Raw genomic sequence first — 57671 nt, forward strand, 5'->3', positions numbered from 1 at the left:
GGAAGCGTTTTCGGGGGACAAAAAATAGAGAGCCTACCAAAAGAGGAGCGTCTGGAAAAGGCCGCACAGCTTATGCCCATGTTAAGGGGACTGTGTTCTTCCCACAATAGGATGATAGGCCATTTTAACGATAGCGACGTGGTCATGGAGTACATCAACAGTAACGACCTGGAGCGGCTCGCGCCCATGGGCACCTCGTGCCCCGACCACTTTTTGAGAACCAAGATCCAGCCGTTGGTATTGAAACTGGATGCCAACGAGGACCTTTCCGATACGGAAGCCGTGCTCGCCAAGCTCCGCCCTGCCTTTGAACAGTACAGAAAGGAGTACCAAGCGTACTACGACGACCATAAACGTGCCAATAGCCCTGCCGTTAGGGATGCCAGTCCGGTGATTATCATCTATCCGGGAATAGGTATGTTCAGCTTCGCGAAGAACAAGCAGACCACCCGTGTGGCCAATGAGTTCTACGTGAACGCCATAAACGTCATGCGCGGTGCGGAAGCCATTACGGAATATACATCGTTGCCAAGACAGGAGGCCTTCGATATCGAGTACTGGTTGTTGGAAGAGGCCAAACTGCAGCGTATGCCAAAGGAGAAACCTCTGTCACGTAAAGTAGCCCTGGTCACCGGTGCGGGGGGCGGCATAGGAAAGGCCATTGCCGACAAGCTCGCCGCGGAGGGCGCAAACGTGGTACTGACCGATATTGCCGAGGACAGGCTGAAGGAAGGCGTAGCCACTTACCCAAGGGATACCGCAAGCTATGCCGTGTGCGACGTCACCAAAAGCGCATCGGTAGCCGACGCCTATAAAAAGGCATGTCTGGAGTTCGGGGGCGTGGACATCGTGGTGCACAGCGCGGGTCTCGCCATTTCAAAACCCCTACAGAACACCTCGGAAAAGGATTGGGACATACTGCAGGACGTCCTGGTAAAGGGGCAGTTCGAACTGGCCAAACAGGCCGTGGCCATCATGCGCAAACAGGACAAGGGCGGTGACTTTATAAGCATAGCCAGCAAGAACGGGCTCGTATCCGGGCCCAACAACGTGGCCTACGGAACGGCGAAGGCCGCACAGCAGCATATGGCGCGCCTATTGGCCACGGAACTGGGGGGCGACAAGATAAGGGTCAATACCGTAAACCCGGACGGGGTGATCGTGGGCAGCAAGATATGGGAAGGCGATTGGGCCGAGGGACGTGCAAAGGCCTACGGGATTACCGTTGAGGAGCTTCCCGCACATTACGCCAAACGCAACCTCCTGAACGAGATCATATACCCCAAGGATATCGCGGACGGGGTATTTGCATGCGTGGGCGTATTGAACAAGACCACAGGGAACATCATCAATGTGGACGGGGGCATGGCGAATGCCTTTGTAAGATAGATCGTTTTGAGTTAGTTTGTTTTTATTTCCATGGGCCGTACGGCCCATGGAAGTATTTTTACCAGAGTTACATATTTCACCCGTCAGATTAATTTTCAACTAGTTCCGCAGCGAGCTGAGAGCTGAAAAATGTTTATCATGTACAAGATGTGGGAAACTAAAATCTATAGTAACTTATACCCAAAAGTTGTTAGTCTCCACATACAGATAGCTCAAAAAAATAAGAGTGATGTTTAAATCCAGTAACCACACTCAAATAAAAAATTTAAATAGAGATTAAGATGTTGAAATATAACATCCAGACAATAATTACATAGTCATGAAAACTAAAGTAACGGCCGTATTCGATATCGGGAAGACCAACAAAAAGTTCTTTCTTTTTGACGGGAACTTCCAGGAGGTGCACCGTGAATACGTACGTTTTGAAGAGATTACCGATGAGGACGGCCACCCTACCGAAAACCTCAGGGCACTGGAGGACTGGGTAAAGGAAACTTTCGATAAAATCCTAATTTCCAACGAATTTGAAATAGAGGCCTTGAACTTTTCCTGTTACGGCGCCAGTTGGGTACACATGGACGAAAACGGGAAACCGCTCACGCCCCTCTACAACTACATGAAGCCCCTGAACAGGGATATCCTTGATTCATTTTACAAGGAATACGGGCCCGAGAACGAACTGTCAAGGGTAACCGGTTCCCCAAAACTGGGCATGCTCAACACCGGTATGCACCTATATTGGCTGAAGAGGACCAGACCGGAAACCTTCAAAAAAATAAGGTACTCCCTGCACCTGCCCCAATACCTGAGCTATCTGTTCACCGGGGTCCCGGTAAGCGAATATACGAGCATCGGGTGCCACACCATGCTCTGGGACTTCGAAAAAAAGGACTACCATTCATGGGTCTATCAAGAGGGCATCGACAAGAAATTACCGCCACTGGTGTCTTCCAGAAAGACCGTTCCGGTGGACTATAAGGGCAGGACGATCAAAATGGGCGTTGGCATACACGACAGTTCCTCCGCCCTACTGCCCTACATCAAGAGCGCCAAAAAACCTTTCATATTGGTCTCCACGGGCACATGGAGCATTTCCATCAACCCTTTTAACCGGGGGATGCTCAGTACCGGCGATATCGGGAACGGCTCCTTGTTCAACATGAGGATAGACGGAAGTCCCGTAAAGGTTTCCCGCCTGTTCCTGGGCAACGAGTACAAGCTACAGGTAAGGGCGCTCGCGGAGCACTTCAACGTCTCCCCTGACGCCCATAAGCAGGTGGAGTTCGATCAGGATACCTTTTTCGAGATCAACAAGGATTTCGTGCACATGTTCAAATGGGACACCATGTCCTCAGCGGACATGCCCGAGAGCACCTCGATACCCTACGACAGGTTCGAGCATGCCTACCACCAGCTGATGCTGGAACTGGTACTGCTCCAGGAGAAAAGTGTAAGGGCGGCGATGGGGAGTTCCGAAATAGACCAACTTTATGTGGACGGGGGTTTTAGCGACAACAAGATCTACATCCAGCTCCTATCCCATTACATGGGGAACATGAAGCTCAGCACAACGGATTCATCGTTGGGGTCCGCCCTTGGGGCCGCAATCGTTATTTCCGATACGGAGCTGGAGCCCTCGTTCCTGGACAAAAACTACGCTATCAAGAAACACCGGCCGTTCAGCCTAAAATAGACCCATCTTATGAACAAGGAATTCAACCCCGCATATCCTTCAATGGACGATTTGAGAAACAAGGCCATGAAACGTATACCCAAGTTCGCCTTTGAGTACCTGGACGGTGGCTGCAACGAGGACGTAAGCATAGCAAGGAACACCTCGGACATCCGCAAGGTACAGTTACAACCTAGGTACCTGAGGAACCAGGGTACCGGTTCGACCAGGACCAAAGTTTTGGGAATGGAGTTCGATGCCCCGTTCGGGATAGCCCCCGTAGGGCTCCAGGGACTGATGTGGCCCAATTCGCCCGAGATATTGGCCAGATCGGCGTTCAAGAACAACATACCCTTTATCCTGAGCACCGTTACCACGATGGATATAGAACGGGCCAGCGAACTGACAGAGGGCAATGCCTGGTTCCAGCTGTACAATCCCGCAGAAGATGCCCTTCGCGACGATATCATAAACAGGGCCGAGGCCGCCGGCTGCCCCGTACTGGTACTGCTCTGCGACGTGCCCACCTTTGGCTACAGGCCACGGGACATCCGCAACGGGCTGGCGCTGCCCCCGAAAATGTCGTTGGCCAATATCCTGCAGATTCTGGGCAGGCCCACTTGGGCCATGAACACCCTGAAATACGGGCAGCCCACTTTTGAGACCTTGAAGCCCTATACGCCCGAAGGCCTCAACCTGAAACAGTTGGGGCAGTTCATGGACAGAACCTTTTCGGGACGGTTGAACGAGGAAAGGATAAGGCCCATCCGCGACAGATGGAAGGGGAAACTCGTGCTTAAAGGCGTGGCATCGGAACAGGACACCCAGGACGCCATTCGCATGGGGTTCGACGGCATTATCGTTTCCAACCATGGCGGAAGGCAGCTGGACGCCGCACAGTCCACCATTAGTTCCCTTGCCGAGATAGCAGGAAAATACGGTGACCGGATAGAGATCATGATGGACAGCGGACTGCGTTCGGGACCCGATATCGCAAGGACCATGGCCAGCGGGGCAAAGTTCACCTTTATGGGAAGGTCCTTCCTCTACGGGTGCGGGGCACTGGGAAACAAAGGCGGCGACCACACCATTGCCATGTTAAGGACCCAGTTCAAACAGGTCATGGACCAATTATGCTGCGAACACGTAGAGGACTTACCTAAACATCTTATAAAATAAGGGGTAACCTCAGCCCCAAATATTTTCGGGCGGTCTACTCTATATTTTTCTCAACTACTGCACTAGGCTCATATCCTATTCTATAGGCTTGTGCCACTACTTTGCTTCCCTCTTGAATTTGAAACGGTTGGCTATAAACCTGCCATACTTTTGGAGTTGTTCCTTCTTTGCTTATAACTTTATATCCTAAAGAAGCGCCATTGGTAGCACTACTAATTACAACTGTATTCTGATTAAAAGAAATTTTCGGTTCCAAAGTTACCGGTTGGCTGTCAGTTCCATTCCACAATTGCGCAATTAACTCCCTTTCTGGCAGATTAGGGTTGTCCCCTATTTCTTGGAGCCAACGATCCATTTCAGCACTTAATTCTTCTAACTTTTTACGGTAAGCAGGGTCTTTGGCCAAATTGTTTATCTCATACGGGTCCGCTTCACAATCATACAATTCTTCCGGTTCCTTTTTTTCCCTGAACCAAAGACGCTGTATACTATCTAATTTTCCCTCATCATGCATACGTAACATCTCCTTCATAGTTGGAATCCTTTCTCTATACTCAACCGGCAAATAATAGCCTTGGTCAGGCCTATAGTTTCTTATGTACTTAAATTGATTGTCGCGTACGGCTCTGATTACATCCGTAAAACCGTCAAAACGGTCTGCAGCGCCATGAATATATTTTCGTTTTTCCTTCGATTTATAATCCCCTAAAAAAGCTTTCCCCTGCATATACTTTGGAGGTTCAACACCTATTAAAGAAAGTAATGTAGGGGCAAAATCTACAAAACTAAGCAACTGATCATCTTTGGTTTCCGAATGTTGTTTATTAGGAAACCTTATAATCAATGGCGTATTTAAGCCAGAATCGTACACTAACCGTTTTTCCCTAGGTAACGGTCCACCATGATCGCCATAGAAAAAGATTATAGTATTCTCTAAAAGGCCATCATCTTCCAGCTGCTTCAATATTGCGCCAACCTGTCTGTCCATTTCAGCTATATTATTGTATGCTTTCCACATATCACGACGTACCGTGGGTGTATCCGGTAAATAAGGAGGAATAGAAAACTTCGTATCCTTGGACAAATGCACAGGCGTCTGCTGTTCCGTCATACGGTCGCTTTTCCAGGTATATGTTGTATCACCTGCATGATAATGCCTTGTTTCAATATTTCTAAACCCATAAGGTTCGAACAGCCCAGATTCATGCGTATCCGTAAAATTGAAAACCGAAAAAAACGGTTGGTTCTCACCCCTATTTCTCCAATGCGCGTAGGGACTACTCTCATCCCAACCGGTTTTAGGGGCTTTAAATTGATAATCTTCTTTATTGTTATTTGAGCAGTAATACCCATTCATACGTAATAACTCACTAACCATACGAGCTTCTGCTGGCGGAACCGCGCCGTAAGAAGGTAATTCGGTCTCCTCTGTATATGAAGTGGTACGCATGTGGTTGGCCCCGATACCTGACGGGTACATCCCCGTTGTAATAGCCGCTCTACTCGGAGCACAAACTCCTGATGTGGAATATAAATTAGGATATACAACCCCCTCTTTTGCCAAACGGCTCAAATTTGGAGTAACGATTGTAGAGTCTCCAAAAGAAGGAATGTACGGCCCCATGTCCTCAGTAACCAACCATAGAATGTTGGGCTTTTGGGGTAATTCCGTTTTAGATGTTATGGGAAGAGTTTTTTGGCTCTTTTCTCTTTCATTTTTACAACTAAAAAGGATAGTACATATACAAATGACTGTTATATTTCTGATTGGTAACATGTATTTATACATAATATGAAATTGAGTGTAAAGTTACAGGAGTCTTTATTGATGTTTTTGAAGTTGACTCTTTTCAATCAAAAAATCAACTCTTAAAGAAACAGACTATTTAATGTAGAACAGAATGTTCTAAATCTGTGGATACCGGACTGTTATCTTCGTTCGTTTCCATAAGATCTGCCATATAATTCCACCATTCTCTGCAAATTGGAGTATTGGCTATCTGATTCCACTTTACTTCCGATTCTATTTCGGCGTAACCAAACAAAAAACAGCTCTCGGTATCTAAAAAAATATTGTAATTACGAACGCCATGGTTCTTAAGTACTTCTTTTAATTCTGGCCAAATTGGATTGTGCCTTTTGGTATATTCCTCGATTTTGTCTTCATATACCTTCATTTTGAATGCTTTTCTAACCATTTTACTATTGTATTACGTCCAGCCCTTCAGGAGCATCGATTTCTGTTTTGACATTACCATCCACACTAATTGTATGACTTACTTTCAACACACCGTACTTGGTGGGAAAGCTACCTCTAACCCATTTAAGGTCGCCCAAGTTTGGTGCAATTTTCACTTTGTTCCCTCCATCCATTACATTAATACCTAGAACGTGTTGACTTAACCAAGCAGTAGGTCCACTAGCCCATCCGTGACATAAACTATGCCGGTAGCCTACGTAACAATACTCACCAAAATCACCATGTATATCATTATTGCTCTCAGATATCAGCTTATCTATTGGACCACTGTTGGTAATATCGAGTATGTCAAAATCTTCCCAAAAGGTAGTTGCCCCTAAATCCAACATTCCTCCCCAGTAATCACGTATTACCCTAAGTGCCCCATTATAATCTTTCGCCTTTGCCATGGCTTCAAGAATATAATATCCGTAGAAGGTAGACATACGTTGCACGCCATCCTTTGTCAGCACCTTGCTATTAGCTTTTTGGGCATCTTTTAAATTGGCAAGCACCATTAGGGCCGCTGCCTGCTTAGTGGTGTTATCCTTTGGTTTATGTTTTTTAAGCCTATCGGCTATCTTATTATATTTTTCTTGGAGTTCAGGCCGAGATAAAACAGACATCATATCAGCACCTGCTTGAAAAGTCATTACCATCATGGCCTGAAGCCCTGCATGTATAGCCTCTGGCTTTTCACTCGTGGGCCAATCTAAAAATCGGTTTCCGTTTAGAATTTCTTTGTTATCCTTATCTATAAATCTGCTCAATTGATCCAGTAGACCAATCATATAAGGCTCCTGTTCCTTTAAATAAGAAAGATTTCCATGGTAATCATATAAATTTTTATGAATAAGTAGCCACCACATAGAGTAAGAGCTAATACCGTTCATCCATTGCGGCAATAGATGTTGGTCACGTGCCAGATCTAAACTCTTACTTACTATTTCATGATTACCAAAAACAGTATTGATGGTCATTACTTCAGGATGCATATCCCCTACCCAGACCAAACGATCTCGTTTAATTCCATCCCATAAATAATTCTGCATATTTAGGTGTACCGTATAAGCCCCTGTAAGCCAAATTTCATTTAAACGTTCATCATCACTTTCAAAACTTCCTAAATAAGGTATATCACGGTAAACAAAAGCAGCCTCTATAGATTTTATGGGGGCATCTTCGCCTGAATCCACAACATCTACCCGTAGGAACCGAAAACCGGTTTCCCCTACTTCTACACTACCTAACCACGGAACTTCAATTATAAAATCACGCAACGAATGTTCATTAGTGGCGTTCTGCCGCCCTCCAATTTCGGACATAGCCTCCCCAACCGATTCTCCAAAACGAATGCGTAATTTAAGGGGTGTTTTACTTTTACGTATTCCCATAGAGATTTTAATCCCACCGTGAATCTCTTTTCCAAAATCCAATAATATTCCCGGTTTCTCATTCTCTGTACTTACAAAGCGAAAAAGGTTTTCGTCATTAACCGCAACCTGCCCGTTCCCGGTTTGAAGTAGCGTTTCCGCATTTTGAATTGATTTTCCGGAAGTATCGGATTGCCATATGATTTGCAGGGGCACAAGGTAGCTCTTGATCATTTCCGACGTACTGGCCCGATTGATATCACCACCTTTAAACACAGGTGGCAGTTGTGGGTATGTGTAATTGACAAACAGTATGAGAACTAAAATTTGAATACTCTTTTTCATTTTTTTGTGTGTGAGTTGATAGAATGATAGTAGAGTTAGTCATTCTGAATTGCCTCAAAAATAAAGTTAGAAAAATAGTTAAGTATCCTGCACAATGCTGTTAAAGCCAAATATTTAAAGCTAACACCATAAACCGACCCTAGCCCACATAGTACAGGACACTTATAAAAACAAAGCCAATTACCTTGCTGCAAAATGCAAAGATTTCCCGTACCAATAAACCATAAGCCCAAAATGAAGATTCATTTATCCGCATTGTTTATCACCCTTTTGACAATGGTGTCATCTTATTCTCAACATAAAAAAAATGACGCACTCACCATACATGAAACACGCGTTGAATACCTTACTAACCCAGAAGGAATTGATGTCAAACGACCACGGTTCAGCTGGATTCTAAAAGGCAATGGACGAAACAGGTTACAATCTGCATATCAAATTATAGTGGCCTCTTCCAGTACTAAACTAGCACAAAACGAAGCCGATATTTGGGATAGCGAAAAAGTAAATTCCAACCATACCAATCAAATAGAATATGACGGAATTTCATTGAAATCAGATTCCAAATATTATTGGAAGGTAAAAATTTGGGACGAATCAAACAACCCGTCGCAATGGAGTTCGTCGGCTCATTGGTCCATGGGACTTTTGAATTTCTCTAGTTGGAAAGGGCTTTTTATCGGTCATGATGTAGGCTATAATACTGTCGATAAATATGACAGCCTATATTTACCTCCCGCCAGGTACTTACGAAAGTCTTTTACTATAAATAAAAAAATAAAACAAGCAACTGCCTACACTACTGCCCTAGGACTCTACGAACTAAGATTAAACGGCAACAAGGTGGGAGATGATTATTTTTTACCAGGATGGACCGATTACAATAAAAGGCTATATTATCAAACTTTTGATATTACGTACAGACTTCAAGAAGGCGAGAACGTAGTTGGGGCGGTTATTGCGGATGGATGGTACGCCGGCTATATCGGATATGCTCTTTTGGTACGTTTGGATAAGGTTAGGGAATTCTACGGCGTCAACCCTTCTTTCATGGGTCAAATACATATTGAATATGAAGATGGCTCAACCGAAATCATAGCTTCGGATCGTTCTTGGAAATCAAATGAAGGAGCTATTCGTGAAGCGGATATTATAATGGGAGAGACTTACGATGCTCGATTGGAACATTCAGGTTGGGACACTCCAAATTATGATGATAGCGGATGGAAAAATCCAAAAATATACACCTACCCCAATGGAAAATTAGAAGCCCATCCAGGTACGAAAGTTAAAAATGTTGAGCAATTAAAACCTATTGAAATTACGGAACCCGGCCCAGGAACCTATGTTTTTAATCTCGGAAAAAATATTGCCGGGATTGCCGAACTCAAAGTGAAAGGTCCAAAAGGAACAAAGGTCCAATTGCGTTTTGGAGAAATTTTAAAGAGTGATGGCCATATTCAGACCGAAAACCTGAGAAAGGCAAGGGCTACCGACACCTATATTCTCAAAGGTGAGGGTCTAGAAACTTGGCAACCAAAATTCACCTATCATGGCTTTCAGTATGTAGAAGTAACAGGATACCCAGGAAACCCTACTTTGGATGCCATTACAGGGCTAGTCTTAAGCTCTATTGAAACTGATGCCAGTACCTTCGATTCATCCAACGCGATGAACAATACCCTCTTCAAAAATATAAACACTACACAGAGTGCCAATTTTTTTGAGATTCCTACGGATTGTCCACAAAGGGATGAACGTTTAGGATGGACGGGAGATGCGCAAATCTATATGCGTTCCGCCACCTACAATTCAGATGTGGCCGCTTTTGTGACCAAGTTTTTGGTAGACCTTGATGATGCACAACGTTGGTACGGAGCCTATCCGAATTTTGCTCCTTTCCCTTATTCAAGACCCAATCAATATGCACCGGCATGGATGGATGTAGGAATCATTATTCCATATAACATGTACAAAGTGTATAATGATACTCGTGCCCTAGATTTTATGTATGAAGGCATGCAAAAGTTCATGGAGTTCCAAGAAGACGCGAGCACAGATTATTTAAGGCCAGGTGGAGGCAACAATTGGGGAGACTGGCTTGCCATTAACGAAGAAACGAGCCATGATTTCATAGGCAGCTCATTTTATGGATACGATGCCAAACTAATGGCCGAAATGGCCGAAGCATTGGGAAAGACCAAAGATGCAGCTAATTACAGGAATCTATTTGAAAATATTAAAAAAGCATTTGCCAAAAAGTATATTTTAGCGAACGGACGTACTACAGAAGATACACAAACTACGTATGCCCTAGCTTTATATTTTGATTTGTACCCTGACGAACTGGCTAAAAAAGGGGCCGCTAGGCTAGCAGAAAAAATAGAAAAAAACGGATACAAATTTGCTACGGGGTTTTTAGGCACCAAACATGTTATGTTAGCCTTGTCCAAATACGGCTATAATGACATCTCCTATAAAATTTTCCAACAGACGGAATACCCAAGTTGGGGATATTCAGTAGAAAACGGAAGCACATCTATTTGGGAACGATGGAACAGTTATACAAAAGATAATTCTGAAAACTCAGACCTTAATGCAAAAATGAACTCCTTTAGCCATTATGCTTTTGGCTCCGTTGCAGAATGGATGTTTCAACATGCGGTAGGAATCGATACCGAAGATTCTGGATATAGAAACATTATTATAAAGCCCGCCATAACCAAAGAAATGGATTTCATAGAAGGTAGCTACAAAAGTATTAATGGCACCATAGCATCTGCTTGGAACTGGAAAGGTAACAGAGTCCTTATGAATATAAAAATACCAGTTAATACGAAAGCCAAAGTCTATATCCCTACATCAATCCTTTCCGATATTAAAGAAGGGAATAAAAGTCTCTCCAGTAATGAATCCATTAAAATTTTAGAATCAAACGAAAAAGAAACCATCGTTGAGGTTGGTTCGGGAACTTATTTCTTTAATGCAAAAATTTAATTTGACAATTAATTTATTTTTAAAGACCTAACTAAAAACTCAATATCAAGTACTAAACAAAGTCTTCATCAGCACAGTACAGGATGCTATTGATCCAGGCATTCAATATTATTGATAGAGTATTGAATAAAATTAACTTGGATTTAGACACTGTTTTAAGAGAAATACAAAGCAAAAACCATTTTGCTTTTAAAAGACTATTTGATGATATGTACCAAGATTTGGTAACATATGCCTACGGTTTTCTTTTTGATAAGTCTTTGAGCGAAGATGTGGTGCAAGAAGTTTTTGTACGTCTTTGGGAAAAATCAAACAAGATTGATGTTAGAACTAACCTAAAAGGTTATTTGTATGCTATGGTAAGAAATAAATGCTTGAATAAATTAAAAGCATTGAAAATTACAGATAGTTCAAACATTTTAGATGTTGAAATTTTGTTTTCACTTAATCAAGAGCCTTACGGGTATACAGAGGAAGAAACAGAAATTCGGAATCAGCGGGCCTTGGACATAATTGAAAATTTACCTTCACGAATGCGCTCTATAGTCGTATTGAGGTTTAGAGACAACTATCGTTATAAGGAGATAGCAGATGAATTAAATGTTTCCATAAACACTGTTAAAACACAACTAAAAAGAGCGAAATCAAAAATTGGTGAACTTACCATTTCAATAATATTCATATTACTTACTTTTTAGATGAGAGAATAAAAAAAAATGCCAAATCCCCACAAAAAATCGTATAAAATTTAATTTTCTATAATTTTTTGTCACCCATTTTAAGAATTTGATTGTCGTATAGATATAAGCAATCACACCTAATGGATTTCAAACTAATTCTAAAGAAAATTAACAATATTCTAACTGCCGAGGAAAACAAAATTTTCGAGGCTTGGCACAGCGAATCCAAAGTTCACCGAGACTACTTTAATAAGGTTAAAAACAATTATTCTAAAGGGATTGATATAGTTGATATTCAAAAAGGTTGGGCCGATGTTTCTATAAAAATCAATAAAAAGAAAAAAGGTTACCTATCTTATAAATATGCTGCCGCCGTTGTCTTACTTTTTTCAACAATATTGACATGGTACTGGAACACAGAAAATTCAGAAACAACACCCACCTTAGAGCCTACTGTTGTCTATAAAAAACAGATTCATATTGGTTCGGATAAAGCAACTCTTACCTTAGAAGACGGATCAGAAATTCTTTTAAAAAAAGGAGAAAGCTTTGAAACGGACAAAGCGTCAAGCAATGGCGAGCAATTGGTCTATAACAAGAGTAGAGTGCCCGAAAAAAGCACAAGTAAAAACATCCTTACCATTCCCAAGGGAGGCCAGTTTTTTTTAGTCCTTAACGATGGTACCAAGGTATGGGTTAACTCTGGAACACAAATACAGTATCCTGTAGCCTTTACCATTGATAAAACTAGAGAAATAGAATTGGTATATGGCGAAGCCTATTTTGATGTGTCCCCGAGTACAGAACACAATGGCTCTCACTTTATCGTAAAAACCGAAGGCCAGAAAATAGAAGTTTTGGGCACGGAGTTCAACATTAAGGCCTATGATGACGATGACCATATATCCACAACTTTAGTAGAAGGCAAGGTCTTAGTTAAAAACGGAGATGATTCAAAGAACCTTACTCCCGGCCATCAATCAAAAATCGACCGTAGCACAAATAAACTAGTCGTTTCTGCGGTAGATGTGTACAATGAAATATCATGGAAAGATGGACTTTTCAGCTTCAAGAACCAATCGTTAGAAGATATTATGAAAGTGCTTTCTCGCTGGTATAACGTTGATGTAGCCTTTGAAAACAAAAGTATTAAAAAGTTGACCTTCAATGGCATCTTTAGAAAAAACCTAAAACTTGACCAAATATTAAAAATCATTCAGAACACCAATGAAGTTAATTACGAAATAAAAGAAAAAACCATCACTATGAAGTAAATCTTAAAAAAGGGAATGGAGTCTAGATCGGGAAAATTTAAATCTCCACCCCCAAGAATCATTAATTAAAAAATTAACTAACATTCAAATTTATGAAAACTAAACCAAATGGGACTCCCCTTGGCTATGTCAAGTCATCCCTACTTTTAACTATGAAAATTTTCATCTTTTTCTTTTCGGTCCTTGCATTCGGGTTTACCGCAGAAAAAGGATTTTCACAAAACAAAAAAATTACGTTTACCGAAGATGCTCAACTTTCTATTGAAGAAGTACTTGAGGTTGTTAAAAAGCAGACTGATTATAATTTTATATATCGATCGGATTTGTTCGTCGGTAGTCCACTTGTCGAAGTTAAAAAAGGTACAGTTAAGGTTGGAAAATTGCTCAATAGGTGTGCTACCCTAACCGACCTTGAATTCAGATTTGATGATAGCGGGTCTATCTTCTTGCAGAAAAGCCCAAAAACTGTCCTGAACAAAATAGTGCAACAATCCGTTACAGGTTCGGTAACCGATTCAGGTGGTCTGCCCCTGCCCGGGGCGAACATTGTGGAGAAAGGTACTACCAATGGGGTTACTGCAGATTTTGACGGTAATTTCTCTATGGAGGTTTCCAATGATGATGCTATTCTAGTGGTTTCCTATATTGGATTCGCCACCAATGAAGTTCCGATTAATGGCCAAACTAATCTTGTTATAACTTTGACAGAGAGTGCAGCAAGTTTAGATGAGGTAGTTCTAATAGGCTACGGAACACAACGGTCTAAAGATTTAACTGGTGCTATTTCAACAATAGACCAGAAAAAAATTCAAGATCTTCCAGTATCATCGGTTGACCAGCAACTCGTGGGACAATTACCAGGAGTTCAAATACAACAAGTGTCTGGTGCCCCAGGTGGAGGAACTTCCGTTAAAATTCGTGGTAGCGGATCTTTAGGAGCAGGTAATGAACCTCTTTACGTAGTAGATGGTATGCCCTATTCCTCTGGTCTAAATCAAAATTTGAACCCCTTAGTCTTTATCAACCCAAATAATATTGAGTCCATTACCATCTTAAAAGATGCTTCTTCTACTGCTATTTACGGGTCTAGAGGTGCGAACGGAGTAATCATGATTACCACAAAAAAAGGTAAAGCCGGTCTAACTCAAATTAATTTCACTTCTAGTTATGGGATTCAACAAGTACCATCTCAAGGAAGACCTGACTTAATGAATCAACGGCAGTTTGCAGAATTTCAACGAGATAGAATTGATATTGAAGTCAGACAGCGTGAAAATAGAGAGCCTGTAAATGCGGACTACCCTGAGGAATATAGAGACCTAAATGCTTTGGTAGGAAAGGGTACTGACTGGTATAATTTAATATTGCAGGCTGCACCAACACAAGATTATAATTTTAACCTTTTAAAAGGTACAGAAAACTCTAGGATGGACTTTAATCTTGGATATTTTAAGCAGGACGGTGTTTTACGTCATACGGGCGTAGAAAGAATAAGTAGTAAAATAGGAGTAGAATTAGATTTGGGAGAGCAATTTAAGATTGGAGCCTCCCTACAACCTACGTTTATAAATCAGGATAGGGCCAACACTAATCAAAACCGTAGTGATGTTATTGGTGTTAGTCTTTGGGCTAATCCAATTTCCAAAAGCCATGATGAAAATGGTAACTTAATACCCTATATAACAACGCCTCAAAGTCCATATCATTCTACATGGAGTTTTGCAAACCCGCTTTTTGAATTACAAGAATCTACCCGTAATTCAAAAACATTTCAAAACTTAGGTATTGCTTATGTTGAATGGGACATTACACCTAGTTTAAGTGTGAGGTCATCATTTAACACCATATTTAGCGCTTCTAAATTCTATGCATATATTCCAAGTACTGTAGGGGGGGCAAACAGACCTCCTATAGAAGGAACTGGATCTTCAGCAAACACACGTAGCGACAGCTTTAACTGGCTTACCGAAAACACCATGAAATATGAAAACGTTTTTGGAAAACATCGTATAAATGGTCTGTTAGGTTATACCGCTCAAAAATCAAAAGCAAATAGTATAAGTATCAATGCCGGTCCATTTTCCAACGATCTTATACGAACTATAAATGCTGCACAGGCTATAGGTTCTTGGGGAGAAAGTGTCAACGAATGGAGTATGATTTCTTATTTGGGCCGTGTAAATTACGGTTTTGATGACCGCTATCTTTTAACGGCTACTTTTAGATCAGACGGCTCGTCTAGGTTTGGTTCGGAAAATAGGTTTGCATTTTTTCCATCCATTGCTGGTGCCTGGAGGGTGTCAGAAGAAGAGTTTTTTACCATAAACAATTTTGTCAATTCCATGAAATTACGAGTTAGTTATGGAAAGAGTGGTAATAATAATATAGGTAATTATTCTCATTTGGCATCCGTAAATGCCGGAGCATATATCTTTGGAAATAATCAAGTTACTGCTTCATATTTAGGAATTTCAAATCCATTCTTGACATGGGAAGAATCTGGTCAGTTTGATGTAGGTCTTGATCTTGAGTTGTTCAATAATAGAATTTCATTAACCTTAGATTACTATAATAGAAAAAGTAATGATATGTTATTGAATGATGTCATACCTACTACTTCAGGTTTTGGGACACAAACAATAAACCAAGGTAGTGTCAGTAATAAAGGTTTTGAAATAGCGTTAGGTGCCTCTATTATCCAAGGCGACTTCAATTGGGACCTCAACGCCAACATGAGTATTAACAGAAATAAGATACTTTCCCTAAATGATAATACAGAAAGAATTTTAGCAGGTTCAAATGATGGTAACCCTACTCATGTATCTGTAGTTGGAAAACCTATAGGTCAATTTTATGGCTTTGAGTTAGAAGGAGTTTATACCTCGGAAGACCTTCAAGACCCTTCGGTTATCAATTCTCCTCAAGTTTATGTGGGAAACGTTAAATACAAAGATGTAGATGGTGATGGTATTGTAAATGATGTGTTAGACTACACTATAATTGGAAACCCACACCCTGATTTCATTTTCGGCTTCACCAACAATTTTTCCTATAAAAATATTGACCTAGGTATTATTGTCAACGGTCAATATGGAGGTCAAGTAATGAACGGACTGAGACAAACCATAGACAACTTACAAGGTTTTTTTAATGTAAGTGAAGAATGGGTTGACAGATATAGAAGCGAAGAACAACCAGGTGACGGAATTCATTCTGGAATTCCTACCGCAAGACCCAGTTGGGGACACAGAGTCTCTTCCCTATGGGTTGAAGACGCCTCTTACCTTAGAATCGCTAATTTGACTTTAGGATATACATTACCAACAGAAATCGTTGAAAAGAGTGGTTTTGTTAAAGGATTGCGTCTTTATGGTTCTGTTCAAAACCTCGCCATGTTTACTAAGTACAGTGGTGGAAATCCAGAAGGCCAAGCAATAAATCAAAACAATACATTAGCTCCAGGTTTTGATATGTCATCCTACCCCCTACCTAGAACCATATCTATAGGTACAAACATCACATTTTAAAAACATAAGTTTTCTTCTATAAGTATGTCTAAAACTATATATTAATATAAGACTTGAAAAATATCATGAAAAAAATATCTAATTTTTTACTCATTCTCGGGTTTGCCTTAGCGGCTTCTTGCTCTGATGATTTTTTAGAAATATATCCAGAAACAACATCTAGTGAGGGCAACTTTTATCAATCGGAAAAAGAATTTATTCTCTTAGCCAACGGTTGTTATACACCAATGCGAGACTATGAAAAGGATACTCATTGGGTTCTATCCGAATTGATATCGGATAATACCAGCTTTCAGTTTAATACAAGAACAGGAGAAGCGGTAAGAGGAGTAATTGATCAGTTTATTTTCACTCCTGCTAATCGCGCCTATTCACGGTTTTGGGATTTATCTTACGATGGTATTACGCGTTGTAATAAACTATTATCAGAAATAGAACGGCCGGAGGTAGTTTGGTCCGATGATTCAATTAGAAATCGAACTATAGGGGAAGCACTATTCTTAAGAGCGTTATACAATTTTAATCTCGTAAGACAATTTGGAGATATTCCGCTAGTATTAGAGCCTATTACACCACAAGAAGCATTTAACACAAAAAGGTCTGCAGAAGATCTTGTCTATGAAAGTATCATAGCAGACCTACAAAGCGCTATAACTCATTTTGAAAATGCAACTGGAACACTCGAAACAGGAAGGGCTAATGGTGATGCATCTGCAGCTTTACTAGGTAAAGTATATTTGACTAGAAAAAATTATACTGAAGCTGAAGCTGTTTTAGCTTCTTTGATAAATGGAGGCACCTATAGTCTTGTCCCCAATTATTCCGATGTTTTCAATTCCCCTGAGACCGCCTTATCTGAAATTATTTTTGCAATTCAATATTCTGAGAACAGTAGGGAGCTTTCTAACAGGTTCATTTTTATGTTTGCCCCGTGGACCTCAGGAGGAGAAGTAACAGGTAGGCCGAACATTAACATTATTTCCGCAGGCTGGAACCAACCAACCGTTGATATAATTGAAGCTTTTGAACCAGGAGACCTAAGAAAAGAAGTTTCGGTTAAATTTTGGACAGGGTCTGATTATGATGATGTAATACGGGACATACCATATATTGGAAAATATAACGCCCCAGTTTCCGCTCCGGATGACCGTACCGGAGACAACCTACCAATACTTCGGTATTCAGATGTATTGCTTATGTATGCAGAAGTCTTAAACGAGTTAGGCAGAACTGATGAAGCAATAACTTTTGTTGAACAAGTACGTAACAGAGCTGGCCTGGATAATTCTTTAGCAAGTATAAGCAAACCGGATTTAGAAAGGTTAATCGCTAAAGAACGGCAAGTGGAGCTTTGCTTCGAGAACCATCGTTGGTACGATTTAAAGCGTACCGGAAAAGCTATTGAGGTTATGTCTTCTCACGGTATTCGCCAGAATGAAGAAAAATCATTTCTTTTTAATAATGCCTATGAAATTGTTCCGTACAAACTTTTGGCCCCCATACCAGCAGAACAAATTCTTGTAAACGAATTAAATCAAAATCCAGGGTATTAAATGGAAAAACATTTCTAAGTGGTTAAATAAGTTTTATGGAATAACAATGGGATGAGGTGATAAACTGTAACCCCATTGTTTTTTATAACCAAAACACTTTCACCTTTATCACTATATTTTTTAAATGATTATTCTCAAAATCTATCATATTTATATGAAAAATAAATTTCGCAAACCTTTTTATCACTTTTTACTATTAGCGTGCCTACTTCATCTTGGAACTTCTTGTATTGAAAAGAAAAAAGAAATTGTTGTAGATTCTCTGGATTATAGTCACCCCAACGTCCTCGTTATCCTAACGGACCAATGGCGGGCGCAAGCAACAAGCTATGCTGGAGACCCAAATGTAAACACGCCTAATCTAGATGAACTGGCCACGGCAAGCGTAAACTTTTCAAATGCAGTTTCTGGTATGCCCGTATGTTCTCCCTTTAGGGCTTCACTTTTAACTGGTCAACGTCCATTGACCCATGGGGTCTTTATGAACGATGTTCAATTAGATACCAATGCGGTAACAATTGCCAAAGTATTTAATAAAGAAAATTACGATACTGGCTATATTGGCAAATGGCATTTGGACGGGCACGGCAGGCTTCAGAATGTGGCCCCTGGCAAAAGAAGACAAGGATTCAAATTCTGGAAGGGCAACGAATGTACCCATGACTACAACAAATCGGTATATTATGATAATGAAGACCCGAACAAAAAAATCTGGGACGGGTACGATACCTTTGAACAAACCGATGCGGCCATCGACTATATTAAAGAAAGAAAATCTTCCGACAATCCTTTTATGATGATTCTTTCTTACGGCACACCACATGCGCCGTACCATACGGCACCGGAGGAATATAGAAATCGATTTGACCCAGATAAGATTCAATTACGTAAAAATGTCCCGGACAGTCTCAAAGCAAGGGCTAAAAAAGATTTGGCCGGCTATTATGCCCATATCGCCGCAATCGACGATATGATAGGTAAGCTCATCAAAAACCTAAAAGACTCCGGTAAGTACGACAACACAATTATTGTTTTCACCTCTGATCATGGCGATTTACTAGGCTCTCATGGCGCATACAAAAAGCAACAACCCTACGAAGAGTCTGCACGGGTTCCAATGTTGTTCCGCATTCCGGAACAGCTTAAAATTTCTGAAGGTGAACGAGATGCACTAGTGAATTCAGAAGATATTATGCCCACCATTTTAGGCCTGTGCAACATTTCAATTCCAACTACCGTAGAAGGAATAAATTATAGGCCCTATATGGAAGGGAATGAACAGATAGGAGACGCCACGTTACTTACATGCGTACAACCGTTTGGACAATGGAACAAAGTACAGCATGGAGCTAGGGAATATAGAGCTATTAAGACACAGCAATATACTTATGCTAGGGATTTAACAGGCCCATGGCTTCTTTTTGATAATAAATTGGACCCCTACCAACTGAATAACCTTGTTGGTAATGAAGGTTATACTACCGTGCAAGATGATTTGGAGAAACTGCTGTATCAGCGTTTAGAAGAAACCGGTGATGAATTTTTACCAGGTACGGAATACATTAAAAGGTGGGGATACCCCATTGATGAAACGGGCACGGTTCCCTATACGCACTAGTATACTTTACTATTTTGGTTATAAAGGGCAGTTCTCTCGAGCTGCCTTTTTTTTAACTTAAAACGACTCATTATTGTATAGCCTGACAGGATAGAACAGGATGCAAATTCTTAAAAACACCACTAAAATTGTTGTTTCATAGAGCCTATAATATTTACCCAAAATGGAAGTGCCACATGTAGCGTTTTAAAAAAAATCACAAAATAATCCTTATGAGAACCTTTAAATTACTCCTTATTTCCTTTTTATCCGTTTACTTCTGTAACGCCCAAAAAATTAAACCCGAAGAAGTGAAAGATGTTATGAAAAAGGTTGCCGACTGGCAAATGGACCACATTAATGACAGTTATAGCAATAAGAAACCCCATCATCCTTTGCATTGGACAAACGCAGCACTATATGTTGGTATGGCCAAATGGGCAGAAATGGCAGATGATGATACCTACTATAATTGGTTAAAAGGTATTGGTAATCAAAACAACTGGCAACTTCACGAGCGAAAATATCATGCAGATGATCATGCCGTTGGCCGCATGTATGCAGCTCTGTACCGAAAATATAACCAAGAGGAAATGTTAAAACCCACTAAGGAACAATTTAATTTTCTTATACACCATCCTGCCAAGACCAAATTAAATTGGGCCACGCCCTACCACCAAGATCGTTGGAATTGGTGCGACGCCCTATTTATGTCTCCACCCGTTTGGGCCGACCTCTATAATATAACTGGAGAGCAGAAGTATTTGGATTTTATGTTTGAAGAATACAAAGCCACTACCGAGTTCTTATTTGATGAAGAAGAAAATTTATACTACAGGGACGAACGATTTAAAGGTAAGTTAGACAATGGCACCAAAATATTTTGGGGACGTGGTAATGGTTGGGTTTTCGCTGGTTTGACCGATATCCTATCTAATTTAAAGCCTCAAACCAAAGAGTATGAATACTTCTTGGACATTTACAAAAAAATGTCTGAAAAACTTCTAGAAATACAAACACCAAAAGGGCATTGGGCCATGAGCTTATTGGGCCATGAATTCTATCCTACCCCTGAGACCAGCGGCTCTTCATTCTTTATATACGGTTTAACATGGGGCATCAATAACGGAATATTAAAAGAAAGAAACTATAAAATAGCCGTAATTAATGGATGGAACGCCATGACCGGATATGTGCATGAAAATGGCATGCTAGGATATGTCCAACCCATAGGGGCAGCTCCAGGGAATGCCAGTCCGGACAAAACGGAAGTATATGGTACTGGAGCCTTTTTAAGTGCAGGTTCCGAAATCTATAAAATGACAAAGGACAACTAGAAAGAGGTAACCAAATAAATCGGCGATAATGAATCGAAAAGAATTTGTACAACTCTCCGGCTTAGGCACGGCTGCTCTTACCCTAGCAATAGGGCCATGGGTCAATTCATGTTCCGATAAGATTACCAAAGAACATTCTTCAGAGTATAAGAAACTTGTTTATGACCTTTTAAAAGATTGGTGTGACGGGCTTATCCAAACCCAAATTATGGATGCGGACAACCCTAGGATACACGGTATGTTCAAATGTCCGGCATGCAATAAGGTCCACGGACGAATGATGGACGCCGTATATCCTCTTCTGGCCATGGCAAAGTATACGGGGGAACAAAAATATCTTAATTCCGGTATTGCCGTGATGGAGTGGGCCGAAAATGTAACCTTACCCAGTGGAGCTTGGTCCAACGACCTTAATCCCAAATCTTGGAACGGAATTACGGTTTTTGGTGCCATTTCCCTTGCCGAAGCCCTACACTATCATGGAGATTTGCTAGATGAGGAACGGCGTGAACGATGGAGGGCTAGATTGGCCAGAGCTGCCGATTTTGTTTACAGGAAATTTCCAACGATGGATGTGACCAATGTAAATTATGGCGCCACCACCATCTACGCCCTAAATCTCATTGGAAAAATGCTCAATAAGCCAGAATACCTATCTCGTAGTAAAGAACTAGCGGAAGCCATCAAAACCTATTTTACAAAACCCAATAATTTTTTATATGGAGAAATAAAACCAAGTGCACATAAGCTAAGCAACAATGGATTAAAAGGTATAGATTTAGGCTATAACGTGGAGGAATCGTTGAACAATATTGTACTATATGCCGTTAATGAAAACGATACTCAACTTCTTGAGCTTTTGGATAAATCCCTAAACACTCATTTAGAATTCATGTTACCAGATGGGGGTTGGGACAATGGCTGGGGGACACGAATGTTTAAGTGGACGTATTGGGGAAGTCGTACTTGTGATGGCAGCCAACCTGCATTGGTACTTATGGCCAACCGCAACCCCGCTTTGGGCACGGCCGCGGTAAAATATACCGAATTATTGAGACGCTGTACCCACAACGGATTGTTACATGGAGGAATTCACTATGCATCGCACGGCATTAAACCTTGTATACACCACACCTTTGCACATACCAAACCATTGGCCCATTTATTAGATAATTGGAATGATTTGCCCAAAATAAACACAGAAACTCCTCTACCTAGAAGTACTGCCGATGGTATTAAACATTATAAGGAAATAGATACTAGTCTTTTTGCCCGGGGAAATTGGAGAGGAACCGTAACTGCCTATGATGCAATTTATAAAGATGGATATTATCGCCAAGCTACGGGAGGAGCCTTATCTTTATTGTACCACAACAAAGTTGGGCTACTGTTAGCGGCAAGTATGGCCAAATATAAGTTGGTAGAGTCATTAAACCAACAACCCAATCCGGGAGAAGATTTTCCTTTTACCCCAAGAATTGAAACCATACATAATGGTGAATGGAGCTCTAATATTTTTGATCGTACCGCAACTATTTCCTCCAATGATACCAATGGGCAGATTTTAATAAATGCGGAATGCCTATTAAAAAACGAGCACAACCAAACTGTAAAAACTACTGCTTCAGATTTTAATCTGATCTATGAGTGTTCTGAAAATTCTTTACGAATAGTTGCTAAAACCAATCAGGAAATTATTTCTAGAACCTCTTTTGTACTACCTATTATTTCTCCTAGCAGCGAGACGGTCACACAACTCAATACGAATGAGCTTACCGTACAAAAACCAGAAGGTTTGGTAAAAATCACTTCAAATGTCCCCCTCACCATAAAGGAAACGTCTAAAGAACGTATTTTTAATATGGTTCCCGGTGCCGAAGCTATTCCTATCATGGCCTATTTTGACAAAAACAAAGTGGTAGAACTAACAATTGAAGTCATATTAGTCACCTTATGAGAAATGGCTCATTTTTTGTTTTAGCTTTAAGTTTACTGTGTTTATCCGCCTGTAAAGAGGAAGAAAAGATAAAAAAAACTGTAAAAGTTGAACATCCCAACGTACTATTCATTGCTGTAGACGACCTGAATAATATGATTGGAATACTCGATAAATATTCAGGCACCAAAACTCCCAACATAGACCGTTTGGCTTCTAAGGGAGTAACTTTTTCGGATGCACACTGCCAAGCCCCATTATGCGGTCCTTCAAGAGCTTCATTAATGACAGGTCTACGCCCATCAACCACTGGTATTTATGGCATGATATCAGATGTAGTAATACGTTCCAAAAACAATCCCGCAACACAAAATATTATAATGCTTCCCGAATACTTTAAGAAACATGGTTATCATACCATGGGTATTGGCAAGTTGTTCCATACGCATGCTCCTGATGGAGTTTTTGATGAGTCTGGCAACAGGGAGAAAGGATTTGGACCTTATCCTGATGAACGATTTGTCTGGGACGGTTTTGGTTCCTCGGACCGAAAGAAATATGGAAGAACAAGTACAGATTGGGGTGCTTTCCCAGAAGCCGACTCATTGATGCCCGACCACCAATCCGTAAATTGGGTCAACGAGCGTTTAAAGAAAACCTACGACCGTCCCTTTTTTATGGGAATAGGTTTCTTACGGGTACATGTACCTCTTTATGTGCCACAAAAGTGGTTTGACCTCCATCCGCTGGACAGTATAAAAACTAGACCCTATCGGGCAGATGATTTAAACGATGTTCCTCCTGTGGCATTACAGATAAATGATTTGCCCATGATGCCCTCTACGGATTGGGCCATTAAAAGTGGAGAATGGCCAAAAATCATTCAGGCCTATTTGGCTTGTGTGAGCTACGTAGATTACGAAATAGGAAGACTGTTAGATGCGCTTGATGAAAGTGAACATGCCAATAATACCGTTATTGTTCTTTGGTCCGACCATGGCTATCGCTTGGGAGAAAAAAGCACCTTTGCCAAGCATGCCCTTTGGAATGCCGCGACCAAAACACCCCTATTATTTGCGGCTCCCAATTTACCCAAAGGAAAAGTAATAGATGAGCCCGCCGAATTACTGTCTATTTACCCTACTCTTTTGGAATTGTGCGGACTACCTGCTTATGAAAGAAACGAAGGAAAAAGTCTTGTTCCTTTAATGAATGATAACGATCTAAATCCCCATTTTGCAATCACAACCTTTGGAATGAACAATCACGCCGTCAAGTCCAAGCAATTTAGATACATTCGCTACGAAGATGGAACGGAAGAATTATATGATCATAAAAATGACCCCAACGAATTCACCAATCTAGCGAACCACCCTGATTACCTAAACATTACAAGGCGTTTAAAACAACATCTACCCACTAAAAATGCCATTTGGGACGATAATTCATCCTATACTTTTCAACCTTATTTTGTTGAACAAAAGACAAGAACTAACGGCAAAGAGATGACAGATGTAAAAGTAATTGGAGCGCCCCAATAACTAAAACAGGGTAATCTCCCAAAAAGAACATTACCCCGTTTCTTATATTATTTTATAGAAGTTCTACAGCGTAGGCTCCCAACCCGCAGCATATTCCCTTCCCCATAAAGCCAAGGCTTTTCTATCTAACATTCTACCTGTTTTGGGGTCTATATCAAAACCATTCCCAATTCTATAAGCTACATTTCCAAAGTGTACCAACGCCATACTTTTAGAGGCATCATCTATAGGGGCTTGTAAAGTTTCCTTACCTCTAATGGCATTGAAAAAATTACCCACATGTATGGTACTCATTCCTCCACCCCCACCAAGCTCTAACCCACCTTCCTTGGTTTTGGCCTTGACCGTTTCTACCAAGTTTCCCTCACGATCATACAACTTGTATAGATCACGGTTTACATAAACACTGCCTTCGCTACCGTAAATAATAGTACCACGTCCGCCGCCATAGGTCCCGTATCCGTTTCTACTCTTTCCGTCCCATTTAATAGTAGTATTGTTATCGAACTTAAATGTAGCCTCCATGGTATCGTACATCTCCCAACCATCATCAACAAAGGCAGATTTAATGCCATCTGCCTCCACATGATTTGGAAAATCTACTTGTAAGGCCCAACGTGCTACATCTAGCTCGTGTGTACCGTTATTTCCCAATTCTGCGGTACCGAAATTCCAACCGTACCAATGCCAATTGTAATTCCATGTCTCCGAAGTATAATCACGGCGAACAGCAGGTCCTTGAAACAATTCCCAGTCTAGTCCTGTAGGAACTGGAGCCGCTTTTTGATGTGGAACCTCTCCCCGTTTGCTACTAAAGAAGGCTATAGCCTTGTATGGCTTACCTATTACACCATCATGAATTTGCTTGATAATATCTATACTATGCTGAGCAGAACGTTGTTGGTTACCCATCTGCACCACTCTATCATATTTTTTCTGCGCAGCAACGAGCAGTTCGTTTTCGGCCATGTTATGGCTACAAGGCTTTTCAACATATACATGTTTTCCTTCTTTTAATGCCATTATAGAACCTGGAGCATGCCAGTGATCAGGTGTTAGATTAAACAATGCATCTACCTTTTTATCCTCAAGCACCTTTCTTATATCATTTTCCAGTTTTGGAGTATACCCCAAACGAGGAGTCATTTCTTTTGCGGCTTTTACACGCTGGCTTTCCATAACATCACAAAGGTAAACGAGCTCCACATTATTACTCTTTAACTCTACCGGAGCATATATGGCTCCAACACGACGGCCCAAACCAGCTATGGCTACTTGGATCCTATCATTGGCCCCAATAACTTTTCTATAACTCTTAGCAGATAAGCTGGAACTTCCGAGTATAGCACCCGTAGTTCCCAAGGCTGTTTTCTGAATAAAACTTCGTCTAGATGTTTTCATTATTATAATTCTTTGATATTAATATTCCGGTAAAATACTTGGATCCATGATTTTGTAAAAATATGCTCCCTGTTTTGGCGTCTCCAAAATAAGCACAATGTAGACCATTGCTATTATATTTTCTTTAAAAAGAATTGATTACCAATTTAATTTCATGATGCCCTGGTTCCAAACGTACAGAACCGAAAGCGGCATTTACCTTTTTACCATTATGCATTAACTCTTTTCCTGGTGATGGAGCAATTTCAAACTCTGCTACCATATTTGCCGGAATCTCAATTTTGAAAACCTGAAGCCTAGAAGTCTCGTAGGTATATTCTCCTTTTATCGTTCCTTTAACGGTAGGCACTTCAATACTGCTATTTTTCAAATCGCTCATTTGAGGTTTTATAATAGCGACTCCAAACCCCGGTGTTTTGGGTTGAATACCCCAAAGTCCTCGTGGAATGGCATTTGCGGGCACAGCACCCCACGCATGGTTCCAATCTAGATTGTTCTTGTACTTCAGGTCCCAAGCTTCTAAGGTCATAGTAGACCCAATACGGATCATATTATACCAGCTTCTATCACTGGTATCCGTTAATAATTCCAACGCGTAGTCCTCTGCTCCGGCGTTATACAATCCATCCATTAAGTATTGTGAACCATAAACGCTACAGGCCATTCCTCTAGATTTTACGTGTTCTACAACAGAAGAAATATGCTCCTCCGGTACCATGTTAAAGGCTAAGGGCAACATATTGGCATGCAGAGCTGCATGGTCCGTTCCAATTCCATCTACATATACACCACGTTCGGCATCGAACATTTTTTCGTTGACCGCTTTTTTTGCCTTTAAAGCTCGGAGTTCAAAATCCAGTGCCTCCTCCGTTTTACCCAAAACCTCCGCAAATTTGGCCATGATTTTCATATTCTGGTAATAAAACGCATTTACTACAGTATTATAATCTTTAAAAACATAAGCGTCACGTTCCCCCTTATTTGATGGGTCTCCTCCCCAGCCCGCAGAAGGCCAATCTACAATATCCCTAAAGGTCTCCTTCATTTTTTCGGGAAACCCAAGGTTTCTCATCAATTCCGGAGTCATTTTAGTAGAGGTTATAAGACCATCTTCATTAGCAAGCTCGTAAAGCGTTTTATACTTTAACCGATCATAGTACTTCTTGATCAGTTCTGTGTTGCCCGTATACATATAATCTGCATAAAACATAAGCGCCACATGCTGTTGCCATTCCGTTGGCCATGTAGGATGTTCCATAAAATATTCTATGGTTTGCCTAGCTATAGCATATTCCCGATCAGTGGTGTAATGACTTAGTTGGTTCAAATACGCATCTGCTTCATACGGAATACGCTCTCGATCGCCATCTACATAAAGACCGTTAAATGTTGTAGCTTTTATCGTGTACTTACAAATTTCCCAAACCTGATTTAAAATATCATCTGAGCTTTTGAAGCTACTGGCACTGTCTTCCCAGTAGCTATGATGCGCTAAGAATGTAAAGTCTTCCGCATTAACGTCCCCCTCTATACCTTGAACCTCTACATACCTGAAAGGCATTAAGACAGGAAAACCTTTAGGAAGAGGTAGTGCCTTGCCGGGTAAGGTATTTCGCTTGTCCGGTTTAATTTCAAGTTGATATTCTGTTTGGTCCGGATTTACCTTCATTTTAATTTCCTGATACCTGATATGACTTTTTTCAAAAGGTTTTCTGTTGATGTTCTCCCCGTCTAATTGTTCCCCAATTCTAAAGGTAACTATACCTGAAGTTTTGGCCTTATATGTAAAATTGAGGGTAGCGAAAGCCGCTTTTCCAAAATCCATGAAATAAGTATCGCCTCTGTTTTCGAATTTGACAGGTTTAATTTTGTCTATTTGAAAACTATTTGGGGTTGTTATGGTTGCCTTGGGGCTTCCCATGGTAAAAGACTGACTTTGAGAATATCTTGATAGTCGATTATCTTGGTCCCAAATACGTACCTTCCAGAAATAGGTCTCTCCGTTTTTTAAAGCTGACCCACCGTGCTCTATTTCTGATGAGGCATTGGTCCGCATTTGTCCACTATTCCAAATATCACCAATATTGCTGTCTATTTTTTCTTTGGTTGAAGCTACCAATATTTGATAGGCCGATTGTGAAACTGCGCCATCCGGCACCACCCATCCAAATTCTGGTTTGTCATCAATAATGGCAACACCCTCTGTGTTGCGTATCCATTCTACAATCAAGTCGCTTGGTCCATTGGAATATTCATCCGAATGCTCTAGAATAAGACTGTTAGTTTTATTTCTAAAAGCCTTTAATTTTTCGGCATATTTTGCATCCTTGGCCAGATTGTGTATTTCTTTGGGGTCGTCTTTTAAATTATAAAGTTCTTCAAAAGATTGGTCATTAACATACCGGAAGTACTTCCAATTTTTAGTACGTATTCCTTCACTAGGTGGTATATTCTCAAATTCCCAAATATGCTCAATAAGCACAGTATCCCGCCCAAAATCGCGCTTGGCGCTTTTCACAATAGGCATAAGACTTTTACCGTGCCACGCTTTTGGTTGATCAATGCCGGCCAAATCCAGAATTGTAGAAGGTACATCTATGTTCAGGGCCATGACATCACTATCTTTTTGTTTTTTTTCCCTTGGGTCAAAGACTATTAAAGGCACCCTTACGGAATTATCATATAACAACCATTTACCTGCAAGCTGGCGCTCCCCTAAAAAGTAGCCGTTATCGCCCATGAGAATTATAACCGTGTTTTCTGCAAGTCCCTTCTTTTCCAGCTCGGCCCTAATTTTGGCAATTTCCCTATCAATACCAGAAATCATTCTATAGTAGCCTTTTACGCTATGCTGATATTTTTCAGGGGTATCGTACCTCCAGGTCCAACGTAACCGGTTGAAACCATCTCGTACAAATTTAGGTTGAGCCTCAAAATACTTGTACTCTCCTAAATCTGCATCGGGCATATTGATGTTCTGAAGCAAGGCATCTGATTCTCCCTGCCAAAAATATTGGTCCTTTGCCCCATCATGTGCATGGGGAGCACTGAAACTTAAAGAAAGACAAAAAGGTTTATCCGTCTTTACATCTGCAATAAAATCTATAGCTTTCTGTCCTGTATATCGCGTTAAATGAACAGTATCCTTACCTAACGTTTTATAGTAATAACCACGTCTGTCCTTATACTCATTGTTACGGTCATAGGACTCAAATTGATCAAATTGATTCTCTAGTTTATCATAACGAACCCCATATTTCCCATAAAAACCGGTAAAATATCCATTCTCTTTTAAAATTGAAGGATATGATTGAGCCATGTACGATTCTCTAATATTTCCTGTCTGGAAATTGAAATTATGGGTACGCTCATAAAGCCCTGTTAAAATGCTGGCCCTACTTGCCGCGCAGATCGGAGTGGTAACCATAGCGTTTTTGAAATAGGTACCCTCTTTTGCCAACTTATCCATTTCAGGGGTAGAAATAAGTTTGTTCCCTGCATAACCCAGAGCATCAAAACGTTGGTCATCCGTTAAAATAAAAATAATGTTAGGCTTTTTAACCTGCAGTTCTTTCTCCGCTTTTTGTGCCTTTAATGTTAGTACGCCACCACAAAGAAAGATTGCCGCTAAAATTTTTATACTCATAAACTTGATATTTGTTAGTTCTCTTAAATTAGATTCTCTGTTCAAACCTTAGAAATCGGGTAAGGAATCTTATTCAAACTTATGTGTTATAGAAGCTTTACCCATCCTGTGCTGTCCTGAGAGCGGGCGTGATTATTGTTTATAAATTCTTGTGTTACATTCACCCAACGTATTACTTTTTGTTCGCTAAATCTTTAAGTACCGATAGAATTTCAGACACTCCCATTCTTTCTGTATAATTTGCTTCAACATGGGCAGCTTCAATAATTTGATCAGTGTTAATAATAAATGTTGCGGGAACAGGAAGTGTTTTTGAACCATCGCCATTTAAAAGTGTTAAATCTCTTCGCGCATGGTAATCCTCTCCTGGATCAAACTGAAGATTATACGCTTTAATGACTTTTTGATGTGCATCACTTAGCACTTCAAAATCAAGACTGTTTTTCTCTTTTGCCGTTAATGCTTCATCAGGGTTTTGAGGACTTATTGCCAAAAATGAAGCTCCTAAAGATGTAATATCGGGTAGTTTACTTTGTACTTCCTTCAGGTCTAAATTACAAATAGGACACCATTCACCACGATAAAATTTGATGACAACTACACCAAATTTTAAAAGTTTAGATAGCGAAACCTCTTTCCCTAAGGCATTGGGAAGCGTAAAGTCCGGAGCTTTATCTCCTACCGTTAATCCTTTAACGTGGCTTGCATTTGAAATAACCAACTTTTGAAAATCTTTTAAATCTCCCATTCTAACTATCTTTATCTTTTAGATGTTACAAGTTCTTTAGCTGTATATTTCTATACTCTACCTTCATAGGCGGGCCAACATGTACCTGCACTCCTAAATGTCCTTTTAATTTTCTATTTATAGTATCTTCATCAATTACGTCACTCATTAATGTCCCATTTACGTAATGCTGAAGGCGATTTCCTTTTATAACCAGATGTATTTCGTTCCAATCTTCACTTTTAATCTTAGTCTTTAACGAATCCGATTCTCCCAAAGAACCTATTACCTCTCTACTTTGCCAGCAATTCTTTTTTACATTGCCTCGTAAAGAACCGGCAACATCCGGATTATCTTGAGTCTTTATTTTTACTTTCTCCCCACGGTATGCTAATGTAGCCCTTTTCTTTTCCTCATAGTTCTGTCCCGTATACCTAATTTTTCCATCAATATCTACTTGATATCCCCTCATGGCGTTAGGTATGGTATCGATCAAATCACTTCTATAATTTATGCCACTATTACCGGATTCGGTTATTCTAAATTCCAACTTCAGCTCAAAGTCATCCGGCTGCCCTCCTTGCCAAATAATAAAGGTATTACTTTTCAAAAGGGTTTCCGGGGTTACCTCTCCTACTAGATGACCATTTTCAACACGCCAATAATTGAGGTCGCCTTTCCAATTTGTCAAGGTTTTCCCATCAAATATATTTATAAAACCGTCTTCTTTCTCTTGAACTTTTGCCGTGGTTTCTACAGTAGTTTCCTGTTTTTTTTCTTTACAAGATTGAAAACCTAACAGTAATGTTAAAGCAAAAAGAGTTCTCCCCATTAATTTAAATACGCTACTATATTTATTCATAATTCCTATTATATTTTTTTGATTGTCATAATTCTTCTACTGATAATTTCCATAAAATTAAGAAACCTAAAGCCTCCTTTTTAAGGTTCTACATTTACAACAATTCTTGGTTTATTCTTTGATTTTTCCGCACTTCTAATTGATAGATTACAAGTGAAATTTTTTGTACGATTAAAGGTCATGGATGTCCATGACCTTTAATTTTCTTTGATAAATTATATTTTCCGATTCAATTAAAAATTTGGATTTAATGAAGATTCCGATGCAGGTAAGGCGTAACGTTCAGAAATATTGGTAAAAACATTGCCTCTTGGCTCTACACCAGCAGGATAGTAATAATCAATAGGATTCGCCTTTATTTTATTACCGTGAGCGGTAATCACATCTATAGCCCTGCCTGTCCTTACCAAATCAAACCATCTTTTGTTTTCAAAAGCAAGCTCCACCCTTCTTTCGTTAAAGATAGCTTCTCCCAGATCCCCCACAGGATCACCTAGACCAGCACGTGTACGAACCTGATTAAGATAAGGAAGAGCTTCTCCGTCTTTACCTTGTTCTTCCAAAGCTTCGGCTAAAAACAACAACACTTCGGAATACCTGTATACGGGCCAGTTCATTCCATGGTTATTATGTAATGCATGGGGCTCCACATATTTTTTAATGATAGGGTAAACACCATCTTCCCAAAAACTTTCACTAATAGTAACATACATAATTGAAGCATCTTCCCTTAAATCTCCTTCTTCATAGGCATCAATTATGTCCGGTGTAGGTATATTGTTTCCTTCACCATTAACCGGTTGTGGATTTGAAGTTCCCGTTATAGCACCAACTTCTTCGGCAGTAATTGGTCTTGGTAGAAAGTTATATAAAAAACTTCCGTTTAAACCTTCGGCACCCTCCCTGTATTGAATTTCAAAAACAGATTCCATATTGTTCTTGTTTTCGCTATTCCCGGAAAAAGCATCTTCATAATTAGGCATCAACATATATTCATTACTAGCTACCACAGCTTTTAAAAGGATCTCCGCCTCTGCCCACTGTTCTCTAACGATATAAACATTGGCCAAAAGGGTTTGAGCCGCTCCTAGTGTAACCCTACCCGGTTCTTGCTCCGACTTAAGCGGCAACAAGGCTGTAGCTCCCTGAGCATCCTCAATAATTTGTGCATAAAGGTCGTCTTCACTAGAGAGTGGCAAAGCTGCCCCATCACGATCTAATACTGGTTCTAGGTGCATAGGTACACTACCAAATAGCTGCGTCAATTCAAAATACGAATAAGCTCTTAAAAAAAGTGCCTGTCCTTTAAGGTTGGCCTTGGCCGCTTCATCAAATTCCGCATCATCAATAGTGGTCAAAATTTGATTTGTACGTGCTATGATCTGATAATATTCACGGTAAATCTGCTCCACCCAAGTATTAGCAGTTATTCCCCCATCACTAGGTATGGAGTGGTCCGCAATATCTTCCTGATTATCCGTTGCACCAAATGCCGTATTACGAGCAAAATAAGTATTGTCTGAGTGCATTTCCGCCAGATAAGGCTTGGCTTGGTTGTTAATCAGACGTAACGGGACATAAGCACCGTTAACTGCCTGGGTAAAATCCGTTTCTGTTTTAAAGAATGTAGGAACACTTAATGAGTCCTCGGGAAATATGGTTAATTCGTCATCGCAACTACTGACTATAAAAGCCATGGACGCTACGACACAATAAAATATCTTTTTCATTTTTTCAGTTTTAAAATTTGTCGAAAGTGAAATATGTTTTGTCATCGTAGTCTATGATTTAAAAGTTCAAGTTTAAACCAACACTAAAAATGCGGGGAACCGGGTATCCAGAAATATCCACCCCGGAAGCAAGGTTGCCCCCGTCTCCATCTCCGTTATTCTGCACACTTATTTCAGGGTTTGGTCCTCCCCAATATTTAGTGAAAATGTGTACATTTTGAATAGATCCGTATATACGGGCCGATTTAAAATATTTATCCACTCCTGGTAAGGTATAGCCTAAAGTTATATTTCTAATATTGAAATAAGAGGCATCCGCAACAAAGCGATCGTTTATCCAGTCTCTCTCTATACCTGTAACGTTTCCTCCTCCAACGGTAGTTCCATAAAAACCATCACCTGGATTATCTACGGACCTAAACCGATTCTCAACGTCTTTCAAAAGATTAAAAACACCATCAAGATTGGTAGTACTATATAAGTGACGAACCAATAACTCATTACCTTGAGAACCTGTACCCACAATGGAAAAGTCTAAATTGCGATATTTAATAGTATTTGTAATACCATAGGTAAAATCTGGAAAAGGGCTTCCAGTAATAGCTCGGTCATCAAAATCTCCTCCATTTGTAATAATACCATCTCCATTTATATCCACAAGCTTTATACTCCCTACCGTAGAACGACCTGGGACTTGAGGTGAATTGTCCAAATCTTCTTGATTGAGATATACTCCATCCGATACATGACCATAAAACTGACCAAAGGGTTGGCCCACTTGAGTAATATGCCATCCTCCTGGTCCATAAACCCTATCAATTCCATCAGCCAGCGCTTCTACTCTATTTCGGTTGAATGAAATATTGGCATTGGTCGTCCATTGAAACTTACCAGTTGTGTTCACTGTATTTAAGGCAAATTCATGTCCCCAGAAACGAATCTCACCAATATTATCACTAAAATTGGAGAAGCCTGATTCACGAGCAACCTGAACATTATAAAGTAAGTTGGTAGTGTTCTTTGTATAATAATCATACACAAAGGATACCCTATCATTAAAAAGACTTAAATCAAGCCCGGCATCAAACTGCTTGGTAGTTTCCCAACCTAAGTTTGAATTTGACAGTGAGTTAACTGCCGAACCTGGTGCAAAAGTATCTCCAAAAACGGCATTTACCGTATTATCAATCAATGCATATTGCGTGTAATTACCAATATTATTATTTCCTGTTACACCGTAACTACCTCGTAATTTAAGCAAGGATATAGTTTCTGATTTTTCTAGGAAAGGCTCATCCGAAGCTATCCAACCAGCGGATACAGAAGGAAACGTACCCCAACGGTTCTCCGACCCAAATCTAGAAGAACCATCACTACGTATGGATCCGGTCAACAAATATTTTCCTTTGTAGTTATAGGTAAGACGAGATAGAAAAGAAACCAAACTCCACTCTCTAACTTCATCAAAAGTCCCGTTTCTGTTAATATTGGTCGCGCCTTGTATAGTAGGCAAACGATCATCTGCAAAATCTGATGCTTGAACCCTGTTACGATCTTGACGGTATTTCTGATAGGTAAAACCTCCTAAAACGGAGAAGGTATGATCACCAATACTCTTATCATAGGTAATCGTATTTTCGTTCAACCAAGAAAATGTATTTCGATCATCCCAAATGGCCTCATTATTGGTAGGCACGGGTCTGTTGATTGAATAAGTAGCGTTAGTTGGACTGAAGAATTCATATTGCTCATTATATAATTCTGCATTCAAACTAGTCTTAATAGCAAGACCCTCAATAGGTTTATATTCAAGAAACGCGTTGCTCAAAAGGTTAACACTTTTGGTCTCATCCTTAATTCGTTCCGCAGAGTTCAACCAGTTGGCGTACGAGAAGATATTTCCTGTATCCGCAGGAAATCTATTAAACTCGGTTCTTGTACCATCCGGATTATAAATTGGCATAATGGGCCATGTATGCAATGCATTGAACAAAAGACCAGTGCCCCTAGTACCATCTGTTCTTGGCACATTGTCAACTATATGGTTGGGGGCAATGTTTACACCTATACGAACCTTATCCGATAAGGTGTAATCCAAATTAGCACGAAGTGAGTAACGCTTATAGTCAGAACCTAGAACAACTCCTTCTTGGTCAAAAAAGCCTAATACTACGGATGTCTTTAATTTTTCTTTGTTGGAAGTAATACTTAAATTATAATTGGTCATAGGCGCAGTTCTCAAAAGTGCATCGTACCAATCATTGGTCTGCCCTTCATACTGTGCCGGATTCTGAAAAATATCCGGAACAGGGCTACCTTGATCTTCATAATATTCTTTTTTGAATTGAGCGAACTCCACGGCATCCATCATCTCTATTCTTCCACGTTGCGGAACACTTTGCATGCTGGTTGTCATGTTTAAGCTCACACTAGTTTCTCCTGATCGTCCACTTTTAGTCGTAATTAAAACTACCCCATTGGCTGCTCTAGAACCGTAAAGCGAAGTAGAGGCAGCATCCTTTAGCACTGTAATATCCTGAATCTCATCTGGGTTTATGGTGTTTATACCTCCGGAAATGGGAAAACCGTCTACTACGTACAATGGATCACTTCCTCCTGAAACGGATAATTGCCCCCTTATCCGAACTGACATTCCCTGTCCCGGTTTACCTGTGGCCTGATTTATTTGAACTCCTGGTAATCTACCCTGTATCTTTTGGGTAACCTGTGAAACAGGTATATCCGCAAGTTCATTGGCCTGTATGGTAGAAACCGCACCAGTAACTTGACGCTTAATCTGAGTACCATACCCAACCACAACAACTTCATCTAGAAGTGCTGCGTCCTCTGTCATGGACACGTCAATCTGACTTTTACCACTTACCGGAATCTCTTGAGGGGTAAAACCTATGTAAGTAAATACCAAAATACTATTGGCATCGGGAGCTACAATGCTATAGTTTCCATCAAAATCCGTTACGGAGCCGGTAGTCGTTCCTTTAACAACAACATTTACACCGGGTAACGCCTGCGAGTCATCTGCCGAAACCACGGTTCCCGATACGGTAACGCTCTGCGCTTGCATCGTAAACCCCCATAGCAGAATCATAATCATAAGAAACCCCTGAGGATTTCCTCTAAATCTTTTTTTCATAATCTTGAATTATTTAGTTGAGTTATATATTATCCCTAAAATATTGAGCGATATTTTAAGGTATCTTCAAATGTATAGGGGCCATTCTTATAACTCATCCTGTACCATGCTGTGGTGTCCTGTAGTGTCCTGCCCTACTGCTATAAAATAACTGTGTCGAAAGCATTTCTAAGGTTGAAGGGATCTTGAAATACTATGAAAATTGATATTGAAGAATAAATAGGATACACCTTTAAAAAGACTGAAACTTTAATCAATAACATCTTCAGATAAGTACAAATATTGGATTCAGAGAAGTTTTTAGAATTACTGATTCCCTTTGAAATTTTAAAGAAATGAAATTCAGATAATGAATAAATTCTAATTGGAACTGCCGAACTCTACGAACAGAAAACCCAAAAGAACCTGGATAGGATAGAATACCTGGGGTACCTCTAGACCCGCTTACGAACATATTTTTTATATCGAGTTCCTGTCGATGAAACGGAACGGGTTCTTGACCTTCCCCTTTTTCTTGTCCATGATCATACGGGCAGCGGTCTCCCCCATGGCCTTGAAATCCGTGGAGATACAGGTAATGCCCAACAGTTGCTTCAGCGGCGTGTCGTTATAGGAGATCACCCCTATGTCGGTCCCCAGGTCGAACTCCTGGTTGCGTATCTGGTTCACCAAACTCACTAGGTCCGATTCGCTTATGGTAATGAACAGGTCGCCCTTTTTAAGGACCATATCGTCATAGATCTCGTCCAGCACCTCAAAGTCGATCCTGTGCTCCCCGCAGAACTTGCGGAACCCGTGAAGGATCCTCTTCGGGTACGGGTAGACCGATTCCTCGGGGTAGGTAATGATCAGTTTCTCGTATTTCGATATCTTCCCCAGCCCCTCCTTCAGCGCATGGTAGATATCGTTCTCGAAATCCTGGTAGATCTCTATGTAACCGCCCTTCAGTTCGGGTACGGGGTTGTCCATTATGATCAGTTTGTCCTTGGGGATACGGTCGATCGCCTTGATCGCTTCCGGGGTATGGCTGGCATGCTTCAGCTTCTCGGTCTTGAAATGCGGCATGATCACATAGTAGTCATAGGCGTTCCTGTTCTTTTCCAGAAGGTTCAGGAACAGCTCCTCCTCGCAATGGTAGATGAAAAGGCTCGTGTGCGCCGTCCCCCCTATACTCTCTATGAACGAATTGTAGATGCGCATCTTGTAGGAACTGAGCTTGTTGACCAGGAACAGGATGTTCACCTTGGATATCAGCTTGGTACGGGCTATGTAGTACCCCTTGCCCTTTATGGAGATGATCACCTTGCGCCCCCTTAGAATACTGTAGGCCTTCTCAACGGTGTCCCGCGAGAGGAGGTACTCCTCGCTGAACCTGTTGATAGACGGGATCTTGTCGTCCATCTTTAGGTTGCCCGAGGATATGTTGTGGATAATGGCGTCCACGATCTGCCTGTACTTGGGCACTCGGGAGTTCTCGTCTATGTTGATGAAATTGAATATGTTCATGGGCGATGGTCTTTTCTTTATCGGTGGAACTGCCCCTTGGCGGCACAATAGTAAAGATGAAAAATTATAATCCGCCCAAAATATACATATTTATTTTTTTTGGGCCGAGCGGTACAGTACAGGACGGAAAGCTTTTTCCCATCATATAATTTTGTCCCTAAACGTAATAACCCTTCAAATGAAAAATACAGCACAACAGTTCAAATACGTAGACCATCTTTGGGACGATAAGAAAGCCGCCGCACTGGGCGATGACCAGGTGGCCCTGTTCCTATATCGCTCCAATATCCTGGGGGCCGACCTAAGGATAACCAACTATGGCGGTGGGAACACCAGCTGCAAGACCATCGAAAAGGACCCCTTGACCGACCAAGAGGTGGAAGTGATGTGGATCAAAGGTTCCGGCGGGGACATCGGTACCCTGACCAAGGCCGGTATCGCAGGGCTCTATACCGAAAGGCTCAGGAACCTGAAGAACGTTTACGGCGGCCTGGAGGACGAGGACCGCATGGTGGGCCTTTTCAACCATTGCATCTACGACCTGGACAGCAAGGCCCCTTCCATTGACACCCCCTTGCACGGCCTGTTGCCCTTCAAGCACATAGACCACCTGCATCCTGATGCCCTGATCGCGGTGGCCGCGGCAAAGGACAGCGAAAAGGTGACCAAGGAGATTTGGGGCGATACCATGGGCTGGGTACCATGGCAGCGGCCGGGTTTTGACCTGGGCCTGCAACTGGAAAAATGTCTGGAGGACAACCCCGGTATCCGTGGGATAGTCCTGGGCAGCCACGGGCTTTTCACTTGGGGGGACACTTCCCATGAATGTTACATGAACAGTCTTGAGGTCATCGAAATGGCCTCCGAATATATAGAGAACAAGATCAAGGCCAACGGAAGCGTTTTCGGGGGACAAAAAATAGAGAGCCTACCAAAAGAGGAGCGTCTGGAAAAGGCCGCACAGCTTATGCCCATGTTAAGGGGACTGTGTTCCTCCCAGAACAGGATGATAGGCCATTTTAACGATAGTGACGTGGTCATGGAGTACATCAACAGTAACGACCTGGAGCGGCTCGCGCCCATGGGCACCTCGTGCCCAGACCACTTTTTGAGAACCAAGATCCAGCCTTTGGTACTGAAACTGGATGCCAACGAGGACCTTTCCGATACGGAAGCCGTGCTCGCCAAGCTCCGTCCCGCCTTTGAACAGTACAGAAAGGAGTACCAAGCGTACTACGACGACCATAAACGTGCCAATAGCCCGGCCGTTAGGGATGCCAGTCCGGTAATCATCATCTATCCGGGGGTAGGTATGTTCAGTTTCGCCAAAAACAAGCAGACGACCCGTGTTGCCAATGAATTTTATGTAAACGCCATTAATGTAATGCGAGGTGCCGAAGCCATTACGGAATACACATCCTTGCCCCGACAAGAAGCGTTCGATATTGAATATTGGTTGCTGGAAGAAGCTAAACTACAGCGAATGCCGAAAGAGAAGCCTTTGTCACGCAAAGTAGCCTTGGTTACCGGTGCAGGGGGAGGAATCGGCAAGGCCATTGCCGATAAACTGGCCGAAGAAGGTGCCAATGTGGTGTTGACCGACATTGCCGAAGACCGATTAAAAGAAGGTGTGGCCACCTACGCTAGGGATACGGCAAGCTATGCGGTTTGCGACGTAACCAAAAGCGAATCCATTGCAAATGCCTACAAAAAAGCATGCTTGGAGTTTGGAGGTGTCGATATCGTTGTGCACAGTGCAGGCCTGGCCATTTCAAAACCTTTGGGAGATACCACGGAAAAAGATTGGGACATCCTACAAAACGTTTTGGTAAAAGGGCAATTTGAACTCGCGAAACAGGCGGTTGCCATTATGCGTAAACAAAATTTGGGTGGGGACTTCATTAGCATAGCCAGTAAAAACGGACTGGTTTCGGGGCCCAACAACGTGGCCTACGGAACGGCGAAGGCCGCACAGCAGCATATGGCGCGCCTATTGGCCGCGGAACTGGGGGGCGACAAAATAAAGGTCAATACCGTAAACCCGGACGGGGTGATCGTGGGCAGCAAGATCTGGGAAGGCGATTGGGCCGAGGGACGTGCAAAGGCCTACGGGATCACCGTTGAGGAGCTTCCCGCACATTACGCCAAACGCAACCTCCTGAACGAGATCATATACCCCAAGGATATCGCGGACGGGGTATTTGCATGCGTGGGCGTATTGAACAAGACCACAGGGAACATCATCAATGTGGACGGGGGTATGGCGAATGCCTTTGTAAGATAGATCGTTTTGAGTTAGTTTGTTTTTATTTCCATGGGCCGTATGGCCCATGGAAGTATTTTTACCAAAATCAAGAACTTTATGAGAATAGATAAAAATCGGCTTGGTGATGCCAACCAAAAAGGAATCACCGGTCACAATGAACGTTTCGACTTTTTAGCACATACCCTTTCCAACAAGGGGAACGACGTTAACGCAATTATCAAGAAATTACAGGACTTCCAAGTAGCTATACCCAGTTGGGCCTTAGGGGCCGGCGGTACTCGCTTCGGTCGTTTCGGGTTTCAAGGAGAACCCTCTAGCCTAGAGCTGAAGATAGACGATGTGGGACTGATTCATTCACTTACACAAACTGCGGGCGCCATATCTTTGCATATTCCATGGGATGTTCCAACGGACTACAATTCCATAAAGGATCTCGCAGATTCCCACGATATTATCTTCGATGCTGTCAACTCCAACACCTTCCAGGACCAAAAGGACAGTAAGGAAAGTTATAAGTTCGGTTCTTTGAGCAACACAAGTAAAGCTTCTCGCGAACAGGCTGTAGCTCATAATATAGAGGTAATAAAAATTGGAGATAAGCTAGGTTCCAAAAGTTTAACGGTTTGGTTAGCGGACGGTTCTAATTTTCCTGGACAGACCAACTTTCAATCTGCATTACAAAATACAGAAGATAGCCTTAAGGATATCTACAAAACCCTTCCCGAGGACTGGAAAATGTTCATAGAATATAAGCCTTATGAGCCCAATTTTTATAGTACGGTAATTCAAGATTGGGGAACTTCATTCATGCTTGCCAACGCATGTGGAGATAAAGCATATACCTTGGTAGATTTGGGACATCATTTACCTAATACCAATATTGAACAAATAGTTTCTACATTAATGTTAAAGGGTAAACTGGGAGGTTTCCATTTTAATGATAGCAAATATGGCGATGATGACCTTACCGTTGGTAGTGTTAAACCTTATGCCCTGTTTTTGATTTTTAATGCGTTGGTTTATGGAATGGAAAATAATCCTCAAAATCCATATCCGGCTTGGATGATAGATGCCAGCCATAACATAAAAGATCCATTAGAGGATTTGATTCAATCTTTAGAGGCCATACAGGAGGCGCACGCAAAAGCTCTACTTGTAGACCAAAAACTATTGACCGAGGCACAATTGAATCATGATGTGGTTAAATGTCAAGAAATTCTTCAAGATGCCTACCGTACGGATGTTAGACCTCTATTGGAAAGAGCAAGATTAAACAGAGGTGGAGCTTTAAGTCCTTTAGACGCTTATCGATCATTAAAAGTAAGAGAAAATTTAATTAAAGAAAGAGGCGCTGACTCTGTCGCATCCGGACTATAACCACAACACCATGAAAACTAAAGTAACGGCGGTATTCGATATCGGGAAGACCAACAAAAAGTTCTTTCTTTTTGACGGAAACTTTCAGGAGGTGCACCGTGAATACGTACGTTTTGAAGAGATAACCGATGAGGACGGCTACCCTACCGAAAACCTCAGGGCACTGGAGGACTGGGTAAAGGAAACTTTCGATAAAATCCTAATTTCCAACGAATTTGAAATAGAGGCCTTGAACTTTTCCTGTTACGGCGCCAGTTGGGTACACATGGACGAAAACGGGAAACCGCTCACGCCCCTCTACAACTACATGAAGCCCCTGAACGGGGATATCCTTGATTCATTCTATAAGGAATACGGGCCCGAGGACGAACTGTCAAGGGTCACCGGATCCCCAAAACTCGGCATGCTCAACACCGGTATGCACCTCTATTGGCTGAAGAGGACCAGACCGGAAACCTTCAAAAAAATAAGGTACTCCCTGCACCTGCCCCAATACCTGAGCTATCTGTTCACCGGGGTCCCGGTAAACGAATATACGAGCATCGGGTGCCACACCATGCTCTGGGACTTCGAAAAAAAGGACTACCATTCATGGGTCTATCAAGAGGGCATCGACAAGAAATTACCGACACTGGTGTCTTCCAGAAAGACCGTTCCGGTCGACTATAAGGGCAGGACGATCAAAATGGGCGTTGGCATACACGACAGTTCCTCCGCCCTGTTGCCCTACATCAAGAGCGCCAAAAAACCTTTCATATTGGTCTCCACGGGCACATGGAGCATTTCCATCAACCCTTTTAACCGGGGGATGCTCAGTGAAGACGATATCGGGAACGGCTCCTTGTTCAACATGAGGATAGACGGAAGTCCCGTAAAGGTTTCCCGCCTGTTCCTGGGCAACGAGTACAAGCTACAGGTAAGGGCGCTCGCGGAGCGCTTCAACGTATCCCCAGACGCCCATAAGCAGGTGGAGTTCGATCAGGATACCTTTTTCGAGATCAACAAGGATTTCGTGCACATGTTCAAATGGGACACCATGTCCTCTGCGGACATGCCCGAGAGCACCTCGATACCCTACGACAGGTTCGAGCATGCCTACCACCAGCTGATGCTGGAACTGGTACTGCTCCAGGAGAAAAGTGTAAGGGCGGCGATGGGAAGTTCCGAAATAGGCCAGCTTTATGTGGACGGGGGTTTTAGCGACAACAAGATCTACATCCAGCTCCTCTCCCATTACATGGGGAACATGAAGCTCAGCACAACGGATTCATCGTTGGGGTCCGCCCTTGGGGCCGCGATCGTTATTTCCGATACGGAGCTGGAGCCCTCGTTCCTGGACAAAAACTACGCTATCAAGAAACACCGGCCGTTCAGCCTAAAATAGACCCATCTTATGAACAAGGAATTCAACCCCGCATATCCTTCAATGGACGATTTGAGAAACAAGGCCATGAAACGCATACCCAGGTTCGCCTTTGAGTACCTGGACGGTGGCTGCAACGAGGACGTAAGCATAGCAAGGAATACCTCGGACATCCGCAAGGTACAGCTACAACCTAGGTACCTGAGGAACCAGGGGACCGGTTCGACCAGGACCAAAGTTTTGGGAATGGAGTTCGATGCCCCGTTCGGGATAGCCCCCGTTGGGCTCCAGGGACTGATGTGGCCCAATTCGCCCGAGATATTGGCCAGATCGGCGTTCAAGAACAACATACCCTTTATCCTGAGCACCGTTACCACGATGGATATAGAACGGGCCAGCGAACTGACAGAGGGCAATGCCTGGTTCCAGCTATACAATCCCGCAGAAGATGCCCTTCGCGACGATATCATAAACAGGGCCGAGGCCGCCGGCTGCCCCGTACTGGTACTGCTCTGCGACGTGCCCACCTTTGGCTACAGGCCGCGGGACATCCGCAACGGGCTGGCACTGCCCCCGAAAATGTCGTTGGCCAATATCCTGCAGATTCTGAGCAGGCCCACTTGGGCCATGAACACCCTGAAATACGGGCAGCCCACTTTTGAGACCTTGAAGCCCTATACGCCCGAAGGCCTCAACCTGAAACAGTTGGGACAGTTCATGGACAGAACCTTTTCGGGACGGTTGAACGAGGAAAGGATAGGGCCCATCCGCGACAGATGGAAGGGGAAACTCGTGCTCAAGGGCGTGGCATCGGAACAGGACACCCAGGACGCCATTCGCATGGGGTTCGACGGCATCATCGTTTCCAACCATGGCGGAAGGCAGCTGGACGCCGCACAGTCCACCATTAGTTCCCTTGCCGAGATAGCAGGGAAATACGGTGACCGGATAGAGATCATGATGGACAGCGGACTGCGTTCGGGTCCCGATATCGCAAGGACCATGGCAAGCGGGGCTAAGTTCACCTTTATGGGAAGGTCCTTCCTCTACGGGTGCGGGGCACTGGGAAACAAAGGCGGCGACCACACCATTGCCATGTTAAGGACCCAGTTCAAGCAGGTCATGGACCAGCTATGCTGCGAACGCGTAGAGGACCTACCTAAACATCTTATTCAACTAAACAACCAATAGTATGAGCCAAAACCATCACGAGGAAGAAATAATTGAGGAAATAGCAGGGGGAGAATTTGAAAGAGAGCCCGTACCCACCTCCAAACTAAAGGGGTGGAAAAGCTTTTTGGGAATGTATGCGGGAGAACATGCCGCAGGAACCGAATTTATGATTGGCCCACTGTTCTTAACTGCAGGTGTCAGTGCCTTTGACCTGATTGTAGGGCTTCTTATAGGTAACCTGCTAGCCGTACTGAGCTGGAGGTTTCTTACTGCAAAAATTGCCGTGGCAAACAGGCTAACCCTCTACTATCAATTCGAAAAAATATGCGGTAAAAAACTGGTCATAGGTTATAACCTGGCCAACGGTATCTTATTTTGTTTTCTTGCCGGCGCCATGATAACCGTTTCGGCCACCGCCGTGGGAATCCCCTTTGATATGGAAATGCCAAAATTGACCGATACCACACCTAACGGCGCTACATGGGTCATTATCGTAATCCTTATTGGAGCTGTAATCTCGCTCATTGCCTCAAAAGGATACGATACCGTATCCAAGGCCGCCAATTATATGTCGCCCATAATTGTACTGGCCTTCTTGGCTTCAGGTATTGTAGCCTTAAATCAATTGGGCGTAAAGAGTTTCGCCGATTTCTGGAATATATGGGGAGAAGGTTCAGAGCCATTCCCCGGACAGCTTAAGTACACCTTCTGGCACGTGGTTATCTGGTCTTGGTTTGCCAATGCCGCCATGCATGTGGGCATGTCCGATCTATCTGTATTCAGGTTTGCAAAGAATGCTAATGCGGGATGGACCACTGCCGCAGGTATGTATGTGGGCCATTACATGGCATGGATTGCGGCCGCACTACTCTATGCAGTCTACCTAAAATCTCCAGAAGCACAAGCATTTCTCTCCAATGGTGAGGCTCCACCAGTGGCACCAGGTCCTTTAGCCAACAACGCTATAGGCATATTCGGTATCATAGCGGTGGTACTCGCCGGATGGACCACTGCCAACCCTACAATATATAGAGCAGGCTTAGCTTTCCAGGCCATCCTACCTAAACTGTCCACCTTCTGGGTAACCATCATTGCCGGGACCATTGCAACCATAGCCGGGCTATTCCCCGCTTTTGCTATGAAACTCCTAGGATTTGTAGCTCTGTACGGCTTTATACTCGCACCCTTTGGCGCCGTTATTGTTTTTGAGCACTTCTTCCACAAGCAGGCCGGAATAGTTAAAAACTATGCTGAGATTGCCAATATCAAGTTCAACAGATCCGTATTTCTAGCATGGGCTATCAGCTTTGGATTATTTTATTTTATTTCAATTCAATTTGATGTGTTCCTTTCATTCGTGACCCTTCCTGCATGGCTACTCTGTGGGCTACTCTTCTTACTATTTAGCAAGAAGTTTCAGAAGACAAATCTTTAGGCATACCCGGATAGAATTCTTCAATACAATTTTAAAAATTAGCAGCTACATTAGAATCATGTAGCTGCTAATTTTTTGCTTTGTCACTCGTTTTACATCTCCTATTATAATACATAAAATAGCCCTCAATATACTTTAGCATAACCCTATATTTCCACATTAATTTCCTCTCTATTCTGGCATACGGAAAATCAAAAATAACTCAATTAAATCCATAGAACAGTTTTTCCAATACATACTACCATTCAACATTTAAGGCTTTCCATGTACTTGTACACAACTACGTATTTCTTAAATTCTACACCATTATTCCTCATCCTTTAATACTGCAAACGAAGGAGGTATACATTCGTTCAGAAAAAGAGTAAAAAAGTACAAAACACCTTATTTACAGCATAGTACAGGTAAGTTAACTCATCCCGTTAACATAATATTGTCATGTTGTTAACAAAAGATTAAGAGTCATATTTTACCTCCAAATCAGCTCTAATATACGAGCCTTCTATTGCTTAAAAAACTTAACACCAATCGATTTAAACTCAAAAGGGAAAAGAAATGAAAGAACCTAATTTAAAGAAAATGAAATGGTTATTGACACTGTTTCTATTGAACATTGCTAGCTTTTACGCTACTGCACAACAAACCAATGTAACCGGAACGGTAACCGATGTACAAGGCGTACCTATTCCCGGAGTAAACATTGTGCAAAAAGGGACATCAAACGGTGTTGTATCCGATTTTGATGGTAACTATACGATTAACCTTAATGATGGGTCTGATATTTTAATATTCACCTACATAGGATACCGGAGCACGGAAGAAGAAGTTGGTAACAAAACTATAGTAGACGTAACCTTGAGCGAAGATACCCAAGCCCTGGACGAAGTTGTGGTTATTGGATACGGTACACAGCGAAAATCGGATTTGACCGGTTCCGTTGCATCCGTAAGTTCCGAAGACATTACCCAAGTACCATCTTCACGTGTAGATCAAGTACTCCAAGGTAGAGCCGCCGGTGTACAAGTTACCCAAACTAGTGGTGCGCCAGGGGCAGGTACCGTAATTAGGGTTCGTGGAGGAAATTCAATCACAGGAAGCAACGAGCCTCTTTGGGTAATAGATGGTATTGTAGTAGGAACCAATTTTAACCTCAACAATATTAATGCAAATGACATTAAATCCATAGAAATTCTAAAAGATGCATCTTCTATTGCCATTTATGGCTCAAGAGGAGCAAATGGTGTGGTGTTGGTAACTACTAAAAATGGTGCTGGAGCCGGATCAGGAAAACCGCAGGTTAGTGTAGGCTTATATACCAGTATGCAAATGGTACCTGAACAACCTGATATGCTTACCCAAGCAGAACAAATAGCGTTTACAAATGAAAGTGCCCGGTTCAGATCGGCCGCAGAGCCATTTCCTAACGCCCCATCTAGCTATCCGGATAATGACTGGTACGATTTGCTAATGGACCCATCTCCTATCTACAATGCGGATATTTCTATTGCCGGATCATTTGAAAATGGGAACGTAAACTATTACAACTCATTAAATTTTTTCGATCAAGATGGTATTATAAAGAGTTCTGGAATACAGAAATATATTTTCCGCTCAAATTTAGACATTAAGCTAAATGAAAAACTAAAAACAGGGTTTCGCATTAACTATTCTAGGATAAGTCAAGATAACGGAGTGGTAAGTTTTGGAAACGCCTTTGCCATATTACCCACTCAACCTATTTATAATGATGACGGAACTTTTAACGGTTTTGATGAAGTTATTGGTACCCCTTTCTCCAACCCAATAGCAAATATTGCTTTGAATACAAATGAAACCTTTACCAATAATCTATTGGCCACGGCCTATTTGGAATACAAACCATGGGAAAATTGGATGATCAGATCTACATTTAGTCCAGAATTCAATAACACCAAGCAAAATAGGTTTATCTCTAGCCAAAGTCCGGATTTACTTATAGTAGATGATTTGGGTAGAGCAAGTGTACGCACTGTTGCCAGTAACGGTTGGAACAATGAGAACACAATTCAATACCAATCAGATTTTAGTGAAAACCACAACTTAACCTTACTTGGTGGCGCTTCGTTTCAAAAAGTATCGACCGAAGTTACCGAAGCAGAAGCATTTGGTATTACTAGCGATGCCGTTGGATTCAACAATTTAGGTTTCTCCGATCCTACAAGATCTGTAATTAACAGTGATTATACTGGATTTCAGATTGCATCATTTTTTGGAAGAATCAACTATTCTTATAAGGATAAATACCTTTTCACCTTAGTGGGAAGAACAGATGGTAGCTCTGTATTTGCTTCAGGAAACAAGTATGAATTTTACCCTTCTGTGGCAGGAGCCTGGAAAATAAGTGAAGAAGGCTTCATGCAAAACCAAAGCTTTTTTAAGGATTTAAAGCTGAGAACAAGTTATGGAAAGTCTGGTAATCAAGCTATTGGTCCATATAGAACCCTAGGGTTATTGACCGAAGCTAATACGACCCTGAACGGTTCCGAAATTCCTGGATTGACCCTAGGAAGACCTTCCAACCCCAGTTTAAAATGGGAAACTACCACTTCTTTTGATATTGCCTTGGAAGCATCAATGTTCGGTGGTGCTCTATTTACGGAGTTTAACTATTATCAGAAAGAAACAAACGACTTACTGTTAGACGTTACCATTCCTAGACAGACCGGTTTTACCAGCCAATTGCAAAATGTTGGATCATTGGAAAATAAAGGATGGGAACTTCTTGTAAACTCCAAAAATATACAAAATGATAACTTTAGCTGGAACTCTACCTTAACATTGTCATCCAACAAAAACAAAATATTAGATCTTGGCGGCGTTGATTTTATAGATGTTACAGTCGATGAAATTTTGGGATCAGGAAATACACGCCTTATAGTAGGCCAACCGGTTCCAGTCTTTACGGGAGTAAGGTATTTGGGAACATGGAAAAGTCAGGAAGAAATTGATGCTTCTGGCTTAACTTCTCCCCAAGTGGTTGGTGGATCCAGATTTGAAGACTTAAATGGAGATGGTATAATTTCAACCGAAGATAATGTTGTCTTGGGAGACCCTACCCCAGACCTGATTTTTGGACTACAAAATACATTTACCTATAAGAACTTGGACTTTTCCTTTCATTTTCAAGGAACTAAAGGCAATGAAGTATTCAACCTAAGAACACGTAACCACTACTTTAACCGTGGAGAAACCACAAAATTTGGAGACTTACGTAATCGTTGGACAGAAAGCAATACTACCTCAGATATTCCAAGAGCTGGTGCGGACTCTGTAACCAATACCCCTAGTAACTCGGAATATGTAGAAGACGGATCGCATGTACGACTTAAAACGGCAAGATTGGCATATAATTTTCCAATGGATAAAATGGGATGGGGAGACACAGTCAAAAACATGAGTCTTTATGTTTCCGGAAGTAACCTATTACTGTTTTCCGATTTTAGATTAATAGACCCTGAGACCAGTAGTTTTGGGAGAAACGGTCTGGGTAATATAGCCCAAGGATACTCTAATGGAGAATATCCTAATCCGCGAGTTGTAACACTTGGTCTAAACGTAACTTTTTAACAACAACACAGATGAAAACAAAAACTATAATTTTATATGTCTTAGTAATCTTCTCAGGATTTAGCTGTGAGAAGTTTTTAGAAGAGGAGCCAAGAGCCCTTATTGCCCCCGAAACATTCTTTGCTTCGGAAAACGACGCAAGACAGGCTGTGAACGGTATATACGCAATTCTAAAGAACAACTCTATCTACGGGCAAGTAGGTCTAGATCATTTTTATGACAATGGTGCAGATATAATTGAGCCTAACCGTGCCGCTGATTTTGTAGAGCCTATTGGCAATTACTCCATGAATGAGGCATTGGCAGATGTTTCCGTTCAAAAAATGAGTGTTTCGGATACTTGGAAAGATTTGTACAGAGTTATTTTCAATACGAATATCATAATTGAAAGAGTAACGGGTAACGATGCAATATCCCAAGAAGCACAGACCAATATAATTGCCGAAACTACATTAATACGTGCTTTATGTTATTGGCATATTACCAATCTTTGGGGAGACGCACCATATTATACCGAAGCATTACCGCTGGACGAGGTTAGAGTTTTAGGTAGAACAGATGAGGCTACGATTATTAGTGGAGTCATGGCTGATTTAGAGTTTGCACAAGCAAACTTACCCAGTTCCTATAGCGGTGACGATAGCGGGAGAGCCTCTAAGTGGGTAGCAGCCATAATAGCTGCAAAAATCTACATGAAACAAAAAGACTGGAGACCTGCGTTGGATAAGTGTTTAGAGATTATTAACCAGTCAGGCCATTCATTATTGCCTACTTATGAAGAAGTTTTTGACCCCTCAAATGAGTACAATGCAGAGATTATTTGGTCCTTGGATTTTGCCAAAGATATTAGAGGCCAATTTGAAGAAGGTACGGTAAGGGCCGATGGTAGTTTACCTAGTGTTTTTGGTAACGGAAACTGGAGGCCAAGTATGTTTAGTCCTCGTCTTAGAGACGAACCAAAGAACTCTAGTGAACGTGCTGCATTGGCGAGTGCTCTTTCTGCCAATGGCGAAGCTTTTAACGGAACTGGTTTACAAGTTGCATCAAAAGATTTTGCCGAAAAATTTCCTCTTAACGATTTAAGACGGCCTTTAAATGTGATGGACAATTATTTAGGGTTTGAACTTAACTTCCCTTACATGCCAAAAATCTGGAATTTAAACACATCTGATTCTCCTAGGTTTAATCACAAAGACAATAGGTTAATATTTAGGTTGGCCGATGTCTACCTTATGGCGGCCGAATGTGAAAATGAACTAAACGGCCCTGCAAATGCATATCAATACATTCATGCAGTTAGAGAGCGGGCTTATGCTACACAAGCTGAATGGGAGCTTGTAGGACTCAGCCAACAAGAATTCAGGGAAGCCATTTATGATGAGCGTAAGTGGGAGTTAGCGGGTGAGGCCCATAGACGGTACGATTTGATAAGATGGGGAATTTTAATGGATGTAGTCCAAAATTTGGAATACCGTTTCTGGCAACCTAATCTGAATATTAAACCTTACCATGTATTATTACCTATTCCATTACAAGAATTACAAATAAATCCTGCGTTATTGGAGTCAGATCCAACCAACAATGGGTACCGATAAAACATGAGCACTGTTTTACATTGTTGACAATTTTTTTTTTGAGTTGTTTTGAGTTAGTTGGTAAGAGGGGCAAATTCATTTTGTCCCTCTTTTTATGCGCCTTTTTTACTGTATTTACACACTTTAAAACTCGAAAAGAGCATTTTATATCTATTGGCAAGCGGAAATATAATCCGCAACATTTTGATATTAATGTGTAGAAGAAATGCAACGGCTCCATACCCATTCCAGAAAGGAACTGCACAACTCTATTCATACGCTTTGGAGAACATTTTCATCAATCTTGGGATACCCAGCAATCAAACGTTATCACTCAGACCACAATCGGGAAAAGCACCAATTCCTCCTACAATACACTTAGCCTAAATTTGTATTAGACTATATCCACCCCCAAATCAATAACTTAAATTTTACCTTAACCATAAATATTATTTTCTCGCTGTTATAGATGGTACACAATAATACTTCAAAGGGGTAAAAACGTACAGAACTGCTGAATTTCAGCATGGTACAGGTAAGTACTTTTAATCCAAATAAGTATCATTGGTCAAGCGAATTTAATGGGAAAGGGAATATAGTTCTCTCTTAATAGGCGCCTAAGACCTGGTAGTAAAACTAAGACTGCTTCCTCCCCTGTTCGATTCAAACAAATACTCAACAAAACTAAATTTAACGAGATGAAAAGAAACTTTCACGAACATTTTAAACGCTTTTTGGCTCTGTCCATAATGTTCTTGGCCAGTTACTATGCCAGTGCCCAGCAAAAGACGGTCACTGGAACGGTAATTGCTGCGGACGGCCTGCCCATACCAGGTGTGAACATTGTACAAAAAGGCACTAACAACGGATCGGTATCCGACTTTGATGGCAATTACAGTATTAAACTTTCCGACGGCAGTAAAACTCTAGTATTTTCCTACATAGGTTATAAAACCGTAGAACGATCTTCTAGTAAAAAAACGGTAATAGATGTTACTCTTGAAGAAGATTCACAAGCTTTAGATGAAGTAGTTGTAATTGGTTACGCTGCAGTTTCTCGCGAAAAAGTACTAGGTGCATTGTCTTCTGTAAAGTCTGAAGATATTGCCCAAGTCACCCCTACCAACGCTTTTGAAGGGGTACAAGGTCGTTTAGCGGGAGTTCAAATCGCATCAAACAGTGGCCCTGGTGGTTCTTTTGATATTAGAGTAAGGGGAACTTCTACCTTTAGCGCTGGCGGTACGGGTCCTCTTTATGTGGTAGATGGGCAGCAACTAGATAACATAGATAACATTGACCCAAATGATATTGCCTCCTTAGAAGTGCTAAAAGATGGAGCTACTACAGCTATTTACGGAACAAGAGGAGCAAATGGTGTAGTACTTATAACAACCAAGTCGGGAAAATCGGGGGAAGTAAACGTAGACGTAAATGTTGTAACAGGAATCAATACCTTAAACGGTGCAATTCCGGTATCCAATACAAGACAGCGCTTATTTTATGAAGATGTACGAAGAACACCCCAACAAAGGGAAACCCCTGCCGGTCGTGATAGGGATTCACTAAGCCTATTGGTGAGAAATTCTGCTGATTTGCAAGATTTAATTACAAAAGCCGGCATCCGTAATCAAATAAATGTTTCACTAAGTTCTGGCAGCGATAAATTAAAAGCCTATTGGAATACAGGATATTTAGAAGAGGACGGTATTGTCCTTAACAGTGATTTTAAAAGAATCAACACTAGATTTAAATTAGACTTTACACCAAGTAAAAAACTGACGGTGAGTACTTCATTTAATGGGTCTTTTGAAGAGCTTAACGGTTTAAGCGAATTTCAGGTTTTTACACAACTGGTGCAGCGTATTCCATATTACCCACTCTTTCAACCTGATGGCACTTACACACCTGATTTGTTCAGTAGACAAAACCCACTGGCAGAAGCTGAACTACGTACCCAGAAACTAAGAACTTGGCGAGGTCAAAGTTTTAATTCCATACAATATAAAATTACCCCTTCATTTTCCCTAAAATCTACACTGGGTCTAAACTTTAGGCTAAGAAGAGATAATATATTTTCTCCATTATTGGTATTGAGTAGAAGAGCAGTAAATGCAGAGGGAAGTTTTCGAGATCGAATAGATTACGACATCCAGCAAGAAAATTTCATGAACTACAACAACACTTTTGGAAAACATAGTGTATCAGGGTTCGCAGGTATGCAGATTCAGCGTCGTTTTGGAGAGAATTTTGGTCTTAACAGTACTGAATTTGTCTCTGAAGACATTAGGACATTTAATAATGCCATACCGGAAGACCTTGCAATCAATGCTGGGCAAACCTTCAACTCCCGAAGTAATCTGTTCTCTTTGTTCGGAGGGTTTAATTACGATTTTGACAACCGCTATCTCATAAGTGGTACTATAAGACGTGATGGTTCATCCCGTTTTGGTGACAATAAAGAATTTGGTTATTTCCCATCGGGTTCAGTAGGCTGGCGTGTTAGTAACGAGCCTTTCCTTAAGAATAGCGGTGTTGTTAATAATTTACTTATAAGAGCTAGTTATGGTGAGACCGGTAACGACAGGATTGGAGATTACGATTTTGTTTCGGCATTTTTACCAGGAGCCATTTATAACGACGTAAGTGGAGTTTCTCCTACTAGGCTCGGTAACCCGGAGTTAAGCTGGGAAAGCACCAACCAAACCAACCTTGGTTTTGATCTTGGTATGTTCAAGAACAGGTTAACGTTTACATTTGAAGCTTGGAGAAAAGATACCGAAGATTTGTTGGCAACCGTTCAATTACCGGAAGAATCTGGCTTTAACGGTATTCGCCAAAATGTTGGAGCCGTAAGGAACCAAGGGCTTGAGTTTAATCTTAGCGGTACCATATTAAGAACAAAAGACTTTAGTTGGAACAGTAACTTTAATATCACTATCCAAGAAAATGAAGTTACCAAATTAGCAGGAGGCACTCCTTTTAGAAGCGGTGATTACTTAATTGAGGAGGGACAGCCAATTGGTAACATTTCAGGATACAAAAACCTTGGTGTTTACCAATATGACGAGTCTAATGCGTATACCGATGCCGGCTTACAGCTTACACCTAATTTTAATGCATCCGGAGATTTTGAGAATTATACCCTAAACGGCCAGAACTATACGGGTAATGTTAACCAAATGAAAAATGGAGGAGCTACCCCACAAGGTGGAGACATCATATGGGAAGACCTAGACGGAGATTTTAATATTACTACCGAAGATCGCCAGACCATTGGAAATGGACTACCTACAACTTTTGGTGGTTTCTCCAATGATTTTAAGTACAAAGAACTGAGTTTAAGCTTCCTTTTGGATTACACCTTTGGTAATGACGTTTGGAAAAGATGGGACGAAGAACGTGATGATTTAAACAATAGTGTAGAAACTCCTGGTCCTTTTCGTATTGACGGTGCTTGGCAGAACCCAGGAGATGTTACCGTTTATCCTAGATTGACCCGAGTGGCACAGAACCGGGAAAGACCCAATAGCTTTTTTGTTGAAGATGGAAGTTTCATAAAACTAAGATTTGTTCGTCTTGGGTACGAGTTGCCAAAATCAGTTTTGGACAAAATGAACATCTTTAAAAAGTGTGCATTCTACATATCTGCCAATAATCTGGTTACTTGGACAAATTACACAGGATTTAATCCAGAATTGGGAACACGCGGTAATCCACTGCAACCAGGTAATGATGGTTTAAGATTTCCAAACGACCGTGAAGTAATATTAGGCTTAAATCTTAAATTTTAAAATTAAGAAACAATGAAATCTATATACACACATAAACATATACTAAAAATAGCCTTGGCTACTTTGGTTGTTTCATTTGCACTATCGTGCGACGATTTGGTAGACGAATCACCAATAAGTGAAATTAACCCAAATGGTTTTTTCAGGACCAACAAAGACGCTTTAGGCTCGGTAATAGGTACATATGACGCCATGCAAGGTGCCGTGAGGCTCCAACATTTTTATTGGGGCGAGTTCAGGGCTGACAATTATGACCTTAATGAAGCTGCCAATCCAAATAACGCGGAACTTGCCAATAACAATGTAACCCAAGGAAATAATCAAGCTTTGGACTGGGGCAACTGGTACGATATGATCAATAGAGCAAATTTTGCCATTTCACAAATTCCAACTATACCAAATTTTGACGCCAACTTATTAGCGGAGGCACAAGCCCTTAGAGCTTTTGCCTATTTTCAAGCCATACGTGTTTGGGGCGATGTTCCTTTATTTATGGAGCCCACAGCAAGTGCCGAAGACATAGAGGCATTGGCCAAACCTAGAACGGATGCCAACACTATACTAAATGAGGTTATTATACCGGACATGTTGGCCGCTGAAGAAAATTTCACAATAAACAGATTAACCGATCCCTATAGGTTTTCCTTAACGAGCCTGTGGTCTCTACAAGCTGAAGTTTATGGTTATCTAGGCAACGATGAAGCCGCTCGTGAAGCACTTTTAAAAGTAGTGAACAGCAATAGGTTCAGTTTGACCAACACCCCGGAAGATTGGCAAAACCTTTTCCTGAACGACAATGGTCTAGAAGGCGATCAAGCAGGGCCGTTAAAATTCCAAACCGGTCCGGAATTGATTATGTCAGTTAATTATAACATTACAGAACCTGCCGGTGGAGGCAATGTAAACAGATCTGGAATTTTCAGCCTCTTTTTTGCAGGTGTACCCTCTTATTTAATGTCCACAAATTTAGAGAACAAATGGCGTGAAAAATTCCCTGTAGATTCTTTAGAGTGGGTTACAAAATATCCGGACACAGAACCCGCATTAGCAGAAACTATCATTATTACAGATGAAAACGGTACAGAAAGAGACTCTCTTGTTCCAATATATGGAGACTATCGCTTCTATTTTTCTAGAGAGGGAGGAACAGATTTAAGTGTGAGAGAAATTGGAGAGGCCAGAATGGCCAAATACAATAAGTCCAATTATAATGTTCAGTTTGATGATACGGATATTGTTCTATATAGATATTCCGGAACACTTCTGTATTTAGCCGAGCTGGAAAACAGGTTGGGCAATGATGCCAGGGCCTTAGAGTTGGTAAACGAAATCAGGACCGCCCGACAGCTTCCTCTTGTAGATGCAATGGAATTTGGAGTTTCCGTTGAAGAAAGGGAGCTTTTCATTCTAGATGAGCGTCAATTGGAGTTGTTTGGAGAGGCCCACAGATGGTGGGACCTTATACGAACAGGAAGAGCTATCGAAATTATGAACCCTATTTTAAGTAGTTCCGAAGAAGGAGTGCCATTAACAGAGGAGCGTTTGTTTCTACCGGTTTTTGAAGAACACTTGCTAGAAAATGAAAATCTGGAGCAAACTCCTGGTTATTAAACTGAAAACATAAAATTAAAAAAATGAAAAGTATACATATTCTTAAAACTTGGATCATTCTAAGCATAGTTTGCCTGTTCATAGGTTGCGACCTTCCTGTTCAAGAACGCTTCGTTTTTGAACCCGAAGTGGATATAGTAGATCCGTTTGCAGAAATTACAGCTTGGGAATTCATAAATTCTGGCCGAGCATTGGAATTGGATGATGAAGGTGAATTAATAGGTGATAATTTCAACTATCTAAAGGCCGCAATTGAAGCTGCCGATATGGTTGATGAATACAATTCAGCCAATAATGAACGAACCTACCTTCTTCTCAATAACAACTCCTTCTTAGGAAATGGAGACGTCATAGATCTTATAACCGGTTCCGAAGAAATTGAGGAAGGAGAAACTCCTGAAGAAATAATGGCAAGGGCAGACTTAGATGTCTTACGATTAATTCTAAAGTATCATATCGTTACTACCTACATTACCCAGACCAATGTCTTATTAGAAACGGATGTTAGCGTTAAATTCCAAACCCTTATACCCGGTGAAGACGGTGCGATCTATATGAGACGTAACGCCCTGTGGAGCATACAAATAAACCAAAACCCGGTTCCTTTACCCAACTCGGCATTTGGAGGAGGTAACAACGAAACGGTAAGGAACCATAATTACGTATTCAATAATGGAATAGGTCACAGCCTTAACGACCCAGTTAGGAATAGGCCCTACCCTGCTCCAAACAACTAAACACTATCCATTAAGCACCCCACTATTCAAAAAATATCCTCTGGTCTATTTGTATGTATTCCGGAGGGTATTTATCCTAATAAAGTTCTTTAAGGAGTTTTATTGACAGACGGGTACAAACCATATTTACCCTTAAATCAGCAGGACTTCTCTCTTTTACAAAAAGAAGCCAATAAAAAATTAAACAATTTTTTTCCTAGACTGGGGCTGATTTCTTAAAACCAAAAAATCCAAATGAAAATAGAAAAAAACAAAATAGGCCTGATTATTTTAGTTCTATCCATGGTGCATTCCATAAACTTTTGGGGACAAAAATCAGCAGACCAAAATCGTGACAAACCTAATATTATTTTCATATTAACGGACGATCAGCGGTTTGATGCTTTGGGTTACGCAGGTAATGAACTCATTTCCACCCCGGAAATGGACAAATTGGCCAAAGAAGGTACCTATTTTAAGAACGCTATGGTCACCACGCCTATTTGTGCGGCAAGCCGGGCCAGTATCCTTACTGGGCTTTACGAACGTTCACACAACTACAATTTTAGTACAAAGAAAATTCGTGATGTATATATGCAAAATTCCTATCCTAAAATTTTAAAGGATAACGGATACTATACTGCCTTTTACGGAAAATATGGTGTACGCTATGATGGACTCAAAAAACAATTTAACGAGTTTGAATCTTATGACCGTAAAGATAAATACCCGGACAAACGTGGGTATTACTACAAAACAATAGGTAAGGACACAGTACACCTTACCAGATATACGGGTCAAAAAGCAATTGATTTTATAGATTCAAAAAATAGCTCTCAACCCTTTTGCCTGTCACTTAGTTTTAGTGCGCCCCATGCGCACGACTCAGCCAAAGACCAATATTTTTGGCAAGACGAATCGGATAAACTTCTTAAAAACACAATCATACCACCAGCAAAACTCTCTGATGACCTATACTTTAAATCACAGCCAGATTTTGTTAAATCCGGTTTTAACAGATTAAGATGGAGATGGCGTTATGACACACCTGAGAAATACCAGTATAGTGTTAAAGGATATTACCGCATGATTTC

At 41.4% G+C, this 57671-nt stretch carries 33 protein-coding genes (2 of these 33 cut by a window edge); 23 read left to right on the forward strand and 10 right to left on the reverse strand.

Annotated elements, in window-relative coordinates:
* The 3 genes from SJY45_RS07035 to SJY45_RS07045 form a co-directional block, all read left to right on the forward strand.
* Window positions 1-1389, forward strand: the 3' portion of a protein-coding gene (locus SJY45_RS07035) for a bifunctional aldolase/short-chain dehydrogenase (protein ID WP_400073802.1). 717 nt of this gene lie to the left of the window's left edge; the window shows 1389 of its 2106 coding nt (coding positions 718-2106); its start codon lies off the left edge, out of view; its stop codon occupies window positions 1387-1389.
* A gap of 319 nt (window positions 1390-1708) precedes the next feature.
* The gene (locus tag SJY45_RS07040) at window positions 1709-3082 is read left to right on the forward strand and encodes an FGGY-family carbohydrate kinase (RefSeq protein ID WP_400073803.1); all 1374 of its coding nucleotides are present in this window, start codon (window positions 1709-1711) and stop codon (window positions 3080-3082) included.
* A gap of 9 nt (window positions 3083-3091) precedes the next feature.
* Window positions 3092-4240 (forward strand): alpha-hydroxy-acid oxidizing protein, encoded by a 1149-nt coding sequence (locus SJY45_RS07045; protein WP_400073804.1) that lies wholly within the window; start codon window positions 3092-3094, stop codon window positions 4238-4240.
* Window positions 4241-4274: 34 nt separating this feature from the next.
* Here SJY45_RS07045 and SJY45_RS07050 read toward each other — a convergent pair whose 3' ends face one another.
* The 3 genes from SJY45_RS07050 to SJY45_RS07060 all read right to left on the reverse strand — a co-directional run bounded on the left by SJY45_RS07050 (window position 4275) and on the right by SJY45_RS07060 (window position 8197).
* On the reverse strand, window positions 4275-6029 hold the full coding sequence (locus SJY45_RS07050) for a sulfatase-like hydrolase/transferase (RefSeq protein ID WP_400073805.1): 1755 nt from the start codon (window positions 6027-6029) through the stop codon (window positions 4275-4277).
* A gap of 97 nt (window positions 6030-6126) precedes the next feature.
* The gene (gene rhaM, locus SJY45_RS07055; RefSeq protein ID WP_400073806.1) at window positions 6127-6438 is read right to left on the reverse strand and encodes an L-rhamnose mutarotase; all 312 of its coding nucleotides are present in this window, start codon (window positions 6436-6438) and stop codon (window positions 6127-6129) included.
* Between the two features lie 4 nt (window positions 6439-6442).
* Window positions 6443-8197, reverse strand: coding sequence for an alpha-L-rhamnosidase C-terminal domain-containing protein (locus SJY45_RS07060; RefSeq protein ID WP_400073807.1), 1755 nt, complete (start codon window positions 8195-8197; stop codon window positions 6443-6445).
* Between the two features lie 234 nt (window positions 8198-8431).
* Between SJY45_RS07060 and SJY45_RS07065 the strand changes: the two genes are divergently transcribed.
* The 9 genes from SJY45_RS07065 to SJY45_RS07105 all read left to right on the forward strand — a co-directional run bounded on the left by SJY45_RS07065 (window position 8432) and on the right by SJY45_RS07105 (window position 24639).
* Window positions 8432-11194: a family 78 glycoside hydrolase catalytic domain gene (locus tag SJY45_RS07065; protein ID WP_400073808.1), complete on the forward strand. Its 2763-nt coding sequence runs from the start codon at window positions 8432-8434 to the stop codon at window positions 11192-11194.
* A 122-nt stretch (window positions 11195-11316) separates the two neighbouring features.
* Window positions 11317-11892 carry an RNA polymerase sigma factor gene (locus SJY45_RS07070; RefSeq protein WP_400073809.1) on the forward strand — a complete coding sequence of 192 codons (576 nt, stop codon included), beginning with the start codon at window positions 11317-11319 and terminating at the stop codon, window positions 11890-11892.
* Between the two features lie 122 nt (window positions 11893-12014).
* Entirely contained in the window at window positions 12015-13148 is a 1134-nt protein-coding gene (locus SJY45_RS07075; RefSeq protein ID WP_400073810.1) for a FecR family protein, read from the forward strand.
* 92 nt (window positions 13149-13240) lie between these two features.
* The gene (locus tag SJY45_RS07080; RefSeq protein WP_400073811.1) at window positions 13241-16675 is read left to right on the forward strand and encodes a SusC/RagA family TonB-linked outer membrane protein; all 3435 of its coding nucleotides are present in this window, start codon (window positions 13241-13243) and stop codon (window positions 16673-16675) included.
* Between the two features lie 65 nt (window positions 16676-16740).
* Entirely contained in the window at window positions 16741-18228 is a 1488-nt protein-coding gene (locus tag SJY45_RS07085; RefSeq protein WP_400073812.1) for a RagB/SusD family nutrient uptake outer membrane protein, read from the forward strand.
* Window positions 18229-18382: 154 nt separating this feature from the next.
* Complete coding sequence (locus tag SJY45_RS07090; protein ID WP_400073813.1) at window positions 18383-19846, forward strand: sulfatase; 1464 nt, start codon at window positions 18383-18385, stop codon at window positions 19844-19846.
* A 212-nt stretch (window positions 19847-20058) separates the two neighbouring features.
* Window positions 20059-21162 (forward strand): glycoside hydrolase family 105 protein, encoded by a 1104-nt coding sequence (locus tag SJY45_RS07095; RefSeq protein WP_400073814.1) that lies wholly within the window; start codon window positions 20059-20061, stop codon window positions 21160-21162.
* A gap of 28 nt (window positions 21163-21190) precedes the next feature.
* A complete protein-coding gene (locus SJY45_RS07100; protein ID WP_400073815.1) occupies window positions 21191-23119 on the forward strand; it encodes a hypothetical protein in 1929 nt (642 codons plus the stop codon).
* Window positions 23116-24639 carry a sulfatase gene (locus SJY45_RS07105; protein ID WP_400073816.1) on the forward strand — a complete coding sequence of 508 codons (1524 nt, stop codon included), beginning with the start codon at window positions 23116-23118 and terminating at the stop codon, window positions 24637-24639. The genes SJY45_RS07100 and SJY45_RS07105 overlap by 4 nt, the downstream gene beginning before the upstream one ends.
* Before the next feature lie 63 nt (window positions 24640-24702).
* On the opposite strand, the gene SJY45_RS07110 is transcribed toward SJY45_RS07105, so the two are convergent.
* The 7 genes from SJY45_RS07110 to SJY45_RS07140 all read right to left on the reverse strand — a co-directional run bounded on the left by SJY45_RS07110 (window position 24703) and on the right by SJY45_RS07140 (window position 37665).
* The gene (locus SJY45_RS07110; protein ID WP_400073817.1) at window positions 24703-26040 is read right to left on the reverse strand and encodes a Gfo/Idh/MocA family protein; all 1338 of its coding nucleotides are present in this window, start codon (window positions 26038-26040) and stop codon (window positions 24703-24705) included.
* Between the two features lie 124 nt (window positions 26041-26164).
* Window positions 26165-29686, reverse strand: coding sequence for a sulfatase-like hydrolase/transferase (locus tag SJY45_RS07115; RefSeq protein ID WP_400073818.1), 3522 nt, complete (start codon window positions 29684-29686; stop codon window positions 26165-26167).
* Between the two features lie 172 nt (window positions 29687-29858).
* Complete coding sequence (locus tag SJY45_RS07120; RefSeq protein WP_215914048.1) at window positions 29859-30434, reverse strand: peroxiredoxin-like family protein; 576 nt, start codon at window positions 30432-30434, stop codon at window positions 29859-29861.
* 25 nt (window positions 30435-30459) lie between these two features.
* Window positions 30460-31275: a DUF1080 domain-containing protein gene (locus SJY45_RS07125; protein ID WP_400073819.1), complete on the reverse strand. Its 816-nt coding sequence runs from the start codon at window positions 31273-31275 to the stop codon at window positions 30460-30462.
* 233 nt (window positions 31276-31508) lie between these two features.
* A complete protein-coding gene (locus SJY45_RS07130; RefSeq protein WP_246560418.1) occupies window positions 31509-33005 on the reverse strand; it encodes a RagB/SusD family nutrient uptake outer membrane protein in 1497 nt (498 codons plus the stop codon).
* Between the two features lie 58 nt (window positions 33006-33063).
* Window positions 33064-36159, reverse strand: a complete 3096-nt coding sequence (locus SJY45_RS07135; protein WP_400073820.1) for a SusC/RagA family TonB-linked outer membrane protein — start codon at window positions 36157-36159, stop codon at window positions 33064-33066.
* 459 nt (window positions 36160-36618) lie between these two features.
* Window positions 36619-37665 (reverse strand): GntR family transcriptional regulator, encoded by a 1047-nt coding sequence (locus SJY45_RS07140; protein ID WP_400073821.1) that lies wholly within the window; start codon window positions 37663-37665, stop codon window positions 36619-36621.
* Window positions 37666-37843: 178 nt separating this feature from the next.
* Here SJY45_RS07140 and SJY45_RS07145 point away from each other — a divergent pair, with 178 nt between their 5' ends.
* The 11 genes from SJY45_RS07145 to SJY45_RS07195 form a co-directional block, all read left to right on the forward strand.
* Window positions 37844-39949 (forward strand): bifunctional aldolase/short-chain dehydrogenase, encoded by a 2106-nt coding sequence (locus SJY45_RS07145; protein ID WP_400073822.1) that lies wholly within the window; start codon window positions 37844-37846, stop codon window positions 39947-39949.
* A 78-nt stretch (window positions 39950-40027) separates the two neighbouring features.
* On the forward strand, window positions 40028-41308 hold the full coding sequence (locus SJY45_RS07150; RefSeq protein ID WP_215438748.1) for a sugar isomerase: 1281 nt from the start codon (window positions 40028-40030) through the stop codon (window positions 41306-41308).
* Window positions 41309-41318: 10 nt separating this feature from the next.
* On the forward strand, window positions 41319-42692 hold the full coding sequence (locus SJY45_RS07155; protein ID WP_400073823.1) for an FGGY-family carbohydrate kinase: 1374 nt from the start codon (window positions 41319-41321) through the stop codon (window positions 42690-42692).
* Window positions 42693-42701: 9 nt separating this feature from the next.
* Window positions 42702-43862: an alpha-hydroxy-acid oxidizing protein gene (locus tag SJY45_RS07160; protein WP_400073824.1), complete on the forward strand. Its 1161-nt coding sequence runs from the start codon at window positions 42702-42704 to the stop codon at window positions 43860-43862.
* 1 nt (window position 43863) lies between these two features.
* On the forward strand, window positions 43864-45279 hold the full coding sequence (locus SJY45_RS07165) for a cytosine permease (protein ID WP_215441578.1): 1416 nt from the start codon (window positions 43864-43866) through the stop codon (window positions 45277-45279).
* 555 nt (window positions 45280-45834) lie between these two features.
* Window positions 45835-48885 carry a SusC/RagA family TonB-linked outer membrane protein gene (locus SJY45_RS07170; protein ID WP_400073825.1) on the forward strand — a complete coding sequence of 1017 codons (3051 nt, stop codon included), beginning with the start codon at window positions 45835-45837 and terminating at the stop codon, window positions 48883-48885.
* Between the two features lie 11 nt (window positions 48886-48896).
* Window positions 48897-50480 (forward strand): RagB/SusD family nutrient uptake outer membrane protein, encoded by a 1584-nt coding sequence (locus tag SJY45_RS07175; protein ID WP_215441580.1) that lies wholly within the window; start codon window positions 48897-48899, stop codon window positions 50478-50480.
* Window positions 50481-51157: 677 nt separating this feature from the next.
* Complete coding sequence (locus tag SJY45_RS07180) at window positions 51158-54250, forward strand: SusC/RagA family TonB-linked outer membrane protein (protein WP_400073826.1); 3093 nt, start codon at window positions 51158-51160, stop codon at window positions 54248-54250.
* 12 nt (window positions 54251-54262) lie between these two features.
* On the forward strand, window positions 54263-55861 hold the full coding sequence (locus tag SJY45_RS07185) for a RagB/SusD family nutrient uptake outer membrane protein (RefSeq protein WP_303406806.1): 1599 nt from the start codon (window positions 54263-54265) through the stop codon (window positions 55859-55861).
* A 23-nt stretch (window positions 55862-55884) separates the two neighbouring features.
* Window positions 55885-56598: a hypothetical protein gene (locus SJY45_RS07190; protein WP_400073827.1), complete on the forward strand. Its 714-nt coding sequence runs from the start codon at window positions 55885-55887 to the stop codon at window positions 56596-56598.
* A gap of 234 nt (window positions 56599-56832) precedes the next feature.
* Window positions 56833-57671, forward strand: partial view of a sulfatase gene (locus tag SJY45_RS07195; protein WP_400073828.1) — the beginning only. Its footprint extends 898 nt past the window's final position; only the first 839 of its 1737 coding nucleotides appear in the window; it begins with the start codon at window positions 56833-56835; the stop codon falls past the right edge of the window.

It is taken from the genome of Zobellia russellii, assembly GCF_044597075.1.
Taxonomy (GTDB): domain Bacteria; phylum Bacteroidota; class Bacteroidia; order Flavobacteriales; family Flavobacteriaceae; genus Zobellia; species Zobellia russellii.

Excerpts from the sequence above, each read along its gene's own strand:
- SJY45_RS07125 (WP_400073819.1), bottom strand. The coding sequence starts at position 31,275 with ATGAATAAATATAGTAGCGTATTTAAATTAATGGGGAGAACTCTTTTT.
- SJY45_RS07135 (WP_400073820.1), bottom strand. The coding sequence starts at position 36,159 with ATGAAAAAAAGATTTAGAGGAAATCCTCAGGGGTTTCTTATGATTATG.
- SJY45_RS07155 (WP_400073823.1), top strand. The coding sequence starts at position 41,319 with ATGAAAACTAAAGTAACGGCGGTATTCGATATCGGGAAGACCAACAAA.
- SJY45_RS07190 (WP_400073827.1), top strand. The coding sequence starts at position 55,885 with ATGAAAAGTATACATATTCTTAAAACTTGGATCATTCTAAGCATAGTT.
- SJY45_RS07150 (WP_215438748.1), top strand. The coding sequence starts at position 40,028 with ATGAGAATAGATAAAAATCGGCTTGGTGATGCCAACCAAAAAGGAATC.
- SJY45_RS07110 (WP_400073817.1), bottom strand. The coding sequence starts at position 26,040 with ATGAAAACATCTAGACGAAGTTTTATTCAGAAAACAGCCTTGGGAACT.
- SJY45_RS07105 (WP_400073816.1), top strand. The coding sequence starts at position 23,116 with ATGAGAAATGGCTCATTTTTTGTTTTAGCTTTAAGTTTACTGTGTTTA.
- SJY45_RS07140 (WP_400073821.1), bottom strand. The coding sequence starts at position 37,665 with ATGAACATATTCAATTTCATCAACATAGACGAGAACTCCCGAGTGCCC.
- SJY45_RS07120 (WP_215914048.1), bottom strand. The coding sequence starts at position 30,434 with ATGGGAGATTTAAAAGATTTTCAAAAGTTGGTTATTTCAAATGCAAGC.
- rhaM (WP_400073806.1), bottom strand. The coding sequence starts at position 6,438 with ATGGTTAGAAAAGCATTCAAAATGAAGGTATATGAAGACAAAATCGAG.
- SJY45_RS07130 (WP_246560418.1), bottom strand. The coding sequence starts at position 33,005 with ATGAAAAAGATATTTTATTGTGTCGTAGCGTCCATGGCTTTTATAGTC.
- SJY45_RS07100 (WP_400073815.1), top strand. The coding sequence starts at position 21,191 with ATGAATCGAAAAGAATTTGTACAACTCTCCGGCTTAGGCACGGCTGCT.
- SJY45_RS07165 (WP_215441578.1), top strand. The coding sequence starts at position 43,864 with ATGAGCCAAAACCATCACGAGGAAGAAATAATTGAGGAAATAGCAGGG.
- SJY45_RS07170 (WP_400073825.1), top strand. The coding sequence starts at position 45,835 with ATGAAAGAACCTAATTTAAAGAAAATGAAATGGTTATTGACACTGTTT.
- SJY45_RS07065 (WP_400073808.1), top strand. The coding sequence starts at position 8,432 with ATGAAGATTCATTTATCCGCATTGTTTATCACCCTTTTGACAATGGTG.
- SJY45_RS07180 (WP_400073826.1), top strand. The coding sequence starts at position 51,158 with ATGAAAAGAAACTTTCACGAACATTTTAAACGCTTTTTGGCTCTGTCC.
- SJY45_RS07090 (WP_400073813.1), top strand. The coding sequence starts at position 18,383 with ATGAAAAATAAATTTCGCAAACCTTTTTATCACTTTTTACTATTAGCG.
- SJY45_RS07075 (WP_400073810.1), top strand. The coding sequence starts at position 12,015 with ATGGATTTCAAACTAATTCTAAAGAAAATTAACAATATTCTAACTGCC.
- SJY45_RS07185 (WP_303406806.1), top strand. The coding sequence starts at position 54,263 with ATGAAATCTATATACACACATAAACATATACTAAAAATAGCCTTGGCT.
- SJY45_RS07145 (WP_400073822.1), top strand. The coding sequence starts at position 37,844 with ATGAAAAATACAGCACAACAGTTCAAATACGTAGACCATCTTTGGGAC.
- SJY45_RS07045 (WP_400073804.1), top strand. The coding sequence starts at position 3,092 with ATGAACAAGGAATTCAACCCCGCATATCCTTCAATGGACGATTTGAGA.
- SJY45_RS07085 (WP_400073812.1), top strand. The coding sequence starts at position 16,741 with ATGAAAAAAATATCTAATTTTTTACTCATTCTCGGGTTTGCCTTAGCG.
- SJY45_RS07080 (WP_400073811.1), top strand. The coding sequence starts at position 13,241 with ATGAAAACTAAACCAAATGGGACTCCCCTTGGCTATGTCAAGTCATCC.
- SJY45_RS07050 (WP_400073805.1), bottom strand. The coding sequence starts at position 6,029 with ATGTATAAATACATGTTACCAATCAGAAATATAACAGTCATTTGTATA.
- SJY45_RS07175 (WP_215441580.1), top strand. The coding sequence starts at position 48,897 with ATGAAAACAAAAACTATAATTTTATATGTCTTAGTAATCTTCTCAGGA.
- SJY45_RS07160 (WP_400073824.1), top strand. The coding sequence starts at position 42,702 with ATGAACAAGGAATTCAACCCCGCATATCCTTCAATGGACGATTTGAGA.
- SJY45_RS07040 (WP_400073803.1), top strand. The coding sequence starts at position 1,709 with ATGAAAACTAAAGTAACGGCCGTATTCGATATCGGGAAGACCAACAAA.
- SJY45_RS07060 (WP_400073807.1), bottom strand. The coding sequence starts at position 8,197 with ATGAAAAAGAGTATTCAAATTTTAGTTCTCATACTGTTTGTCAATTAC.
- SJY45_RS07115 (WP_400073818.1), bottom strand. The coding sequence starts at position 29,686 with ATGAGTATAAAAATTTTAGCGGCAATCTTTCTTTGTGGTGGCGTACTA.
- SJY45_RS07095 (WP_400073814.1), top strand. The coding sequence starts at position 20,059 with ATGAGAACCTTTAAATTACTCCTTATTTCCTTTTTATCCGTTTACTTC.